Genomic DNA, 57,671 nt, shown 5'->3' with positions numbered 1-57,671 from the left:
TTGAAGAGCGCCGCCAACGCCACGCCGGTGTGAGGACAGGTGTACATGCCCGTGAGGTCGGCGCGCGCGGCTGCGTTGGCCAGCTCGTGCTCTGTCACCGCTTCGACCAGCCCGTTGGTCTCCACAACCGCCTGCACCGCCTTTTCATAGCTCACCGGGTCGCCGATCTGGATGGCGGAGGCCAGCGTCTTCTCGGCGCGCATCGTCACCTTTTCCCGAAAACCGTTCAAAAAGCTGCGATAGAAAGGATTGGCTTTATCCGCCTGCGCCGCCACCAGGCGCGGCAGACGCTCGATGATGCCCAACTCTTGAATCAGCTTGAGTCCTTTGTACAGGGCGCTGATGTTGCCTAGGTTGCCGACCGGAATGATGATCCAATCCGGCGTCTCCCAGTCAAACTGCCGCACGATCTCGATCCCGACGGTCTTCTGGCCTTCGATGCGGATGCTGTTCATCGAGTTGGCCAGATAGATGCTGTTGTCCTGGGTGACCTCTTTGACAATGCGCATGCAGCCGTCGAAGTCGGTGTCCAGCGCCAGCACATGCGCGCCGTTGGCGACCGGCTGGATCAGCTGCGCAGTGCTCACCTTGCCCGAAGGCAGGAAGATGATCGCCGGAATGCCCGCCGCAGCGGCGTAGGCCGCCAGCGCCGCCGAAGTGTCGCCGGTGCTCGCCGCAGCCACCGCGCGCACAGGGCTATTGCCGCTCGCCATCATCTGCTTGACGACGCTCACCAGCACGGTCATCCCCAAGTCTTTGAAGCTGCCCGTGTGGCTGTTGCCGCAAAGCTTCACCCAGAGATCGGGCACGCCGATCTCCTTCCCCAGGCGCCCCGCCCAGAAGAGATTGGTGTTGCCTTCGTACATGCTGACGACATTTTCGTCGCGCAGGTCGGGCATCACCCATTCGCGCATGCCCCAGACGCCGCTTCCATAGGGCCATACGGTGGTGCCCGCCCGCCGCTCCAACAGCGCCTTCCATTCGGCGGCGCTGCGATCGCGCAACGCCTCGATGTCATGGTGCACCTCGAGCAAACCGCCGCATTTCGGGCAGGTGTACATCACTTCGTAGACGGAATATTCGCCCGGACAGCCACGGAAACAGCGAAAATGGGCGTTGTAAGTTCGAGTTGGGGCAGGTGCAATTTCGGCTAGCATACGTTCTGGCCTCTTGATATGGTTATTGCTGAATTGCATCAACCGACTCCAGGACGGAATCTTGTAGAACTTCTCCCAGGGCCCACAGCAGATGGTCGGCGTCGCTGCGGCTGAAGATGATGGGCGGCTTGATCTTCAAGACATTGTGGAAAGGGCCGTCGGTGCTGATGAGCACGCCGTAGTCGCGCATCCGATTGGCGACGTATGCGGCGTGCTCGCCGGCCGGCTCCAGGGTCTCCGGGTCGAGCACCAGCTCCACGCCGATGTAAAGCCCCAGCCCGCGCACGTCGCCGATCAGCGGGTGGCGGGCCTGAAGCCGACGCAACCCCTCTCGCAGATAGGCGCCGACCTCAAACGCATTCTGTTGCAGGCGCTCCCGCTCAATCACGTCGAGCACCGCCAGGCCGATGGCGCAGGAGACCGGGTTTCCGCCAAATGTATTGAAGTATTCCATCCCATTAGCAAAACGATCTGCAATCTCCGGCGTCGTGGCGACGACGGCCAGCGGGTGGCCGTTGCCCGCCGGTTTGCCCATGGTGACGATGTCCGGTGTGACGCCTTGCGTCTGAAAGCCCCAAAAATGACTGCCCACGCGTCCGAAGCCCACCTGCACCTCGTCGGCGATGCAGACGCCGCCGGCCGCGCGCACATAGCGAAACGCCTCGGCCATGTAGCCCGGCGGGAAAACGATCTGCCCGCCGCAGCCAGGCAACGACTCGCAGATAAAGGCGGCGACCCCGCGGCCCTGGGCGTGAATCTGCTCGATCGCCTGTTGGACATGCATGGCGTAGCGCTTGCCGCTTTCGACGCTGTAGCCCGTGTAGGGGCCGCGATACGGATCGGGCATGATGACCTTCTGCACATAGGGCGGGCGTCCTTTGCCGCCGGGGCCGTCGTGTTTGTAGGGGCTGATCTCGATCAGCGCCTGCGTGTGGCCATGATAGGCGACGTCGACCGTGATCACATCCTGGCGGCCCGTGGCGGTGCGCGCCAGCCGCAGGGCGAGGTCGTTCGCCTCGCTGCCGGAGTTGACGAAGAAGAAGACGCTCAGCTCCGGCGGCAACGTCGCCGAGAGGCGGCGGGCGTATTCCACAATGGCGTCGTGCAGATAGCGCGTGTTGGTGTTGAGCACCGCCATCTGCCGCTGGCCCGCCGCCACCACGTCGGGGTGACAATGACCGACGTGCGCCACGTTGTTGACGGCGTCGAGATAGGCGCGGCCTGCGTCGTCGTACAGATACTGCGCCAGCCCGCGCACGATTTTGAGCGGTCTGCGATAGGAGATGCTCAGGTTGCGGCCGATGCGCTTGCGCCGTTCGGCCAGCGTCTCCTCCGGCGAAGGCGGCGGCGGCGGAAATTGCTCCGCCGGAATGCGCAACAGCAGATTGGGATCCGGGCAGAGCGACGTCCAGAGCGTCGCCTGAGCGGGCGCGACCACGCCGGGAAAATTGTGATCGAGTTCGAGCAAGTCGGCGATGAGCTGGAGATGGAGATGGGGCGGCCAGCCGCCGTTCACCGACGTCGCGCCGATGGAGGCGAACTGTTCGCCGGCTGCGATTGTCTCTCCCACCTTCAATCGCTCTAAAGAGCCGGGGTCGAGATGGCCGTAGAGCGTGTAGAACGTCAGGCCGTCGTCTGTGTGGTGGCGCAGGATGACCGTCGGCCCGGACTCATGGTCAACTGCGTTGTGGTGCAACGCATGGACGACGCCGGCCAGCGGCGCATACACCGGCGTCCCCGGCGGCGCAAAGAGATCGATGCCCAGGTGCAGGGTGCGACGCTCTCCGGTCGGGTTGTCGCCGGGTGCGAATGCAGGTTCGACGATGCAGAGTGCGCGAGGCTCTGCGTGGCGGCCGACGCCGACGACGGCGCCTCGTTGCGCCATTTCGCCGAAGATGGCGGCGCTGAGCAGGTCGCCGCGCCGGCTATGCAACATCTGCGACGTGATCGTAAGGCTGCCGATCGAAAGGTCGAGCACGTGCACCGGCGTCATGCGCAGGTCATGGCCGATGACCGGTGCAAACGTCGGCTGTCGTTGCAGCCAGTCGATGAGCGCAGGCGCCTGCGGAACGGGCGTCAGACCACAGGCCGCGCGCAGCGCGTAGTGGGCCAGCCGGGGATGAATCTGGACGAGTTTTTCCAACGCCGCCCAGGCCGCCCGCTCGCTGATCGAAAGATAGTGGTTGTCGGGGCGTTGGCTGCGCTGCACTGCTGCATGGCAGACGCTGACGCACAGCCGCATGCAGATCAGGTCCCACAGCGCAGCGATCTCCGCCTCGGTCAACGGGTTGACGGCATGATAGCCGGCCGTCACCTGTGCAGCGGCCTGCAGTGGATCGTCTTTCTCGAACAGGGCGTAGGCTGCTGCGATGGCCAGGTCCGCCACGCGCAGGCTGTAGACCATGTCGCCGAGATCAAGGATGCCTGCAATGCGACGGTAGCGCGTGAAGAGGTCGCCTTCCTGGCTGACCAGAACGTTGTAGTCATTGGCGTCGCTGTGAATCACCTGATGGGGCAAGGCGGCGAGCGCAGGTTCGGTGTGGCGTTCGAAGCGTTCGAGCAAGGTGCGCACCAGCGCCCGCCGATTCGCGTCGGGCAACGAATTGAGCTGCGAACGCACGACGTCGCCCGCACGCGCCAGGTCCCAGTGAAACGTTCGGTGCAACGCCGGGTGGTCGTAATCGGCGAGCGCGCGGTCCACCTCGCCCAGAAACCGCCCTAAGTCCGCAAGCAGCTCCGGCGAATGGGGGCGCACCGTCGCCAGCGGCGCGCCAGGGATGTAGCGCAACATGCGCACGAAATAGCGCTCGCCTGCGGCGTCTTGCGCTCGGGCGATCGTCTCGTTGTTCAAGGTGCGCATCACGGCTGCGCCGGAGAGCGGAAGCCCGGCCTGCGCCATGCGCTTCAGAGCGTGGTTTTGCGCGTCGAGCAGGTCGAGCGACTCTTCGGCGTTGGCGATCTTGAGCACGAACTCCTCACCGGAGGCGGTGCGGATATAAAAATTCTGGTCGCGCTCGCTCGGCAGCGGACGCATTGCGCCGCTCACGCCGTACTGTTCGAGCGCAATGGCGGCGGCCTCTCGAAGATCGAAGCGTGGTGCAGTCAAAACGAAGGACATGAGACGCTGAAAGGTTGGATGAATAAATGATTGTTGCGTGGTGCGTAAACCGGGGTGCGTAAACCGTGTTGCGTGCTCCGTGGTGCGCAACGGAACACGCAACACGCACCCCAAACGACGCCCTACCGCCGCCGCGTGGCGTTGGCGATGAAATCATACGGGTAGACGAGCGTCGGCTCGCTCACCTGCGTCAACCGGCGCATCTGCTCATCGGAGAGCGTCCAACCCACGGCGCCCAGGTTGTTCTCCAGGTGCTCCAACGTGCGTGCGCCGATGATCGGCGCCGTGACGCCGGGGCGCTGCAACAGCCAGCGCAACGCCACCTGCGCCGGGTGCCTGCCGCACTCCTCCGCCACGGCGAAGAGTTCATCGAGGATGCGCCAGGTGCGCTCGTTGGCGTAGGCGCTCCACGATTCGCTCCAGCCTTCGCGCTCGGCCTGCTCGATGCGCGTGCCGGCGATAGGCGCCTCCATGCCGCGGCGATATTTGCCGCTCAGCCAGCCCCCGCGCAGCGGGCTCCACGGCAAAATGCCCAGCCCTTCGTTCTGGCAGACGGGAACCAACTCCCACTCCAGCGTGCGGTCTAGCAAATTATACAGCGGCTGGAGCGAAACAAACGGCTCCCAGCCCTGCTGTTTCGACAGGTCGATGGCCTTCTGGAGCTGCCAGCCGCTGTAGTTGCTGGCGCCGATATAGCGCACCTTGCCGCTGCGCACCAGCGTATCCAGCGTGCTCAGCGTCTCTTCGAGCGGCGTGGCCGGGTCCCAGCAGTGCACCTGATAGAGGTCGATGTAATCCGTCCCCAGCCGGCGCAGGCTGGCCTCGACGCCGCTCAGGATGTGCTTGCGGGAGAGGCCGACGTCATTGGGGCCTTCACCCATCGGGAAGCGCACCTTAGTGGCGATCACCAGATCATCGCGGCGCTTGCTTTTCATCCAGCGTCCTACGATCTCCTCGGAGACGCCGCGCGTGTAGACATCGGCGGTGTCGATGAAATTGCCGCCCGCCTCGAAGAAGCGGTCCATCATCTGCAGACTGACCTCTTCGGGCGTCTCACGGCCGAAGGTCATGGCGCCCAAACAAAGCTCACTGACTTTCATGCCGGTGCGACCTAAGAAACGGTATTCCATGGGTGCATCCTTTCCTCGATTGGCTGATAGGTTCGATTGAATTTCTGGCTTCTCACCGCCATCGCTCAGGAAACTCGATGAAATTTCACAAACCTAAACCATCTCGTTTCCTGAATTGCAGCGGTGGTCAAGATGTCAAAATCTGTTTGACAAAAGTTGCCCGCTGATAGAAACTAAAGGCGCCGTACTGTCCTTGCAGCGTCACTTTCAAATGCAAACAGATCTGTTCCCAACAACAACTCGTCGTCGCAGGTTCTTCATCTGCAAGAACAGCGCATGCTTTAAGTATAGCAAATCTTTCGGGCCATGTTCACACTCTGACGACCGAGGAGAGAAATTATGGACTGGATGAATCTGCAGTGGATCACCGCCTACTGGATGCCGCTGTTGATCGCTGTAGGGATAGGTCTGATTTTAGGGTGGCTGCTGATCGGCCTGCCGGCGCAACGGCGCAACGCCGAGTTAGAGGAGCGGATCGCCGAACATCAAAGCAAAAATCGGCGCACCGAGCGCGAGCTGATGGACGCGCGCAGGGAGATTGAAAACCTCAACCGTGAAGTGAGCCGCGTCGCCGCAGAGCGCAATGAAGTGCGCAGCCAATGGAGCGCAGCTCAGGAGGCGCTGAAGGCGTCCGCCGAGCGCATCGAAGGCTTGCAAGCCGACCTGCAAGCGCGCAGCATCGAGGTCGCCGACGTCAAGATGCAGCTGGCGATGCTTCACGACCAGCTCGACCGGACGCAGAGCAGCGCCGCCAACGAATTGGAAGAGCTGCGGACCCGATACGAAGCCGCCGTCCTGGAAAACAAGCAGTTGCGCGAGGCTTTGGATTCTCTTCAGTCCAAGCTCTCGGCGCTGGAGGCGGAAGCCGGCGTCTCGGCGGAGAACGAACGCGCACGCGAGGCGGCCCTCAATGAAGCGTATCAGCGCGCCGTCAACCTGCAGAGTCTGCTGGAAGAGAGCGAACGCGCCCGCGCCGAACTGCAGGCGGAGCTTGACTCCTTGAAGGCGACGGTCGCAGCCCTGTCTGCTACGAAGGCCGATCTAGAGGATCGTCTCCAGAAGGCGCGCGGGGACGTCGCCAGCGAGATGGCGGCGCTGACGTCCACGATGATCAAGATGAAAGATGAGGAGCTGCTGGCCGCGAACACCCGTATTGCCGAACTCACGAGACAATTGCATGAGCTGCAAGCCAAACAGGCCGTCGGTTGACCCTGGCCGGCGCGTCTGGACGGCGAGGGCGCCCTGCACCGCCTCCTCGATCCATCGAGCGGGAAACCCCTTGCGGATGGCTCGACCCACCTTCCACAGGAGAACGCTATGGACTTCACCCCTTTCCTGTACCTGATCGGTGCGTTTCTGTTAGGATTCATCATCGCATGGTTCGCCGGCCGCGGCGGGCCGGTGTATGAGCTGGAGAAAGCATCCGCCGAGATCGAGTCGCTGCGTCGTCAACTGCGAGACGTCGAAGATGAGCTGCGCAAGACGCAAGGTCAGTTGCGGGAAAACCTCGCCACGCTCGATGAGATGGCGGCAGAAAAAAAAGGCCTCGCTCAACAGCTGAAAGCAGCAGGCGCAGAACTATCGCACGTCAAGGAGATGGTCGAACAGCTGCAGGCGGCATTGGAGAGAGAGCGCGACGCGCGTCTCCTGCTCAGCGCCGAGCTGGTTCACACCCGCGGCGCGTTGAGCGCAGCGCGCCAGGCGCTGGCTGCTCGCTGCGCCGCGCAGCAGGACGAGATTGCGTCGGACGGCGGCGCCAGAGCGCTTGAAGTTGAGGAATCGCCGGAGGAGCGGAGCGCAGTGACGGCGCTGGCCGAGCGGCCCCAGGAAAGTGACCTGAGCGAGCGTCTGGTTGAACTCGAACACCAGCTGGCGCTGGCGCGCGCCGCCGCCGATCGACTCGCCGAAAAAGAGGCGCTTGTCGCAGCCGAACTCTTTCTGCGCCAGCGCGAGTATCGCGACATCCTCGCCGGCGGCGAAGACGCCATCACCGCCGCGCTGGCGGCGCGCGACCGTGCGCTGGCCAACGCACAGAACGAGATCGATTATCTGCGCCGCGATCTCAGCATGTTGACGGCGACGGGCGCACAGCTCGCCGCCGCGCTGGAAAAACGCAACAGCGAATACGGTGCGCTGCTCAATCGCATCGCCGCGGAGGAGACGTCGCGACGCCTGGAGACGGCGTTGATAGAAATGCAGCCCTCGGAAGAGACGCTGACGCCCGCGGATGGACCAGACCTCAACGAAGCGCTGGCCGCGCGCACGGCGGAACTGGACGAGCTGCGCAGCGAATACGAACGCCTGAAGACGACGCTCGAGCAGACGCTCGCCGACCGCGAGGCGCTGCAACGGGCGTTAGACGTTCGCACCGCCGAAGTGACAGGCTTGCACGACCAGCTTGCGGCCATCCGCGCTGAGCTTCAGGCGTTGAGCACAGAAAGAGATGCGCTTGCGCAACGGTTGCAGACGCGCATCGACTTCATCAACCGTTTCCTCGAGCGAATTGACGGCTATGACGCCCAGTTGCGCAGCATCCTTGCGCGCGTCGATGCATCCTCGCCACAGGACGCATCGCCGGCAATGGCGGCGTCATCGCCGGTCGCTCCGCAAGAAGAGGGAGAGAGCCATGCCAGTTGAAGACGCGATGCCCATAGCCGACGCCGAACTGAGTGCACAACCAGTGGACGAGACGAGGGACTTTCTCATCGTCGAAACGAGAATGCGCGGCCTGGAAGCGACGATTGAAGCGCTCAAAGTCGCCTATGCCCGGCAGAGCGAGCAGTTGGCCGGCGCGCAGCGCCTGGCCGAAGCGCTGCGCGCGCAGGTGGACGCCTTGAGCGCGACCAACAGCACGCTGCAGACGCAGCTGAACGAGAGGAACGCTCGAATTGCAGCGCTCGAGGAACAGCTCGGCGCCTTGACTGCGGCCAAAACCGATCTCGAGGCCGCGCTCACCGCCAAGGACAACGCCGCCCTGGAGCTAGAGGCTGGCGTCGCCCGTCTTCAGACCGAGCTTTCGACTGCAGGCGCAGAAGCGGAAACGCTGCGCGCACAGGTGGCCGAGCTGCAGACGCAGCTGAGCGAAGCCTCGCAGGCCAGACTGGGGCTGGAAGCGCAGCTTGCCGAAGGCGCGCAGGCCAAAGCCGCGCTGGAGGAGCAGCTCCGCAGTGCGCAGGAATCCGCCAGCAGCCTTGCGGCCCAACTGGAGGCTTTGAACGCCGAGCTGACGACGACCCAGCAGCAGCTTGTCGAAACCATCCAGGCCAAGGCGGAGCTAGAGCAACAGCTTGCCGCGGCTCAACAGGCGCAGGAGGAGCTACAGGCGCAACTCGTCGCCGTTCAGGAAGCGCAGGCGACGTTGCAGGCCCAGGTGGAGGAGCTCGGCCAGGCGAAGGGCGAGCTGGAGGGTCAACTGGCAGCGCGCACCGCCGAACTAGGCGATCTCCAGGCCCGCCTGGGGCAGCTCGACGAGCGCCTGGCCGCCTTCTCCGCAGCGCTCGACGGCGAGGACGAAACGACCGTGACGGAGGCGGCGCAGCAACTTGCGACCTTCGGCGCCACGGCCAGCGCTCTCGTCGCCGCCGCGCAACGCCGTTATACAACGCTCCGCCAAAATGAGGCGGAGCTGACCGAACTGCGCGCGCAGATGCAATCGCTCATCGACGGCAAAGCCGAGCTGGCGGCGAGCCTCACTGCGCAGAGCGCCGAAATCGAGCGGCTCAATCGCGAGCTTGCCGCAAGGACGCAGGCGCAAGATGAACTCGAAGCGCAGCTTGCAGCCCGCAACGACGAGGTGACCGCCCTGCAGCATCGCGTCGAGGAGCTACAGGCTCGCCTGCAACACGCCACAGAAGAGGCGGAGCGGACGCGCACAGAGCTGCAGATGCGAGAGGCGGAGGTCGCACGGCTGCAGAACGAGCTGGCCGACGCCGTTGGTTGGCAACAGCGCGCGCCGGCCATGGCGGAGTTCGGCCGTTCGCTCTCCCTGATGAGTGAAACCAAACTCGTCGCCGCCAACTCGGCGGTCGCCATGCGCCTGATGCCGAAGACCGTGCGCGCCCCTCAGGACCTGGCGCTGGTCAAAGGCATCGGCCGCGTCTACGAACAGCGGCTCTACGAGGCAGGGATCGGCACCTACTGGGAACTGGCGAATCTTTCCAATGAAGAGATGGAGCGCATTTTGCAGGTCAATCCCCTACAAATGCTGAGCATCGATTTCGACGCCATTCGCGCAGATGCAGAACGCCTGGCGCAGGAGACGAACACGGTCGGTCAGCTCTGGTCTGGCGAAGCGCCGGACGATTTCGAGCCGATCGAGGGCATCGGGAGAATCTACGAGCAACGGCTGTATGAAGCCGGCATCCGCACCTATCGCGAGCTGGCTTCGACGACGCCGGAGCGCCTCGCCGAGATCATCAAGCCCAGGCCGCCTGCACGGCCCGACTTTGCACGCTGGATCGCCGAGGCGCAACGGCTGGCGGAGGCGGCGGGGCAATAAACAAACCCTTTCACCGGATGGGAAGAAGATGATGCGCAAGCTATTGCGACTGCTTGTCTTCGGCGTGAGCATTGGCGCAGTGCTCGCTTTGATCGCGCTGCTGAAACAGAAAAACCGAGCCTTGGAAGAAGCGCAGCAGCGCATTGCATCCATCGAGCAACGGATGCACGAGATCATGGCGTCCGTCTCCAGAGAAAGCCAGGAGGCCGATCTGCGCACCCAACTGGCCCAACAGCGCGCTGAACTGGAGCGATTGCGCATGGCGCTTGCGACGCTGCAAGCGCAAACGCCTGTCTCCGAGGCGGAGCCTTTCGCCGAACGGAGCGCTCCGTCTTCGCTTGAAGCGTCCATGCAGACGCAGGCAAGCGAGCCGCGCGCAGACGTCGAAAAAGCCTCAGAACGCCTCGAACAGAGGGCGGCGCCTCCGCACCGGCAAGGGGGAGTGGGCGCAACGGGAGCCTCGCTCTCCGCCCTACCCGCTGCAAAACAGCGCTTCATCGAGCGCGCCCTGGAAGCCAACATTGCGCCGGCCCTCATCGAGCGCCCGCAGACGCTTTCCGCAATCGACGGGATCGGCCCGATTTTCGAGCAACGGCTCTACAACGCCGGCATTGGCTCCTATTGGGAAGTTGCAACGCTCGACGACGAAACGCTGCGCCGCATCCTGAAGCTGAGCAAAGCGCGGGCGGCCCTGGTCCGGTTCGACGCCATCCGCGCCTCGGCGCAGCGACTGGCGGAAGAGACCCAGACGCTGGGCTGCATCTGGAGTGGGGAGCCGGTCGACGATTTTGAGAAAATTCCCGGCGTCGGCGAGGTGTACAAGCGACGCCTGTACGACGCCGGCGTCCGCACCTACGCGGCTCTGGCAAGCGTCACGCCGCAACAGCTTGAAGAAATCTGCGCCTCGCGTTCCCCGGTTCCGCCGGATTATGTGGGTTGGATCGAAGCCGCCCGGCGCTTGGCGGAGCAAAAGGCGCGCGACGACTCGAAAGTTTGACGAACTCCGACGCATTCTCCTTTTGAAAATCTCCTCTCCACGTCAATGATCCCACCCCTTCTGACCCCTAATTCATGTTCCGCAGTTGAACCTGACAATCGATAGAGCGGCTTGAGCGAAATAGCTGGCGGTGATGATAAGGTGCGGCTCTCAGCCGCACGTTCCCGATGGGCCGCAAGATCTTGGGGGATTCGAGAAAGTGCAGCTGCGAGCTGCGCCTCCTGGTTTCAAAGTTCATTCATGTTGGCCGTGCGAGCGGTGGGCGAATGGACAATTTGTCCGATGACGCAAAGGAATCGCCCTTCCTATACTTGACAAAGTAAATGGGGTTTTCATGATAACTGCACGATTTTGAAAAGAAGGCTTTCTCCCATGTCAAGCAATCGCATCTTTGCCTCCGATCGTTTGCGAGCCCGATTTTTCGCCGCCGTGTGTTGGGTCGCCATCGTCTTGAGCAACGCCGCCATGGTCGCCGCTCAAGACGAGCCGACGACGTCCCCCACGCCAGGACCCCAGCCGCCCATCCTGCTCTCCCCGGAAGACGGCGCAACGATTTCCGGCGTCACTTCTCCGCCGCTGGGCGCGCCGATGCTTGCGTGGGAGTCGTCGCCCGAAGCCACCAAGCACCAGGTGCAGGTCAGCGCCACCGACGGCTTCGGCGCGCTGCTTGTCAACGTGGAGACGGAGAACTCGCGCTATACATTCACCAAAGCGCTGAACAGCGGCGTTTACTACTGGCGAGTGCGTTCCGCGTCGGGTCGCACGTGGGGGGAGTTTTCGGAAATTCGCAGTTTCCAGGTGGACTGGTCGGCTGGCGGCGTATTGCGCCCTGCGTTGCTGTCTCCGGTCGACGGCGCGCTGCGCACCAGCTTCGCCCCTGAGGATTTCTCCTGGACTGCCGCACCGGGCGCTGCGACCTATCGCCTTCAAATTGCACTCGATCCAGAGATGAACCAGCTGGTCTACGAGGCGACAACCGCAGGACTGCACCACACGCCCCAGCAGCGCCTGGCGAATAACATCTACTACTGGCGGGTGACCCCTGTCAACAATCAAGGGCACGCCGGTGCGCCGAGCCAGGTTCAATCCTTCACTTTTCATTGGAACAATGCGCCGCAACTGCTGGCCCCGGACAATGCCGTCGAGCTCGCCTTTGTTCCTCGCTTTTCCTGGACTGCAGTGGAGGGGGCGAAGGAGTATCGTCTTCAGATCAGCACTCAGGAAAATTTCAATTTTGTCAATGAAATCGTCACGCGCAACACAGACTACACGCCGGTGAGCGCCCTCTCGAACGACCAGGATTATTTCTGGCGCGTGCAGGCCATCAATGCGCGCGGAACCAATTCACCCTGGAGTGAAATCCGCCGTTTTCGCATGAAATGGAATTTCGTTCCGCAACTGCTCTCGCCAACGAACAACAGCCTGCAACTTTCCTATCCATTCTTTTCCTGGAAACCGGTCCCAGGGGCGGAACGCTATCAGATTCAGATCGCTAATAACAACGCTTTTACAAATCCCAGGATCGACGACAAAACGCTTTACAACGTGACGAACTATGTGCAGACGGCGTGGCCATCCGGGCAGACGCAGCCGGAGACCGCCTATTACTGGCGCGTGCGGGCCATCGACGCGCAAGGCAACGTCACCCCATGGAGTGAAACCTGGTCGTTTCAAATTTCCGATCCGACGGGCGATTTGAGTTTGAACAGTGTGCGTCCGACTTCACCCGATCTGATTTACCCCCTGCCCTATTACGAACCAGATGCACAGAATACGCCGGTGTACGGAGATCGCTCTATTGCATGGCCGCTCTTTATCTGGAACACCGCCCATGCGCCCGCCCCAGAACCGAACTACGTGGAGCCGGCGGATTATTACATCCTGGAAGTGGACGACAACATGGATATATCGTCGCCTGAATTCGTGATCCAGACCGCCGGTCTGGCCGCCGCCCCGACGTCGTCCCATCCGTTCGTCACTCTGCGGCCCGGCGCGGATTACTACTGGCGGGTGACCGCCTACAAAGATGGACAGCCGATCGGCAGCCGCATCCAGTGGCGCACTCGCTATGATCCAGGCGTTTCTCAGTTGCCTGTAACCGACTCCGCCGAGGCGATCTATCCGCGCGATGGGTTTGAGGCGGCCGGGCATCCGCCGATCTTGGGTTGGCTGCCGGTGAACGGCGCCGTGCGCTATCGCGTGCAGATCGCTACGGATCGGAGCTTTACAGAGATCGTAGACGAAGCCACTGCACAATTTGTCAACTACGTTCCCTGGCAGGGAAAGTTGACGCAGATGCCCTACGGCGCCTATTGGTGGCGCGTGCGCGGGGAGAACGCCGGGGGCAATCCAGTAGGCCAGTGGAGCGCACCACGACGCTTCAACCTATCCGTCGAACTCACGATCGGGAATCGCAAAGATTACCCTCCGTTGGAGAATCTGGTCGATAACGTTGGCGGTCGCACCAGAGTTGCGACGAACAGCGCCCCTAGCGGCGATGAATACGCATTGCACGAGCTATTTGTGACAGCCGATCGACGCTCCGATGACAGCTACAATCAACACTGGATGATCGCCTTCACGGCGGCAAACGCCGGCGCTGCGTCGATCACCTATGCGATCTACTTCGACACGGACCATAAAGCCGGCAGCGGTGGAAACACCGCTCCTCGCAATTCGCCTGCAGCTTCCATTCCGGTGGATGAACTCTACTGGCCGGAATATGTGGTCTATCTCGATCGCACGAGCGGCGGCGTCACAGCGGAGTTCCATCGATGGCTGGGAAATGGGTGGTCGCCAGCGCAGCCGCTGCATACGATAGGCGGTCGCGTCCAGCACTTTCCTGGGACAAATTCCTATCAGCTTCAGATTCCATACACGGCGCTCGGTTCTGCGGACGCCGACTGGGTGGGCAGCCTGGCGCTTGTCGTCTTCGCCCTGGATGCGAGCGGCGCCGTCCGAGATGAGCTGCCGGCTCAACCAGGAGTCCTGTCAAGGCCGGTCTTCGTCTCCAACATGCCGCTGCCGTTGTATCCGTTCGACACACCGCTCTCGAACCCGCTGACTTATGAAGAGATGCCGCCGTTGCGCTGGCGCATGCCCAGCTATCTCGTCGATGGCTACCAGGTGCAGGTGGCGCGCGACGAGCGTTTCACCGACATTGTCGAGACATGGGACGCCTGGGAGCAGTTCTTTCCCGATCAAAGAAAACGCACATTCACTCTCCTGCCGACGACCTTTCAGTCGTTGAAAGCCTACGCCAACAATGAATCCTACTACTGGCGGGTGCGCCTCCGACATGAAATGTACGCCCCAAGCCCCCGAACCGACTTCGACTATGGTCCCTGGTCGCCGCCGATGCGCTTCCGGCTGGACAGCCGACAGGTGGGCAACCCGCGCATTTCGACGGACGCAAATGCGTTTATGACGCCCACCTTTCTTTGGGAGCGCGTGGAGGGCGCCTCCGGCTACACCATTCAGATCGACAACGACGCCAACTTCAGCAGCCCACTCATCGACCAGGCTACGGACGCCACCAGCTTTACGCCTCTGGACACAAACAACATGAGCGCGCTGGCGCCGGGCGTACAGTATTACTGGCGCGTTGCAATGCGGCGCACACAAAACATCCTTGGGCGTTGGAGTGAGGCAATGACATTCACCAAAAGCTCGCTGTGGCCGGAGCCGCTGGCGCCGCTGAACGATGACGTTGTGAATCAGCAGCCAACGCTGCGCTGGACGGCTGTCATCACGCCCAGCCAGAACCCTCGACTGGCCGCTCCCGCCTATCGCGTCCAGATCGCAGACAATCCGACCTTCAGCCCCGTTCGGCTGGACGTCACCACCCAGGCGACTTCGTACACGCCCCCAAAAGGAAGGCTGCTGCCGGATGGCGTCTGGTATTGGCGCGTGGCGTTTGTCGATGGCGCGGGCAGGTTGCATCCATTCAGCCCACCGCAACGCTTTACGAAACGCTATCCGTTGCCGTCGTTGCTCGAGCCTGGTCAGGGTGAAACCACAGGGGATGCCCCGACCTTTCGCTGGGCGCCCCTTGACGGCGCGGCGTATTATCGCCTCGAATACGCCGACAATAGCAGTTACAATCGGTCAACCGTTGTGCAGACCGACCTGACCGCCTATGCGCCTACGAAAAAATTATCCAATGCAGCCTACTTCTGGCGAGTGCAGATGTTTGATGCGGATAAGAATCCCGGCCCGCTGATCGAAGGAAGACTGTTTGTGGGGCATAAGGTCTATTTGCCGGTGGTCGCCAAATAGTCCGTTTGGCAATAAATTCAACGCCAAGGCGCAAAGAGGCAAAGACGCAGGAAAAGCAGAGAACTTTATGCACCCTGGCGTCATTCTTCCTCGCGCACGGCGCGACGCACGCCTTCGACCGCCTCGGCGGGAATCAGTCCCAATGCAGCAACAAACTCGGCCGCCTGCACCGAATCCGCCACCCGCCGCATGGGGACGCCCCGCGCCCTGGCGGATTCGCTCAGATCGTCCACCACACGGTCGCGGCGCCGGCCGCTGACGTCCCGGATGAGAATGGCGGCGATGCGGCGGGGGTGCTCCTGCACGAGTTCGCTGTACAGCTCCGGGTCTTTTTGCCCGCTGTCGCCGATCAAGACGAAAGGAAGATGAGGATACGTCTCCAGCAGCCAGCGAACCGGCTTCAATTTGTGGCGGTGAGAGAGCGCGCCAAACAGGCGTCGCAGGCCGTAATCATGGAGAAACATCGGCCCGGCCGGCAATTGGCAGCGCTCCATGAATTCGACCAGAAAGTCATAAAAATTCCATGGGCTGCTCGATACGTAGAAGATAGGATTCATCTCCACGCTGCTGACGCCTCTCCACAGCGCCTGGTAGAGCGCTGCGACGCCGGCGAACGGCAGCCGCGTCTGCGCGTTGCCGAAGAAGGTGGCGACAAACGAACGCAGCAGGCTGGCTGCATGGCTTTGTAAAATGGTGTCGTCGATGTCGCTGATGACGGCGAAGCGCGCTGAAGGCGGCGGCGTCAACACTTCGGCCACAGCCTGCACAGGCGCGTTGCGCGCCAGCGGCTCCACCAGGCGCACCCACACGGTGTGCCAGACCCGCGCCGGATCGACCGGCTGCGCCAAAGGCAGGCGCAGCGTGAAATAACCTTCATCATCGGCCACAGCCTGCCAGCGCTGATCGCCGAAGAGAATTTCCACGCGCGCGCCCGACACCTCGCGCGAGTTCAGCCGTCGCAGCATGTGATAAAAATTTTTCCAGATGGGATCCGCTGCACTGGCGGGCGGGAGCGGGCGATCGTATAAAACCCGGCCTTTCACGAAGAGTTGTTCCGCAACGCCGAACGAGCGATAAGGGACGATGGTCACCCACGGCAGACTCATCGGTCGTCCTCGGCGTCCAGGTCGAAAACTCGGCCTGGATTCAGGATGTTGTGGGGATCGAACGCTCGCTTGAGCCGCTGCATGACCTGAATCTCCTGCGGCGAACGCGACAGGGGCAAATATTTCTTCTTTTCAAGGCCAATCCCGTGTTCTGCAGAAATCGAGCCGCCAAACGCCGACAAGGGCGCGTAGACAAGCTGGGCCGCTGCATCCACGTCCTCCGGTTGCAAGGATGGCGCCCAAAGGTTGATGTGGAGGTTGCCGTCGCCGAGGTGGCCATAGATCCAGCAGCGCGCCTCTCTGCCGAAGCGCTGCTCAATTCCCAGGCGCACGCGGGCGACGTACGCCTCCATTGCGCTCAAAGGCAGGCTGACGTCAAAGCCAAAGCTCGGGTGATATTGACGCTCGATCTGTTCGGAATCCTCACGGATGCGCCAAAGGTCGGCGCGCTGTTGCGTCGTACGAGCAAGCACAGCATCCTCGAAGAGGCCGTTGCGGGCGGCGCGTTCGAGAACCTCCTCAAATCGTCGCCGATCCAGCTTGTCGTCTCCGCCGATCGCCTCCACCAACACGTAATAGGTGAAATCCTGTCGAAGGGGCGGCTTGCTGAGCGCGGGGGGCGTCGTGGTCAGGCGATAGTAATCGTTCCACATCACCTCAAAAGAAGTCAGGGACGCGCCGAGCAGATGTTGCAGAAGCGACAGCAACGCCGTGACCTGAGAAAAACTGGCGACCGCCAACAGAGCCGTGAACCATGCCTGCGGCATCGGGAAGAGGCGCAGCACCGCTTGGGTGACGACGCCCAACGTGCCTTCGCTGCCGATGAAGAGGTGTTTGAGGTCATAGCCGGCGTTGTTTTTCAGCATGGCGTTGAGAGAACTCAACACGACGCCGTCGGGAAGCGCAACCTCCAGCCCAAGCGTCAACTCGCGCATCATGCCATAGCGCAGCACGCGCACGCCGCCGGCGTTCATGGCGATGCAGCCGCCGATCGTCGCCGAGCCGCGCGCAGTCAGGTCGAGGGGAAAGAACAAACCATGGCGCGCGGCTGTCTCCTGGACAGCTTGCAGCGCTGCGCCCGCCTGCACCGCCATGGTCTGATTGACAGGGTCGATCGCCGTCACCTCTGTCATGCGTTCCAGCGACAACACGAGATCGCTCGCCGAAGTGCGCGTCCCCTGCACCAGGTTGGTGGCGCCGCCGCGCACCACCACCGGCTGCCGCGCGGCGTGACAAAGCCGAAGAACCGTCGCAACTTCCGTCGTCGTGCGGGGTCGGACGACGGCCAACGCCTCCAGCGGCGTCGGGTCGATCCAACTTGCAGCGCGTTCGCGCACGGCGGCGCCGGTCAGCACGCCCTCGGCGCCCAGCGCGGCGCTCAGGGCGTCAAGCAGAGCAGATGGCGTGGATTTCATCATCGTGGTGCATATGGGTCAGCCCAACATCTCGATGGTGTAGTCGATGAGCTGGGCGTCGCCGCGCCAGCGCTCGACGCGACGGGCGACATCCTGCAGGTGACGGTGCGCCAGCGCACTGGTTTGACTGACGCACACGACCTCCAGCACCGCGCGCGTCAGGACATCCTGTGCGTCGGCTTCGCAGATCGAGACGTTGAAATCCTTGCGAAGATGCGCAATTAGGGGCTTCAGGATGCCGCGTTTCCCTTTAAGGCTGTCGTTCATCGGCAGATACAATTCGAGCGTCAGCAGTGCAACGGCCATAGGAGTCTGTCATAATGAATTTCATCGCAACCGGTTCCATGCGTCATCGGCGAACTGCGTGCGGATCAATACAGCCGCCCTGCGCACCTCGCCGGCCGTCAGGCCGCCCGGCTGAAAATTCAATCCCAACGCCGTCTCAAAGCCACGGCGCATGGCGTCCGCCACGCGCTCGAAGGCGACCTGTTCGCTGTCGTCGGCGACGCCGAGCGCCTGCGCCAGCGTACAGGCGCGGCGCCTCAGCTCCGCGCGCAATCGTTCCGCTTCTTCCGCCGGCAACGCCAGCACGTCGATCAGCCGCGTAATGTCGCCGACCAGCGGCAGGCTGCCGTGTTGCAACACGTAGTTGGCGCGGCGGCTCTGGGCGCTGCCCATGAGCTTGCGTCCGTCGCCGGCGGTGATTTCATAGGCGCTAGGCGTCTCGAAACAGACGGCGGAAACGTCGGGACCGACGCGCACATCGCCCGGCGCCTTATCGGCGGCGACGCCGAGCAGACGCAACCCGGCGATCAGGGCGTTGCTGATGCGCAGATAGGCGTCCATCACGCCCCCGCGCATGAGGGGATGGTGAACCGAGGCGGCGACCGAGTAGGTGAACTCATCGGTGTGAAGAATGGCGCGGCCGCCCGTCGGCCTGCGCACGATCTCATAGCCCAGCGCGGCGACGCGCGCTTCATCGATGTCCGCAATCGGCTGGAGCCGGCCCAGACTGACCGTCGGCGGATTCCATCGATAAAAGCGCAAGGTGGGAGGGCTTTCCTCCGCTGCGCACGCCTCAGCGATAGCCTGGTCGATCGCCATGTTGGCGGCGCCCGAACGCGGGGCGTCCTCGACGATGAGCCGCCACGTGAGGGCGACATCTCGGCCTTCGAGTTCGGCGAGGTCTACAAAAATGCTTTGATGGGTCTTCAACGCTTCAGACATGATGAGTCATCCCCAACCTGGTGGCTGCGCTTTGTCGATCGTATTTTGGCCGATCTCCTCCTTTTTGGCAATCCGCCCCGCTTTTTTCTTGCAAAACCTGCGAAAGTTTCATTCCGGCCCCCAGCGCTGCTTTTTGTATAATGGCAAAAAACTTTCCGGACAGGAGGTGCGTTCTTGAAAGCGTGGTTGCTTCTGATGGGAGCCATTATCGCAGAGGTGACGGCCACGACTGCGCTGCGCGCCAGCGATGGTCTGAGTCGCCTGGGGCCGACGCTCATCGTGATCGTGGGGTACAGCATTTCTTTTTATCTGCTTTCCCTGACGCTGCGTACGATCCCCATCGGCATTGCGTACGCCATCTGGTCGGGAATTGGGCTGGTGTTGATCACGCTCTCGGCGCGCTTCTTTTTTGGGCAGGAACTCGACGCGCCCGCGCTGATCGGGATGGGCCTGATTCTGGCCGGGGTCGTGATTATGAATCTGTTTTCTCGTTCGATCCCCCATTGAGGGCGCTGCGCAGGCCGGGCGGAATGCGGTTGACGTCCTCGACCAGAGCGCAAAGGCGCGCCAGATTCATGGCGTCCTCCGCCAGCGTGTCGTCCTTAGGCGTCTCCAGCAACATGGCGACGCCATCCCAACGCAGGTCGTTGAGGATATGCCGGAAACCTTCTTCGCCGATCTCGCCTTCACCGATGTGCACGTGACGATCGATGTTGCTGCCGAGCGCGCCTTTGCTGTCGTTAAAATGCCAGACCTTGACCGCCTCCAGGCCTAACCAGCGGTCCACCTCGCGTATGAAGGCTGCGTAGCCTTCCGGCGTGCGGATGTCGTAGCCTGCCGCATAGGCGTGGCAGGTGTCCAGACAGACGCCGACGCGAGCGCGATCTTCCACCAGGTCGATGACAGCGCGCAGCTCCTCCAGTCTACGACCGAGCACGCTGCCCTGCCCCGCCATGATCTCCAGACAAGTGAGCGTGTCGGCGCACTCCGGCGTCTCTTCATGAATGCGATTGAGCGCCTCGGCGATGCGCCGGATGCCGAGCTGCTCGCCGGCGCCGGTGTGCGAGCCCGGGTGCAACACGACATGGGGGATGCCGTAGGCGTGGGCGCGCACCAGCTCATCTCGATGCGCCAGCCGACTTTTCTCCCACAGGTCGTCCTTGGGGCTGGCGAGGTTGATCAGATAGCTGGCGTGACTGACGGCGTAGACGATGCCCAGCGCCGGCATCTGTGCGCGCCAGCGTTCGATATCCGCTTCGTTGATAGGCGGGCCGACCCACTGACGATTGTTTTTGGTGAAAACCTGCACCGCGTTGCTGTGAACCGACGCGGCCCGGTCAAGCGCATAGCTGACGCCGCCTGCAATCGACATGTGGGCGCCGAGAAGGAGAACGCTCATAACGTTGCGCTAGACGGGACGGATGCCCAGGTAGACTTTCTGTCCGCCGAGAGTGCGCAAAATTTCCTCAGGCGAGCGCCACGGCAACAACTGATGAAGCTCCTTCGGCGAGAGGGGCGTATTATTGTTGGCCAGGAAAATGCGGAAACAGGCCGAAGCAATCGGCAGCCTCTCGTTGATATAGTCCGGGTCGTTGGCGCAGCGCGTGCGCAGGCACTCGCGCAGCGCATCGGTGCGATGCACCTCGCCGGTTTCGGGGTCCACCCAGTCCACGTCTTCGGTGTCGTGGTAATCGGCAAAACGGGCGCGACATTCGTCGCAGAGCTGGTCGCGCAGATAGAGGCGGAAATTTTGGCCGCTCTTTTCCCACCATTCGTAATCGATGTGAAATTTCGTATCTACGGTTGGGCGAAAACGATTCAACCGCGCAGCCAATGCGCTGGAAGTCATCTTTCAATCCTCCTAGCTCAGGGCGAACAGGCCGTTGCCCACGTCGCGGAAACGGCGGTTGCTTAACAGGGCGAAGAACACAGGGCCGGGCGGGGTGCGCAGCACCATATTGACGGCGCTGTAAACGCTCTTGGCGTGCACGGTTCCCTGCGGATTGAGCTTGATCAGCTCCGGCGTCACCTGGGCGACGACCTGCGCGACGTCAATCCCCTGTTGTTGGATCTGCTGCGCCAATTGGTCGAGGGCCTCGACGTCTTGCGCCGCAACGATCATCGTTTCGTCATATTCGCAGGCCACCATCACCTTATTCATCTCAAAGAGCAAGGCGTTGTGTTCGAGATCGGCCTGGGCCACGCGCGCCCACTCGCGCTTGGGACGTCGCGTGCGGAAATCGACGATCACTTCGTCTGAGGAAGCGGACCGTTCGATGGTGATAAAAGCGCCGACCGGAATCTGGTGCTCCTCCATCCATTTGGACAGCCCCGCCACATAGCGGCCTTCGTGCACCACCCAACCTTCATAGCGCACCCCCCAACGTCCGTCCACCAGGGTGACGGGCGAAATGCCGCTTTTTTGCTGCGGGAAGAAGCTGCGGGTGCGGCTGCTCAAAGGCAAGACGCCATAGCGTCGATGCGGATAGAGCAACGTCAGGCTGGTGGAAGGCACGATCGAAGGCAGCTCGGTGCTGAGGCTGCTCTCTCCCCATTCGTCGTCCAGCTCCCACTCCAGTTGCAGCATCTCCACGCTGAGCACCGACCGATTGTAGGGGACCGGACGGTAGCGCAACAGCAAAGGAATCGCCTGCACTTCTGGGGGCAGGAGGCGGCGCAAGAACCAGAGAGGCCCCTGGCTCGACTGCAGCCGCACAAAGCGGTCATCTTTGCTCAGCGCATGGTTCAAGCTGGTGATGCGCATGTCCAGGCTGACGTTGTCATCCAACTCGACCTCGGTGAGCAGTTGTTCGGTCGAGAGCGGTTTGCCCTGCATCTCGATCAGCGCTTCGGCGATGTTCAGGTGACCGATGTGCACCTCGGCCAGCATGTCCGCCAACAACCACTCGCCATCCACCTGGACAAACTCGGCGCTGCGCTCTCCTTCTTCCAGCGCATAAAGCAGGCTTTCTTCGATTTCTGCTTTATACAGCTGATAGATCTCTTCTGCCGAGAGCAGAGCCTCGTCATGCAGCAGGCGTTCGCCGTTCTCCAGGTTGAGGCGATGGGGCGTCTGCAGCGCTGCGGCGAATTCGCGCACCTTTTGCCCGTTCTCGAATTTCACTTTGATCACTTCAAACTCGCCGTGCTCTGGGTTATGTCCAGGGCGCACGTCGATGACCTCGCCGACGGCGAATTCCAGCGCCGGAAAGACCAACTTCTGCCCGATTTCATATCGGTTCTTGGGAAGGTAGATCGCTCCTTTTCGCAGCTCTTGCTCAATTCTGGCGTTCTCGCGGCGAAGATATTCCTGGATCAAAGCAATCGCCAGCGCTTTCAACGGCATCGGCTTTTGGTTGTCTAACAGCGTTTGGTATAAAAATTCCACGTCTTCGGCGGTGACCTCGAACTGGTCGCGCCAGAAAGCTGCTGTTTGAGTTTGGCGCTGCAGCACGCTTTCCTCCTATTCAGATCTAGAAAAAGAATTTTGATTGAGAATTATGATTGAAATGGAGCGTTGCGACTCCATGGTATGGTCTCAGGTTGCGGCCTCTCCCCATGCTCGTTTTTCACTTGCGAAAAATGCAATCGCAAACACACAGTGTACCATCGATGCGCTTTCATCCCCAAAAGCGATCCGTTTTGTTTTCTGTCAATCTCTGATCCAAGATGCGCTCTGATCAAAGGTGAGAGAGCGAAAATTGAATTCTGCCCACTTCCTCGAGCGTTTCTGCGTCATAGAGAATGATCAGCGCCTGCGCCTCCGACAGCTGCGCAGGCAGGGGAACCTCGTGGACATCGCGCACCTGCACGCCTGACGGCCAGGTGCGCGCGCCTGCAACCTGACGGAGAGGATAGGCGTCGACGACCGCCGGCGCCCCATCTTTGCCGACCAGCGGCGTTCCGGCGGCGTCCACGATGCGCAAGGAGACCTTGAGATCGCGTTCCACCGGCGCCAGGGGACGCCAGTACAGGGTGACGCGCAGCATCGGTCCGCCCGCCCATTCCAGCCGTTGAAAGTCGTAGCCTTCGATCTGCAACGCTCCATCCAGCAACAAAAGAGAGATAGGCGTCGAGGGCGAGTATTCCTCCACCTCGCCGCGCGGCCACACGCGCACGAGCGGCCCTTCGCCGGTGAAGCTGTACTGCTCGGCGACGCCTTCAAGCTCGCGCGTTAGATAGACCGGCGCGCCGTTTGCCATCTCCTTCTCCAGTGCTGCGCGGCGCGCTGCAGGCGGATTGGCGACGATCGGGGTCGCCGCCCGCCCAAGCCCTTCCGCCTCTTGCATGTAGCGCAGCGCCGTCATCTCGCCTTCCAGGCCGATCACGCGGCTGCCAGGTGGAAAGGCGACTTTCGCCATATCAACGGCGTAGTCATGTGCAGCCCAGTCGTGAGCGCGATTCACCGCCGCGCCCCGTCCGAAGCCCACCGTCAACAAGACGATGACGATGGGAGCGATCCAGGCTGACCAGGGCGTCGGCAAGGAGCGTCGCATCCAGGCCAGCCCGCCGCCTGCGAAGAGAGCGGCGCACAAAAAGACCGGCAGCCAGAAGACCTCCGGATCGCCGACGCGGTAATTGAGCGCGAACAACAGATTGACCGCCAGCACAGACAAAATCAACGCCCAGGCCGGTCGCTGTTTGGGATTGCGCAGGGTGAACAGGCCCAGCAAGCTCAGGAGGACGCCGAGCCAGCCCGTCTGGCGCACCCAGAGCATAAACCACCCAGAGGCGTCGTAGACGCGGCTCAGCTCGTTCATCTCGAAAAAGCTCGCATACCGTCGCGCCAGCACGTGGTCCCAAAAGCCGGCCCAGGTGTTGACATAGCTGCCGTTGAGATCGCTTACGCCCTGGGCCGCACGCAGAGGAATATAGAGATAAAGCAGCAACGGCGCCGAAAGCGCCGCCAGCCATATAAGCCAGATACGCTGCGGCCGCAGCGCTTCTGGCCTTGTCCAGAGGAAATACACCAACAATCCCGGCAGGACAAACACGACGGTGCGGTGATGCGCCAGCCCGAAGCCGATGAGCGCCGCCAACAGCGCGACGCGCCGCTCGAGAGCCTTGCGATCTGGGGGCAAGGGTTGAAGCGCCAACGCGAGGATAGCGATCACGAAGAGGTTGTGCAGCGCGTACACCTCCGCCACCGTCGCCTGCTCCCACCAGACCGGACCTAGCCCAAAGGCGAGGACGGCGGCCAGTCCGGCCCAGTTGTCCTGGCGTCCGTCGGGGGCGGTCGCCGTGATGCGCCGTGCGCAGACGAACAGCGCAGCCACCGTCGCCGCAGCGAAGAGGGCGCTCAGCAGATTCGTGCGCCACGCCCAGTTTCCCATAGGGACCAGGTGAACCCACAGCCCGCCGAGCAGCGTATACAGAGGGTAGCCGGTGGGATGGGCGATGCCAAAGGTGGGCAGTACGAGCTGAAATTCCAACGTGTCGTCGAACAGAGCAACGATCGAAGGCGCCGCTGTGACGCTGTACAGCAGCCCAAATGCCAAAAAGACAAGCCACGGGGTCGCTCTTTCCAGGAAGAGCCTTGGGACGGCGAGACGCTCCTCGCTGTTCAAGGCGTGCGGGAGTCTTCGGCGCCCGCCGTTGCGATGCGTGGATGAAGTAGCCATCCTGTACAGTCTACCATATTCCCGCCGCGCTTTGAGGAAATGCTCGCCTTTGGTATGATTGGCGCGCATTATTCTGGTTCACAGGATGCCGTAAGGGCTTTGTATGGTTCCATCATGAAACTTCAACTGGCCTATCGAACCCCCCCCCGGCGCAGGGCGTCGCTGATGTCCGCCTCCATCCTGGCTCTACTCGCCGTTGCGATGGCGCCGACGGCGGTGCAGGCGCAGGGCGAGATCGCATCTGCGCCTGCACCCTTGTCCCTGCTCACCTGGTCGCTGCTGGCCTCGGCGCTTTCCATACTGATGCCGGTCGGCTTTGTCCTGATCGGCGTGGCCGGGCTGGATCGCGAGCGGGCGTGGGGCGCAGCCCTGAGCGCGGTGGCCGCCATGGGGCTGGCGGCGATCGCTTACTGGGCGGTGGGATTTGCATTGCACTTCGGCGGCGTCGGTCTGCTGTACATGCGTCCAGAGCTACGCATGCTGGTCTGGGAGTGGACGCCGCTGCCGCCGAACTGGGGCGTCGGATGGGGCGTCGCCGGTCTCAGCGGCTGGTTCCTGGCCGGTCGCGAGGTGACTTCGCTGATGTACGCGCTCTTTTTGTCTCAGATTCCCTGGGTGTTTACAGTCGCCTTGGCGCCGGTGATGGCGCTGCGAGGTCGAGCGCCGGCCTTGGCGACGATGTTCATTGCGCTTTCGATCGGCGGCTTCGTCTATCCGCTGGCGGGCAATTGGGTGCACGGCGGCGGTTGGTTGGCGGCGCTTGGACAAAATTTGACGTTGGGGCATGGCTTCGTCGACGTCGGCGGCGCAGGCGTCGTTCACCTGCTGGCCGCAACGTTCGGCCTCGTTGCGCTGATGGTCTGGGTTCCCCGACGAGAGCGTCAGGATGGGTCGCAGCTGCCTCCGGACTATCGACCTTTGCTGACCGTGGTGGGCAGCCTTTTTGTATTGGCCGGCGCAGTGGGTTGGCTCTGGTCGAATCCACTGCACGTCGAAGCAATCGGCGAGGTTGGAATGATGCGCGGCAGCGTCAACATTTTGTTGTCGATGACCGCCGGCGCTATCGTCCCACTGTTGTACACCTGGTTTGTGGCTGGAGACAGCCATCCCACGTTAGCGGCGCGTGGTCTGGTTGCGGGTGCAGTGGCCGGGCTTGCAGCGGCGCCCTTTATGCAGCCGACGCCTGCTTTGATGATCGGCTTTCTGGCGGGCGCCACCACACCGTTCTTGACGTACGCCATCGACCATCTGGCGCGCCTGGATGACGCCACCGGGTTGGTGGCGACAGCGGGAGCTCCGGCGCTCGTGGGGCTCTTGCTCGCCGGCGTCTTCGCCGATGGCGTCAGCGGCGTGGGTTGGCAGGCGACCGGCGTCGACGCCTACCTGGGAATTGCAGGCCAGGGCGTCTCCGGGCTGTTTGTGGCGAACGGGTTTCAGCCCGATTTTCCGGGACAGCTTCAGGCGCAACTGATCGGCGTCGCAGCCTTGCTGGTCTGGGGCGTCGCCACCGGAGCGCTGATCTGCATTCCGTTGGGGCTGCTATTCTGGGGGCTGCATCATAGCGAACAGCGAGAAGAACGGGAGGGAGCTGCGTTGCAGGAGGCTTTGCATCCCTCTCTCTCCGAGCCAGAGCCGCCTCTGACCGAGCGACGGCGCACTTTTCCTTCTTTCCCTTCTGAACCCTAGATTCACAGGCGTCGAACCGTCGCTTTTCCGGTTCGACGCACCGCCGCTTCTCCTCTTAGATGACGCTGATCGCGAACGCAATCAGAAGCAAAACGGCGGCGACCGCGATCAGCAGGCTATTCTCTTTAAAAACCGCCCCCCAACTGCGTGAAGGAGGGTCCAACGGCGTCAGCGGCGTCAACAGCGTGGACGGCGTCGAAGGATAGGTGCGCAGGTCAGACCCAAACAGCATTTCGCGAAACTCGCGAGCCGAACTCGGGCGCTCGCTCGGATGCATGGAGAGGGCGCGAAAGATGGCGCGTTCGACGCGCGGGGAGACGTCGGGATTCAACTGGCGGATGGGCGTCAGCAAGCCAGGGCGCAGAAAACGCTCCTTGGCGTCGGCCGGCGGCTGCCCACAGAGCAGATGGTACAACGTGGCCGCCAGCGAATAGATGTCGCTGCGACAGTCGGTGAAGCCGGCGTCGCCGCCGTATTGCTCCAGGGGTGTATAGGCCACCGTGCCGCGTCCCTGCACGACGGTGACGGTGCGGCTGTCGTCGGTGCGAAGGATTTTGACGAGGCCGAAGTCAACCAGCTTCACCGTTCCGCGCGGAGTCACCTTAATGTTGCTGGGTTTGATGTCGCGGTGAACCACCGGCGGGTTCTGGCTGTGCATGTATTCCAAGGCGTCGAGCAGTTGGGAGGCGTAGGTGAGCACCTGCGCTTCCGACAGTCGCTCCCCGCGGCGCTGCGCCTCTTGAAGGATTTCCTGGAGGTCTTTGCCCTCCACAAAATCCATGACCAGGTATTCTCGACCGCCGATCGAAAAATAGTCCGAAACTTTGGGAAGATTGGGATGATCGAGCCGGGCCAGGATGCTGGCCTCTGTCCGGAATTGCTCTGCAATTTGCTCCAGTTCTTCCTTGGTGGCGGAGCTTTCGGTGAGGGCAGGCAACACTTCTTTGACTGCGCAGACGCGACCCGACAGCCGAAGGTCCGCCGCGCGATAGACGGCGCCCATGCCCCCTTGCCCAACCAACTCTTGGATCTCGTATCTTCCTCGTAGAACCTTGCCGGTTTCCAGTATATGGTGCATGCTAGTCAACGATCGAATCTGTATCAGGAGAAATAGGCTGAATCATTTTTTACGTTTCGCAACTCTGGTATAATACGCACATCCGGAAGTCAGGATGCAACGGCGAGCAAACGGATGCATCGAAGGAGAGCGTTGGGAAATCCATGAGTAAATTCATCAATGTTCTCCATTATGCGCGCCCCAGCAGGCGCTGTCAATTCGTTTAAGTGCGTTTTCGACGGCGCGTGCGCGAACATTCGCCTGACGGACCATCCAGTCTTGGAGAGAGAGCCAATGTCATCTGAAGGGAACCACGAATCCACCAATGGCGTCGAGTCTGTCCACGAGGGCGGGCCGAAAGAGAACGCCATGCTTGTCTTGCAACGCGGCCTTGAAGCCGGTCGCCGCTGGCCGCTGGATCGCAAGCATCCGCTCACCATCGGTCGCGATGAAGCATGCGACATCCATCTGCCCGATCGACAGGTGAGCCGACGCCATGCACGCGTGTTCTGGAGCCAGGATCGCTACTACGTGGAAGACCTGGGCAGCAAGAACGGCACGCATGTGAACGGCCAGGCGGTGCTGCCCAACGCGCCGCAGCCTTTACAAGACGGCGACGAGATACAGATCGCCTTGCGTTTCAAGCTGGCCTTCGTCGACGCCGGCGCAACGACGCCGCTTTCGATCGACAGCGAGAAGCAAGGCCTGCGCATCGACAAAGAAACGCGCCAGGTCTGGGTGAACGGTATCCTGATCGATCCGCCGCTCAGCCTCCACCAATACCGGCTGCTGGAAGCGCTTTGGAACGCCGGCGGCAGCGTGATCACCCGAGAACAGATCATCGAAGCGGTCTGGCCAGAGGCCGCCAGTGAAGGGGTGAGCGAGCAGGCGATCGACGCCCTGGTGCGTCGCTTGCGCGAGCGCATCGAAGAGTGTGACAATGAGTTTCGTTATATCCTTACCGTGCGCGGGCACGGATTCCGTCTGGAAAATCGATGAACGACTTGCCCCGCCTGGGGTTGTACATCCACATCCCATTTTGTGAACGAAAGTGCCCTTACTGCGACTTCAACACCTATGCGGGGTTGGAGGCGCTCTATCAGGCCACGGTCGAGGCGCTGATCGCCGAGATGGCTCGCTGGGCCGATCCGCTGGCGGGGCGCACTATTTCGACCGTCTTTGTCGGCGGCGGGACGCCCACCGTGCTGTCGCCGAGACAGCTCGAGCAGTTGTTTGTTGCAGTGCATCGCACGTTCCACGTCGGTGAGGACGTCGAAATCACGTGCGAGGCCAATCCCGGCGCTGTGGATCGGGAAAAATTCGCCGCCCTGCGCGCCTTGGGTGTGAATCGTCTGAGCATGGGAGTGCAGAGCTTCCAGGCGGAGGAGCTTCGCCTGCTCGGACGCATTCATTCGGCCGAAGACGCACGCGTGGCGTATGACATGGCCAGACGGGCGGGCTTCGACAACATCAACCTGGATTTTATCTTCGGGCTTCCTCAGCAGAGCGCGGAAGCCTGGGCTCAGACCCTGGAGGAGGCGCTCGCGCTTCAACCCGAGCACTTGAGCCTGTACAGTTTGATTGTCGAACCGGATACGCCATTCTTTCATTGGGTGAACAGCGGCAAGATCGCTGCTCCTGATGAAGACCTTTCCGCCGCATTTTATGAGATGGCGATGGAGCGATTGGCGCAAGCCGGCTATCTGCATTATGAAATTTCCAACTGGGCTCGACGTGCAAGTTCGACGGACTCGGAAAGCGAGACGCCCCACTTCGCCTGTCGGCATAATTTGCTTTACTGGCGCAACGAGGACTACCTCGGCGTGGGGCCGGGCGCCCATAGCCATCTACGGATGCCGGGAAATGGCTCATACATCGAACAGCGCTGGGGCAACGTGCGACCGGTTCGCACCTATGTTCGACGCACATGTGAAGGCGAACCGCTCGCAGAATTCGTCGAGGACATTTCACCCCCTCTAGCCATGGGAGAAAGCATGATGCTGGGTTTGCGGTTGGTGCGCGAAGGAGTACGCCTGGATCGGTTTGCGGCGCTCCATGGGCGCTCTCCGGCTCAGGTGTTCGAGCATGAACTGAGGCGGTTGAGCGCAGCCGGTCTGCTGACGCTGGACGCCGAGCGCATTCGTCTGAGCAGACGCGGCGTGCTGTTCGGCAATCAGGTGTTTCTCCAGTTTTTGCCTGAAGCGTAACGCAACAAAGAAAAGGCGATCGCTATGGTGCGCGCACTCTATCCAGGAACGTTCGATCCCATCCATAACGGCCACATCGATATTGCCGTACGCGCCAGCGTGCTCTTTGACGAGGTGGTGTTGGCGATTTACGAGGCGCCGCCCAAAAAACTCCTGTTCAGCACCCAGGAGCGCGTGGAATTGGCGCAACAGGCGCTGGACCACCTCCCCAATCTGCGCGTTGTTTCCTACTCCGGCCTGACGGTGGAGTGTGCGCGCCAGCACAAGGCGGACGTCATCGTGCGCGGCCTGCGCAATGTGGCCGACTTTGAATATGAACAGCAGATCGGCTGGGCGAACGCCGGACTGGCGCCGGAGATTGAGCTTTGTTGCCTGTTCTGCAGCAGTGAGTACGCCTATCTGAGCGCCACCATTCTCAAAGAAGTCGCCAATCTGGGCGGAGAATGCAGCGCATGGGCGCCCCCTCACGTCGTGGAGGCCCTGAGCCGCAAGTTCGATCGCCCGCTGCGCAGCGGCGCTCCTAAAATCTATCTTCGTCGTGAAGAGAAGCTCGTCCATCGCGATTGAGCACAGTCCGATCGGTTAGCCCTTGAAGTTTCGCCGGTTTGGCGCTTCGCAACGCTTGCAGGAGGTGTCCCATCGCTATCTTGCAGATCATCGATCAACTAGAAGCGCTGATCGAAAACAGCCGACGCGTGCCGATGTCCTCGCTGCGTATGGTGGACGCCAACGCCGCCAGGGAGATGATCGAGCGTCTGCGCGTCAATGTGCCGGCCTCGATCATCGAAAGCGAGCGCATGTTGCAGGAGCGCGAGCGCATCCTGGAAGCCGCCGAGGCGGAGGCCGCCGCCATCGTCGAGCAGGCGAAACGCCGGGCGCAGGAGCTCCTCAGCCACGACGCCCTGGTCGCCGCCGCAAAGCGAGAAGCGGAGCGCATCGTCCTCGACTCCCAATTGGCGGCGCAGCGACGTCGCGACGAAGCGGATCGCTACGCCGCCAGCGTGCTCGAAGAACTGGCCGAAAAGCTGCATGTGATCAGCCGACAGGTGGAAAACGGTCTGGAGCTGTTACGGCAGAATCTCGAACTGGGCCGACCCGAGCGGCCCGAGCAAAAAGAGTGAAAATGGTGAAAAACCATCTTGACCTTCCTTGCGCAAGATGTTACGATAGCAAGCGAGTAATCTAATCATTCAGTCCTCAATTTTGCCGGTGGTGTTTGCGTAAACGCGTAAGCGTCCGGGGCTGAACAGTCGCCAGAGATTTCTCCCTGCCGTTCGATTTCAAATCCATACGGCGTCCAGCAGAAATCGGTCTGAGCAGATGAGCGACTTCGATCATGACGCATTACTCAGGTGGCCAGGCAAGTGAATCCTCTTCATTGCTGAGACGCCTCCAACTGGAAGGCGAGCGACGCATGGCCGAAACGTCGATCATTGCTGTGCTGTCGGCGTTGCGTCCGGACATGACGATGGCGCTCGTTTTGCCCTCCGTCATGGCGGCTGTCATCGGAGGCTGGTGGCAGGGGGCGCTGGTGTGGCCCAACTTTCTCTTCGCCATCGTCAGCGTGCTTCTCTCGGCGTTCGCTTTTCAAATGCTGAGCGCCTATCAAGATTTTCAGCAAAGCTTGCGCAGCGAGGCGCGGCCGGCCACCGACCTTCCCAATAGCGCCTTCATGCTCCAGCAGAACGGCATTCTGCCGCCCACCTTGCTGCTCAACATGGGCGCCCTGCTGTACACCGCAAGCGCCCTGTGCGGCCTCTGGCTGGCGCTGTTCGCCGGTTGGCCTGTGCTCTTCTTCGGCGCCCTGGCTTTTCTGCTGCAGCTCGGCGCCGTGATTTCGCCCGTCCGTTACGCCTACCGGGGCTATGGAATGGGCGAGCTGGGGGTGTTCACCGCCTTTGGACTCCTGTCGCTCGTGAGCGCCTATTATGCGCAGACGCGGGCGCTGAGCTGGTTGCCTGTGCTCGGCGGCCTGCCCATCTCCCTGCTCGTCCTTCTGGTCGTCCTTAGCCAAAATCTGACGACGCTGCGCCGCGACTGGCTGATCGGCAAGCGCACCCTCGCCGTGATCTTGGGCCCGGCGCGCGCTCTCGACCTGAACGTGGTCGTCACGATGCTCGCCTACGCCAGCATTCTCGCCGTCACCGTGCTCACGCCGTTGCCGCTTTGGTATCTCGTCGGGCTGGCCACCTTGCCGCTGGCGATGGGCGTCTTTTCCGAAGTGAGCCGCAATCTCACGGCGCCGGAAGAGGCTGTGCGCCTGCGCAGCGCTGCGTTGAAGGCCGTCTTCTGGACGACCGTGTTGTGCATCGCCGCTTTGTTCATCAGTCGCCCCGGGTGAACCGTTTTCCGAACGTCCTCCACCGTTCAACGCCCCCTCCCACCCTGACGCTGGACCGCAGGGCCTTCTATGAGCTGGCCGAAGAGTGTCGCGCCTATGCCACCGAGCTGGCCAACTACGATCAACATCGCGTCAACCTTCAACAGTGCCATCGCTTCAACGCGTGGCTGGCGCACCTGAAACGCTACGACCGCTTACAGCCCCGGCTGGCGACGCTCTCCGCTGCACGGCCTATCGCCCGCTGGCAGGTCGTTGCGCTCATGATGATCCTCTGGTTTTTCCTCGCCCTGTCGCTGCCGGGCAGGGTCAGTCAACAGCTGGCGACGGTCATGATGGGAAGCTGGCTGTTGAGCATCGTCGCCGTCTTCTTCATCCCGGAATCCGTCTACGGGACCACCATCGAGCTGCTGGAGGGCAAGGTGTTGCGCGTGGTCGATGCGTTGCTCGAAATTCTGGAGAGCGGCGCCATGGAGTTCACCGAGGCGGCCTTCTTCAAGGCGCGCGAAAATTTGCTGGCGGCGCGCACCGAGCTGCGCCAGCAGATCGACTTGGCGCACCGCCCCCCCAACGGGCCGATCTTGTAGAATCGGTGGTGCGGCCGCACAAATGTTACAGCTGTTACAGCCGCGCAAAGATGTCCCGATAGGCTTGCGAACGTTCGAGCAGCTCTGCGTGCGTCCCTTGCGCAACGACGCGGCCCTTGCGCAGCACGACGATCTTGTCCGCCCAGCGAATTTGCGAAAGACGATGCGTGATGAGGATGGTCGTGCGTCCCTGGCTGGCGCGCTCGATGGCGCGCTGAATCTGGTCCTCGGTGGCGCTGTCGATGGCGCTGGTGGAATCGTCCAGGATCAAGATGGCGGGATTGGTCAGAAAGGCGCGCGCCAGGGCGATGCGCTGCCGCTGACCGCCGGAGAGCATCATGCCGCGCTCGCCGACGACGGTGGCGTAGCCCTCCGGAAAGCTCATGATGAAATCGTGCGCCTGCGCCGCGCGCGCCGCTTCTTCGATCTCCTCCTGCGTGGCGTCGGGTTTGCCAAAAGCAATGTTTTCCGCAATCGATCTGCTAAACAGAAAAATATCTTGCTCGATGATGGAAATCTGACGCCGCAGCGCCTCCAGGTTCCAGTTGCGCACGTCGACGCCGTCGATGGCGATGCAGCCGGCGTCGACGTCGTAGATGCGGTTGATCAACTTGGCGACGGTGCTTTTGCCGGCGCCCGTCTGCCCCACCAGCGCCAGCGTCTGTCCGGCCTCGATGGAGAAGGAGACATCCTCCAGGGCGTTCTGCGCCGCGTCGCCGTCGCCATAGGGATAGTGGAAGGTCACGCGCTCGAAGGCGACCGCTCCGCGCATCGGCCCCGCATACCCGCCGACGTTCTGGTCGACGACCGCCTGCTCGCGGATCAGCTCCAGGATGCGTCGCGCGCTGGAAAGGCCGGAGGCCACCTGCGAATAGGCAAAGAGCGAGGTGAAGACCGGAAAGTCGAAGAGTGAAATCAACCCGACGTAGGCCGCCACCGCGCCCACGGTGATGACGCCCTGATAGTAGAGGTAGAGCGCCTGACCGAAGGCGACGCCGGTCGCCACGGCCAGCAGCAGCAACGGCAGAAAGCGCGCCTCGACGCGCGCCTGCGCTACGACGGCGTCGCGCACGCGGGCGGCGTTGCGCTCGAAGAGGGCGACTTCGCGCTCCTCTTGCGCTGCGCCTTTGACCGTCTCGATGCCTTCGATCGCCTCGGTCAGCCGTGCGTTCATCTGGCCGAAGGCGCGGCGCACGGCGGCGGTGACCGGCTGCAAACTGCGCAGGTAATGCCACATCGCCAACAGGTAGCCGATGGCGAAGAGCACAGGCACGATGACCAACGTCGGGTGATAGCGCGGGGCGACGACGATGGGCATCACCAGAAAGATCGCCGAGCCGATCACCAGGTTGAGGCCCGGCGCCATCATCAGCGCCAGCTCGCGCACGTCGTTGGTGGCGCGCGCCATCACGTCGCCGGTGGCGTGCATGTCGTGAAAACCCATGCTCTTGCCCAACAGCTCGCCGTACAGCTCTCGGCGCGCGTCGCGCTCCAGCCGCTGTCCGAGCACTTCGCTGCCGAAGTTGCGCGCCAGCTGCAGGCCCGACCGCACAAGCTGGCTGAGCACCAACAGGAGGCAGGCGATCGCCAAAGCGCGCAGATCCGTCGCCCCGCCGGTGACGGCGTCAAACGCCTGACCAGTGAAGATGGGAATGGCCGCCGCCAGCGCTGCGTTGCCGATGGCGCCGGCGAGAATGACGGCGATGATCGGCCAATTGCGTCGCACATGGGAAAAGATCCACCAGCCTGCGCTCTTGCGATTGGAGCGCCAGGGTTGAACGACGGTGAATTCACTGCTCGTCATCTTGCGTTACTCGCTTTCAGGGAGGAGGAATTCCAACGGCGCCGCCAGCAGCTCGCCGTCTGCGCTGCGATACATGCCCACCAGCATACGCCTTGGTTCTGCGTCGGTCTGTAAGAAGAGCTCATGCCGCTCCACCAGCGTCTCGTCCGTTTTCCACAGAGACGTCGGATAGTAAACGCCCCCTGGCGGACGGTCGCTTTGGCCGACTTTTTCGCCTTCGGCGTCGAAAAGCTGCACGGTGGTCGTGTAGGTATCCGCCAAAGGCGTCTTCACCCGCCACATCAGCGTCACCTCAACGCCTTCCGGTGTGGGCGTCCATGTGTAGCCGAGCAGCAAAAGCGGTCCATAGGGCGCATCCAGGCGCACGGCCGGGGCCTCTACAGCGTGGGAACCCATCACTTCCACCAGCGGCGGCGTGCGCGGCTCCAGCGCAAAGCGCGCTTCCAGCCCCGGCATCGCCTTGATCAGATACACCGGCTGCGCCCCGCCCTCGTCGAGCGCCGTCTGCACGGTGGCGCCGATGTCCTGAAAGCGCGCGCCGGGCGCAATCAACGGGAAAAGGCCCGTGTGTCCTTTGCCACGGCCCTCGACCACTTGCAGGTAAAAGAGCGGAACCATCTCGTTGCGGTCGTTGCTGATCAGGATAGCGTCGGCGGGTGGATCGGCCCCCAGGATCGCCTCCCACTGGGCGCGTGCGGCCACACTTTCAGACTTGAGCGAGTCGAAAAGGGGTGCATAAGCGATCCACAGCTGAAGCGGCAAAATGAACAGGACAAGCAGCAGGCCAACGCTCCACGCCGGAGGCTGAACGTTCGTTGGCGTCCGCTCGGCGAAGCGAAAGCCGGCTCCAATGCCGAGGCCGGCGAACGCAATCCAGATGCTGGCGATAAGATAGAGTGGGATGTAATAGACGAAGATGTCGCCGATGGCGTAGAACAAATTGAAACCCTGCTGCAAGACAAAATAGCTCAAGGTCAGCGTCAGCAGCGGCCAGGCGCGCAGGCGCACCAACACAAACAGCCCAAGCGCAATCAACAGCAGACCGGTCCATTCAAAATGGCGCAGCCAGAGCACCAGGGCCGTCGGCGCAGCGGCCAGGGCGGCGCCGAGGTCGTGAAAACCGACGGAGATCGAGCGGCCGGTGATAAAATCGAAAAAAGCGGCGGGCGTGTTGTCGAAGAGGGTGAGGACGCCGTCGCCCAGCCGCTGATGATACCAGGGCGAGGCGTGCGGCCCGCTGCGCAGTGGGATGTACAAATAGAGAAGCAGCGGCGCCAGGCCGGCGGGAATCGCCCACAGCCAGGCGCGAAGGCTGCGAAACCAGTCTCTGCGCCACGCAAACAGGGCGAGCAGCAGCGCAGGCCCCAGCAGCGCGGTGGTGGCGTGATGGGTCAGCCCCAGTCCGAAGCAAAAGGCCAGCAGAGCGAAACGCCGTGCAAAATCCTCATCGCTCAGCGCCTCGACGAGCAGGATGCGCCCGGCCGCCCACAGGATGCCGATCAACAGCAAGACGTGCAGCGTGTAGACCTCGGCCTGGATCGCCTGGCTGCGCACCGTTGGGTTGGCGACGAAAAAAGCGACGGCCAGCGCTGCGGACAGGCGTCGCGTCGTCGGCGCAGCGGGCAGCCACTGCACGAGCAGCAGGTAAAGCGCGCCCGCCGCAGCCGCTGCAAAGACGGCGCTGAGAACGTTGAGCGACGCCGCCGGCGAGACGCCAAACCAGGCCCAGAGATGTTGCCAGAGGCCGCCGATGATCAGGTAGAGCGGATAGCCGGTGGCGTGCGCCAGCCCGAAGTTCCACGCCGCGAACTGAAACTCGCCGGCATCCCCGGGCAGCAGGTCGAGCGGGGTTGCGCGCGCCAGCAGGCCGACGACCAGCGCGCCGATCACGACGGCGACGCGCCGGTCCGCAGAGGAGATGGGCTGAAGCTGTGCAAGCAAGCCGGATTTGACCGTGTTCATTCCCTGACCGATAATGTTCTGGTTTTGAATGCTTACCAACAGTCTATGATGGACGATTCATGGCATGGCCGGGCGCTGGTGATTGTGCCCACCTACAACGAACGTGAGAACCTGGCGCAACTGGTCGGACGTCTGCGCGGCCTGCCCGGCGACGTCCACGTATTGGTGATCGACGACGCCTCGCCTGACGGCACCGGCGCCATCGCCGATGCGCTCGCCGCCGACGATCCCGGCGTGCGCGTGCTGCACCGTTCCGGCAAGCTGGGGTTGGGCACCGCCTACAGAGCGGGCTTTCGCTATGGCCTGGAGCAGGGCTACGAGTACATCTGCACGATGGACGCCGACTTCAGCCACAGCCCGGAGAGCCTGCCCAATCTCCTCGACATGGCCGCCGATGGCCACGATCTTGTGATCGGCAGCCGCTACGTGCCCGGCGGCGCCGTCGTCGGCTGGCCCGTTTTGCGCAAAGTGATCAGCTTCGCCGCCAACGCGCTGGCGCACACGGTGCTCGGCGTGAGCGCACGCGACTGCACCGCCGGCTTTCGCTGTTATCGCCGCCGCGTGCTGGAAGCGCTCGACCTTGACGCCATCTTCAGCAGCGGCTATAGCTTTCTGATCGAGATGGCCTTTATCGTCGAGCGCGCCGGCTTTCGCGTGGGCGAGACCCCGATCACCTTCGTCAACCGCACCCAAGGCTCCAGCAAGATCAACCGGCGCGAAATCTTCAAAGCCATGTACACCATCGTGCGCCTGCGCACGCAAGCGCTCCCCTGGGATCGCATCATGGCGACGTATCACGCCCGCCGCGGCGCCGGTTAACTCACCGATCATCTTGCGCTTCATCTGCTGATCTGTACGGAATCGACCGCAGCAGCCAGCGGCCGTCGGTCTCGGTTAAGGCTCACGCGCAGGAACGCTTCGTCGGCGTCGATCGCCTGAGCGGCCGAACCTGGAGCCGCCCCCTTCACGCCAACAACGGCGAAATGCCGGCCGCGCACCTCTGTAAGCGTCAATGCAGCGCCGACGCTCTCCAAGGCCTTCAGGGCCTCTTCGCTCAGGTGGTTCGTCGCTTCGCCATAAGTGACGACCAGCGTCGGCGCTCCGACCGGAATTTGCTCTACGAAGGCGATCAGCCGCTCGTTTTCTGCTTCCGAAGCTGTGGTGTCGAAGCCGACCTTGTCGAGCACGCGGCCGGTGCGACGGTCGAGCACCGTGATGTTGATCCCGCGGCGGCCGGCGGAGCCGTCGATCTGGCGGCCCTCCTCATCGAAGAGCGCAATGAAGCCGCCTTCGGCGAACGCCTTGAGGTCGGCGTCGATGGGGAGCTCCACGCCGGTGGCGCCGATCATGCGCTCTCCGGGGATAACCTGGCGCGGGACCGCGGCGTATCCCCATGTCAGCTCCAGGCGGTTCAGTCCATTTTTCAGCAGTGCGCCCGACGCCGCCCATGCAAGCGTATGCCAGCCGTCGGGCAGCGGCTGCGCGTCGAGGCGATGGCCGTTGATCGTGAGCGCAACCTGTTGCGGCGGACTGTTGGGATAGGCGAAGGGATGGGCGGTCACCTGAATGCGATAGACGGCGTCCGCATTCACCCGCCGCAGAGGCATGAAGAGGCGGCTGCTGCGCCCTGTCGCCCAAACCGCGCTTGCGCCGTATGGAGCGTCCACTTCCGCCTCGTCCCAGCCTTCCCCGCGATAGGCGAAAGTGCCCGGCTCACCCAGGTTCAGATAGAACTGATCGCCGCCCGCCGGCTGGATCACCCGATAGGCTTCAATGCCATCTTCCGCCCAGAAGGGCGCTGGCTCCAACGGCAACGTGCGCTTGACGAAATCCCAGGCGTCCTGCCACGTGTCGGAGTAGGGCGGCCGGTCGGGGATGGGTGGAAAGAGCAACACATAGCGCGTATCATAGAGATACATGAGGTCTTCCGCCTGCCCGATCGCCGCCTCCAGCGTTTCCGGAGGGACCGGTCGGCCAAATTGGACGTCGGTCAACGCTTTGAAGTAGGGGATGCGCTCAAAGTATTGCATTTTGAACGCGGGCGCGCGGCTGATGTTGCCACCCAGCATCGGTTTGCCGTGGGCGGATTGGTAGTATTGCAGCAGCGTATTTTCGGGGCCGAAGACGCCGAAGCTGTTGCGCCAGCCGAGAGGAAGCTGGAGGATGCTGAACTCGCCCGGCTCGGCGGCGATTGTCTCGTAGACGGCGGGGATGCGCGCGTCGGTGAGCGGAAGGGGCAGCGCCAGATGCTCGAACAGGATGGCGGCGGTCAGCGCTGTGGCCACCGTCGGTCGCAGCCAGGCGCTGTTCATGGTCAGGCGACGTCTGCGCGCCTGGTCGAGCAGCCAGTAGAGGCCGTAGCCGACCAGCACGGCAAGCCCCAACATGAGCAGGACGCTGTTACGGTTGGGCGCCCGGTTGGCCTTGACGATCGGGATGAAGTGCAGCAAAAGGAAGGGCAGGGGCACGGTCGTCTCCAGGCCGTCGAGATCAAAACGATACCGCCCGTTGATCTGAAGCAGCGGCCCCAATGTCAACACACCGAAGACGAGCGCCGTCCACACCCAGAGTTTCACCCTGCGCCAGTGCGTCAACGCCCCCACCAGCGCCAGCGCCAGCGTCGCCCAGCCGAGAAAGACGGTGTTGATGTCGCGGAAGCCGGTCAGATCCGGGTTGATCGCCCGCTGCTGCACAAGCCGCATCTCGCGCACGACGTCGCCGCCGAAGATGGGATGAAAGACCGTCGCCGTAAACCACCCCAACAGGTCGGCGCTTAACATCAGCGCGTCGCCCCATCCCTCCAGGTCATAGTCGGCGCTGAAAAAGGTGCGCAGAATGGGGATTAGCGCCGGAGACCAGACGAGGAAGGCGACAAGGCCGAGGAGAAGAAGCGAAGAGGCGAGCGTGCGAGCGCGGGAGAGCGTGAGGCGGCGGTTGGATTGCGCAGCGTGGGCGACCGGAGCGTTCGAGGTCTGGCCCTCTCTCAGGCGCACGAGCAGCGCAATGATCGTGAACATCGCCAAAAAGAGGGCGCTGATCATCTCCGCCAGGCCGGTGAGCGCAAAGAACAGGCCGCCCAGGATGGCCCACTTGTGCCGCCGCGCCGGAGAGAGATTCAGGTCGAAGGCGCGCAGCAACGCCAGCGCGTAGAACGGAATCCACTGCGTCGTCGTCATGTCGTAGTGGCCCAGCGCCGCGTAGACGGAGCGGTTTGAGGCGAAGGCGTACACGGCGCCGGCGATGAAGGCGGCCAGAAAGACCGGAGCGCCGAGCTCGCGAGACGGCGTGCGGCCCTTTTCTTTTTCCAGCTTTGTCAGCAGAGAGAGCGTCAGCAGCCAGGTTCCATAGCCGCTCAGGATCGTGCTCGTCAACAGGGCGACGTTGCTGGCGAACGGCAGGTTCACGGCCAACGCCAGCGGCAGCGCAGCCAGGACGTGATAAAAGTTGTACGTGTAGAGAATCAAATCGATGCCGAGCGGGAACCAGATCAGCTCGCTGTGCAGTGGCGATTGCAGGGTTTCGAGCAGCGCATGTTTGAAATACCAGATGTTCCAGACGAAGGTGGCCTCGTCGAAAGCCCACTGCGGCACGCCCGGGACATGGGTCGCGATGTGCGGAAGCAGAGGCCAGCTCAGGGCCACGCTCAAAAGCGTGTACGCCGCCAGCGCCAAGAGATGACGGCGCGCAGCCAAGGAAAATCGATGCATGTCGCAGCTCCTTACTTGCGCGCCGTGCAAATGATGCTCACGCCGAAGGGGAAGGAGATGCGCTCCAGAATCTCAGCCTCCAGCCAGTAGACGCCATGCAGGATCGTGTTCAGCGGCTCCGGGATCGGCTCCATATCCACCTGATAGACGTCGGCGTCGTCGTGGATGTGCGGACTCTTCAAGTTGGGGTTGTAGGGGCGCAGGAGGCGCATCGCCGCCACGGCCGGGAACAGGAAGAAATTGTTGTAGCTGATGCGGCTGACGCGCAGCCCGCTGAGGCTCAATTTCAGACGCAGTTCGTTGGCGGTGTAACGACGCTGATGCGCGTTGATTTCGTCGTTGTAGCTCCACAGCCACATATACGCCGGCACGGTGACGATCAGCACGCCGCCCGGCTTGAGGACGCGGGCGCATTCGGCAAACACGCCCAACTCATCGGGAATATGCTCCACCGTGTCGAGCAGTGCGACAAGATCGAACGTTTCATCGGGAAAGGGAAGATGGTCGCCAGACCCCTGTACGGTGGTCACGTTGCGCCGTCGTGCGACAGGGATCGGCCGCGGGTTGCACTCCAGGTTGATCACGTCGCCGTAGTGCGCCAGATGGTGCGCCATGTTGCCGGCGCCGCCGCCGACGTCGAGCACCTTGCGTCGCTGCAGGCTGCCGGTCGGACCGAGTTCGGCGTCGAGAAATTTCAAAATGGCGCGTGTGCGACCTGCAAACCAGGCGTGTTTATCTTCCTCCAGAACGGTCAAAACGGGTGTTGGCATGATATTCGTCTCTCCCAATGGGGCTGAAGCCTCTCCGTGCGGGACGCCTGAGAGGCGCCCTGTCTTGACGACGCCGCACACGGCGCAAACGTCGCCCAAGCGCACAGACGCTTTCTTTCTTTTCGCTGCGCCTCCATATCCTTGCGCTTTGGCGTCGACGCTATTTTCACATTCTGTTTCACATCCAAGTCACGCCTCGATGCGAACCGTCGTCATGGATTCGCCGCCTGCGATGTCGACAATGCGCACCGCCAGGGTTGTCGGCGCCGCCGGCGCCCGCACATAGTAACGTCCGCTGACGGTTGCCCGCTTATGGAGCGGGGCGTCTGCCATCGCAGCGCGGAACACAAGGCCGTCGTAGGCCGGGTCGATGGCGATGCTGTCCACCGCCGCCCGCCAATCGAGCGCAGGGTGCACAGCGGCCAGTGATCGAGCGAACGGGATGTCCGCATCGAGCACAGCAACCTCTATTGTAGCCTCTTGCCCTTCGATTCGGGTAATTGCGAGGTCGATTTTTCCCACCGACTCTTGAGGCGGCCGCATCTCGTCGAAGGCGTAGACGGCGAATCCCTCCGGGCTTGCGCAGAGGCGTCCTTCGGCATCGCCTCTGGAATCGCTTGCGGAGACGCTGCACTGCTGGCAGACTGCCTGAAGGCGACGCACCGTCGTCTGGACGGCGCCGTAGCTGGCGTCGCAGGCGACCCAGCGGCGTCCCAGCTTCTGCGCCACGGCGGGCGTCGTGCCGGAGCCGCAGAAGGGGTCGAGCACCCAGTCGCCGGCGTCGCTGCCTGCGTTGAGGATGCGTTCGAGCAGCGCCTCGGTTTTTTGCGTCGGGTAGCCAAGGTCCTCGCCCGGCGTCGTGCCCAAACCGGGGATGTCATCCCAGATGTTGTCCACCCCGCGCTCGACTTGATAGCGACCATCGCCCAGGCTGGTGAGATAGTACTTGACGCCCAGGTTGCCGCCTTTGGAGGCGTACACGCGGCGCTGCGCTTCGTCGACGATCACTTCCCCTCCGTAGGGCGCATAGAGTCGTCCTTGCGCGTGCAGTTGCTTCAGCCGCTCGAAGGAATAGGTTCCCGGATCGGACGTGCGAAAGAAGCCCCGCTCATCGCGCATGAAGAGGCCGGCCGCCTCGTTTTCGCTCAGTTCAATGCGTCGCCGCTGCGGGCGCCAACGCGTGGGCGCAGCCCGGTTGCGTGCGTAGACCAGGATTGCGTGCGCACTGTGGGGAAAGAAAAAGGCGTTGACCTTAGCCCCGCGCGCGGTCTGACTGCGCCAGGTGATGGTGTTGAGGTAGTTTTCGGCGCCGAACACCTCGTCGAGCAAACAGCGTAAATGGTGGACGCGGCGATGGTCGCAGTGGAGCCACAGGCTGCCGTCCTCCGCCAGCAGCTCGCGCAGCAAGGGCAGGCGAGTGTAGATGAACTGGAGGTACGCGCCCGGCGACCATACATCGCTGTACTGCGGCTGTTCGATTACGACGCCGTTCAGCTCGCGAGGCAGCGTTGTGCGCAGCCGCGCCTTGCGCGTCCACTCCACGCCGCTGTCGTAGGGCGGGTCGGCGTAGATCAGACGAAAACGACCTGCATAGCCGGCGTCGAGCAGATGAACCAACGCATCGAGGTTGTCGCCGTAATAGAGCCTGTTCGCCGGCGGAGCAGATTGGAGCGTGACCAGACGCTGCGGCTCAAAAGTCTCGACCAGGCGCGGCGCTTTGGGCGGAGGAAAAGTCGGCGGCGCTTTTCCGGGCCAGGAGAGAACCACGCCGCCGGCCGCAGGTGGAGGAAGGTCGATCCGGTTCATTTGCGCATGAAATAATACGCCCACACCGGCTTGTCGTGAAGCTGACACCAGTATTCGCGATGGGTGGGAGCCGCCTCGCCGATGCGCGCCGCCAGGTTCGGGTCGTGGGGGGTGAAGGCGGGATGTCCTTCCACCAGATAGCGCACCAGTTCGCCATATTCGTGCACGTCGCTTTTGAAGTGCAGCAGACCGCCCGGGCGCAACTTGGCGGCGAGCAGGTCCACGAACGGAGGCGAAAAGAGGCGCTTGACCTTGTGCTCTCGCTTCCACCACGGATCGGGGAAGAGCACATGGATCATTTCCACGCGGCCATCGTCGATCAGACGGGGCAGGCTGAAGCGCGCGTCGTCGTCGCTGACCCAGAGGTTGCAGCTGCGCAGCAGCGCGTCGATTTCGGTGCGATCAGGGGCGCTGTTGTGAGTCAGGAGATAGCGTTGAATGCGCGCCAACATCAGCCGCGTGGCTTTGGTCTTGGTCTCATAACCCAGGAAGAGGCGATCGGGATGGCGTCGGGCGCGGTCGAGCAAAAAATCGCCGCGTCCGAACCCGATCTCGATTTCCAAGGGCCGATTCGAGGCGAGCAGATTGCGCAGCGCTGCACCGTTCGCCCCGCGGGCATCATCCAGCGCCAGCGTGCGGAAAAATGGCAGATTGAGTCCCCAGGCAGGAAGCAGATGTGCGTTGGGTCGCTTGCGGGGGTCGCCGCCGATCAGCCCTTTGCCCGCCTCCCAGTCGGCGTAGGCGCGGGCGCGCTCCTCCTCGCTCAGCTCCTCCCAGGTGAAATCCATCCGCCCCTGTGAAAACGAAGTGGGCGTGTAGGAGATCATCGGCTACTGTCCACTGGCGACGCCTAAGAAAAGCTGAATGCCTTGCTCGCCGATGCCGGCCACCACGTCCACCCAATCGGCGGCGTCGCCGAAGGCCGAAAGGTCAACGGCGTCGAGCATCGGAAGCCACACCATAATCGCATATCCAAAGCCCAACAGTCCCATCAGAAGAACGGCGATAAAGCTGATTCGAAGCATCCATCGATTGTTGCGTTGCGCTATCATGTGCGTCGATGATCTTTTTCAGTCGATGATCTTTTTCAGTCGATGATCTGTTGTCAATCCTTCATCCGATTTTGCAAAATGCTCGTTCAATGATATATTGAAACAAGCTCAAACGTCGAATTTTTGGGTGAGTAGCTCAGCTGGTTAGAGCGCACGGTTCACATCCGTGAGGTCGGGGGTTCGAGTCCCTCCTCGCCCACTCCAGATTCTAAGCCCTTCAATTCTTCCTCGTCGGCGCAGAACCCGTTATTCACGTTTTTTTCGATAGTTTGTTTTTTCCCCTGCCCCTTGCTTTTCTTCCGCCACCGGCCTGGCGACAAGCCTTCTGGACATCACCACAAAGGCGCTAAGAAACACGAAGATTTGAGCGTCCTTTGCGCCTTGGTGGTTAACCATCTCACCCGGACTCTTGCGGCGCCTTCGGCGGTCGGAGGGAGGGGATGCGGAATTCGCAAGCGCTGACGCCGACCGAGTCGCCGGACTACGTAACGTGAGCCAATAAAACGTAGAGACGCCGGAGAAAGAATGTCTGATTCTCCGGCGTCTCTGCGTTGAACCGCTTAGGCGAATGCGCCAGACGGAATGGCTCCCTGTTCACCCGGCGCGCAGCCAGATGCGCATTTCGCCCGCCGCGCGATTGTCCCAGGTGGCGTAGGGGATGGCGACGATCTCGGCGCCGGTGGTGCTGGATGGACGATTGCGACGGTAGAGCGTGTGGGCGTCCCAGCCCTCTTCGGTGATGATTTGCGCCGGACCGCGCAGCACCGTCACCCCGCCCAGCAGATCGGGGCGATGCTCGACGGCGAAATTGGACGCCTGCGCCGGGTCGATCGAGATGCGATCCAGCGGGGTCACCGGGTTGTCCACCTCCTCCAGGCAGTAGACGATCGGTCCACGTTGGAGCGCCGTGCGCCCCTGCATCTGACGCACGTAGGGGTGCGCAAAGACGGTCTGCACCGGCATCGCCAGATCGAGCGCCACGACGTCGCCAGGCTGCCAGACGCGGTCGATCGCCGCGTAGCCGCGTTCGACGCGGGCCTCCGCCGCCTCGCCGTTGACGCGCAGCGACCAGCGGTCGCACCAGCCGGGGATGCGCAGGTGCAGCGTGAAGCGTTGCGGCTGAGCGGGCGCAACGGTCAGCTTCACGGCGCCATCCCACGGATAGCGGGATTCCAGGCGCAGCCGGACCTCAGCTCCGTCCACGGTGGCGTGGGCGCTGTTTTGCGCGTAGAAGTGCACCCACAGTCCGCCTTCGCCGGTCGAGTAGAGATAGTTGCCCAGGCTGGCGAGAATGCGCCCGACGTTAGGCGGGCAGCAAGGGCATTCAAACCAGGGCGTGCGGTGATGCGAGCCATTGCTGGCGAGCGGGTTGACGTAGAAGAAGCTGTCCCCGCGCAGCGAGACGCCGCTGATAAAGCCGTTGTAGAGCGTCTGCTCCATCACGTCGGCGTATTTGCCTTCGCCGGCGAACTGCAACAGGCGATGGTTCCAGAGGATCAACGCAATGGCGGCGCAGGTTTCGGCGTAGGCTGTCTCGTCGGGCAGGTCGTAGTCGGTGGTGAAGCCCTCATTGTGGCGGGAGGGGCCGATGCCGCCGGTGATGTACATGCGCTGATGGACCAGATTGTCCCACAGTCGTTCGCAGGTCTCGAGCAGCGTTGGATCGTCGTATTCGTGCGCCAGGTCGGCCACGCCGCAGAGCAGGTACATGGCGCGCACGGCGTGACCGACGACCTTGTCCTGTTGGCGGATGGGCAGATGCGCCTGGCAGTATTCGTAGGTTTTGGCCCAGAAGGCGCGCGGGTCTTCGCCCCGCTCGATCGCCTCGACGTCATAGTAATGGGGATTGGACTGGCCGCGCTCTTCCACCATGAATTTGGCCAGCTCCAGATAGCGGCGCTCGCCGGTGGCGTGGTATAGTCGCACGAGCGCCAGCTCGATCTCCGGATGGCCGCAGTAGCCGCGCCGCTGGCCCGGATTGGGACCGAACATGCGGTCGATGTGGTCGGCGTAGCGCGCCAGCGCGTTGAGCAGTTTGGGATTGCCCGTAGCCTGATAATGGGCCACCGCCGCCTCCATCAGATGGCCGGCGCAATACATCTCATGCCAGTCGCGCAGATTTTTCCAGCGCATCTCCGGCTGGGCCACGGTGAAATGTGTGTTCAGGTAACCGTCGGGCTGTTGGGCGGAGATGATTTTGTCGGCCACTTCATCGACGAGCGCGGCGAGCTGAGGGTCAGGATGGGTGATCAGGGTGTAACAGGCCGCCTCCAGCCACTTGGCCGGGTCGGAGTCGCCGAAGATAAGCACGATCGGCGAGGGCACCGGCCGCGTGAAGTTGAGGTCAAAGGCGGCGATGCGGCCGGTGTCTACCAGCATCTGGTACATATGGGGGATGGAGACGCGGCGGTTGGTCTCCTGTCGGGGAGCCCAGAAGGGATCGTCGAGGGTGACTTGCGAAAAAGGAACAGGCGTCAGTTTGCGCTTGACGGATTGGGTGTTCATAGTTGGAACTCTCGAGACGCTTTCTTATTTGGAATGAAAGGTTTATCCTTTTAACCCACTGAGCACAATGCCTTCGACAAAGTAGCGTTGCGCCAGGAAGAACAGCACAATCACGGGCAAAATCATGGCAGTGGAAGCCGCCATCAGCAAATTCCATTCCGTGCGCATCACGCTGCGAAAGGTCGCCAGCCCGATCGCCACCGTGAAGTTATAGTCGGAACGGAGATAAAGCAAGGGGCCGATATAGTCGTTCCATGCGGCCAGGAAGGTGAAGATGGCGACGGTGGCGAGCGCCGGTTTCGAGAGCGGCATCATGATGCGCCAGTAGATGCCGAACTCCGAACAGCCGTCGATGCGACCGGCGTCGGCCAGCTCTTCGGGCAAGGAGCGGAAGAACTGGCGAAAGAGAAAGATGTTGAACGCGCCGCCGCCGAAGAAAAGCGGCACCGTCAGGGGGTAAAAGGTGTCGATCCATCCCAGGCGGCTGAACATGATGAATTGCGGCACCATCAGCACGAAGTAAGGGATCATGAGCGTGGCCAGCACAAGCGCAAACCAAAAATCCCTGCCGGGGAAACGGATGCGCGCAAAGCCATAGCCACAGAAGGACGCCGTCAGAATCACGGCCACCAGATTGAGCACCACGATTTTCATCGTGTTGAACAGGTAAAGGCCAAAGGGCTTATAGACGAGCGCCTCGACATAGTTTTGAGGCCGGAAAGGATTGGGGATCCATTCGGGCGGGAAAATGAAAATTTTCTCTAACGGCTTGAACGAGCTGATCACGAGCCAGATGAAGGGCAGCGACATGATGAACGCTCCCACCGAGAGGATGACGACGATCAGCCCTTTCCACAGACGCCGTTCCCACAGCGCTCTTCTGTTGCGAATGCTCAATGAGAGTGGACGGGCGGTTGTCTGTTCTTGGGTAACCATGTTCATTTGTTGTCACCGAACGTCTTCGTAGTGCACGCGGCTGCCGATATATTTGAACACGAACAACGTCAAAACGACCACAATGACGAAGAGCACCCAGGCCAGAGCTGCTGCATAGCCCATCTTCAGATTCTGAAATGCGTTCTGATACATGTACAGCACATAAACGAGCGTAGCATTTTGCGGGCCTCCGTTCGTCACCAGACGGGCGATGGTGAAGACCTGAAAGGAGCCGATGATCCCGATGATCAGGTTAAAGAAGATCACCGGCGAGACCAGAGGGATCGTGATATGGCGCAGCTTTGCCCAACGCCCCGCGCCGTCGATCTCGGCGGCCTCATAAAACACCTGGGGAATCCCTTGTAGGCCGGCAAGGTAAATCACCATGCCACTGCCAAACCCCCACAACGAGACGATAATCAACGCCGGCAGCGCCCATTCAGGACGCTGCAACCAGGCGATCTTGGGCAATCCGAACATTCCCAGCGCGACATTGGCCAGCCCGTATTCCGTGTTGAAAATCCACGCCCACAGCACCGCATTGGCGACCGCCGGCACAATGCTGGGCAAATAGTAGGCGGTGCGGAAAAAGCTAATGCCCCAAATCTTCGTATTCAGGAGCAACGCCAACACAAAACCGAGCACCAGGCTGATCGGAACCGAAATCAACGTGTAGGTGGTGGTGACCGTCAACGATTTCCAGAAACGCTCGTCCTCCCACATGGTGGTCAGATGTTTGGCGCCTACATATTTGGGGGGCGAGATGAGGTTCCAATCATGCACGGTCAGCCAGAGCGCGACGCCGGCCGGGATCAGGAACCAAATCAAAAAGCCCAGGATAAACGGAGAAATAAAGATATAACCGGTCACTGCGCGTCGAGCCGCAAGCGAACGCGGCCAGAAACGGTGCGTCCAATGGGGTGTAATGCTTGTCGTTGTCGTAGTGGTCATCGCGTCGGTTCTTGTCGTTGCATACGAGGAGAAGGCGCCGCTCGTAGCCGCCAGCCGCCTGCAAAGAACGGCTGGCGCACGCCGAACAGCGGCCTCTCCTTAACATCCTTGCCCTATCATGCTATGCAGCCGCCGCCTCTTGCAACACCTGATTCGCCTTCGGCACCGCTTCGGCCATCGCCTGTTCGGCTGTAGCGTCGCCCACCCAGATTTTATCAAAGGCCGGCGTCAGAATCTGATTCGCTTCCGCCCAGCCCGGCGGCATGTAGAGCACGCGACCGTATCGCGGCAGATATTTGGTGGGAATGTCTACATAGCCTTCTGGATGGACTCCCTCGGTGATCCAGCTGCGCAGCCCCTCTTCGGTCATCAAACCCGTCTGGCTGGGCAGCCAGAGGCCAATGCGGCAGAACTGGGTCTGATAGAAAGGCGTCGCGAGGTAGCGCAGCCACTCCCATGCCTCTTCAGGGTGGCGGGTGGAGGCGAAGCCGGAGTGCAGGTGCGCCTGCATGTCGGTTCCCGTCTTCGCCGCCATGCCCGGAAGGACGCCCGTGCCGAGCTTAGGCGTGATCTTGTGCATCCACGCCAGCGCCCACGAACCGTCGACCGCCATCGCCAGTTTGCCGGTTTCGAGCATCTGCGTGTTCGTCATGCCAAGCGCTTCCAACGCTGTGCCGGCCGGCGCGACGTTGTGTTTCAGCACCAAGTCGGCCAGGTTTTGGATGGCCTCCACGGCCGGCGGTTGATCGAGCGCCAACAAGCCGGTGTTCGGGTCGATCCAGTAGCCGTTGTTGCAGACAATGGCCGAATGGATCGGAATGCTCCAGCGCGGCCAGTCAACGCCATAACGATCCACGTTATTCGGATCAAAGCCCGGCTCATTCGGCCGGCGGCCGTTGACATCGCGCGTCAACGCGGTCGCCACTTCCAAGAAGTGCTCCCAGGTCCATGCTTTCTCCGGATCGTTGCTGGGCGGCTCGATCCCTTCCTCTTCAAAAATGTCGGCGTTGTAGTAGAAATGGGGAGCCACCCAACAGGAGCCGATGCCATACCAACGCCCTTCATGCGTGCAGCGCTGTTCTTCCTGTGGTTCGATGAAGTAGTCAGGCGCGCCCAACAGCGGATCGGCCTTCAATTTATCGGTGATGTCCAGCAACAAACCGTCCCGGATGAAGGTGCGATAGTCGCCGGAGCCGACAAATGCGGTGTCGGGCGGCGTGCCGGCTGCAATGTTGACGAGCAGCGTCTCTAAATAATTCTCAGGGGTGTGCAACCAGGTGACTTTCACCCTGTCTTGCTCGGATTCAAATTGAGCGATCGCCGCCTTGACGCCGGCGTCCTCTTCGGTGCCGCCCCACCCCATAAACGTAATCTCGATGCGTTGCGAAGTGGGCGTTCCGGCGCCTGCATCTCCTGTCGCCGGCGAGGGGGCGGCGCCTGGCGCACAGGCCGCTAACGCCAGAAGGCCGGCGGCGCCGGCGCTGGCGCGCAAAAAGTCTCGTCGCGAAAGCGTGGTCTTTGTCTCCATACTCTGTCTTCCTCCTTTGAATATGAATCGATCATCACTCGTCCGAAGCTGCAACGCGGCTGCGGCTTGGCTCTCCCGTTGCCGTCTCAGGCCCCATCGACGCTCTGCCATCATTCGATTTTTTCATGACGGAGTCCATGTTACACTGTATGGAAGACAACCGCTTCTGACAAGCATTTTTGTGCCGGTTTTGTGCCAGATTTTGCCAGTGATGAAACACCCGCCTCAGCATTCGACGATGACGGAAAAAGATACGCCGCAAGGCGAACCTACGGATGAAGCAGATGCGTTCGTCCAGATGGTGCGCGCCGCGTTGCTTCACCTCTACGACAACGCCTACCTGCAAAACCACCCGCTTACGGCGCTGTGGGCCGGAGACAGCCCGGGAGATCGGCTGACGCATGCGCAAGACCTCCGCCGCACGCTCCTCGACTGCATTGAGCGGCTGCGCCCTCAATCGGCTGCACATGGCGAGGCCGCGCGCGTCTACGCCGTGTTGACCTATCGATGCATCGATGGGCTGACGATCGAGGAGATCGAACCCAAGCTGGGATTGAGTCGACGGCAGGTCTATCGAGAGTTCAGCAAAGGCGTGGAGGCCGTGGCTGCTCAGCTTCAGGACTTGCTGCGCACGCGCGGCGTCCGCTCTGCCCGGCAGGCGACGACGGAAGTCGGTTCAGAGGCGTCCCCCTCGCGGCGCGAGCTGGCCGAGGCGGAGCTGACCCGCTTACGCAAAGAGATGCGCAGCGAATCGCTCGACCTGTGCCAGCTGGTCGAAAGCCTATGCGCGCTGCTGAACGCCAGGCTTCAACCGCGCGGGCTTCAATTTGACCTGAGTGAGCTTCATCCGACGCCGCCGGTGCTAGGCGACCGCGCGCTGCTGCGGCAGGCGCTGCTCAATTTACTCAGCTACGCGATCGACGTGTTGCCGCCTCACACGGCGTTGCGGCTATCGACGCGCGAAAACGAGGGGGCGGTTCAGCTGCGGTTGCGCCAACAGACTTTGCCCGGTGCATCTGAGGGGCGGCTATCTGCACATGCTCCTTCCACGCATCGCCGCGAGGGGGTGGCGTTGACCGTCGCCGAATCGTTGATCGCAGCGCAAAATGGACGCCTGACGCTCCAGGAAACGCCCGGTGCGTGGCTGGCGGAGATCACCCTGCCCACAGCCCAGGCGCCCACCGTTCTCATCATCGACGACAATCAAGGCCTGATCGAACTCTTCCAACGCTACCTGGCGGGCCATCGCGTGGTCGTCATTGGGGCGACGGGAGGCGACGAGGCGCTGCGGATCGTTCAACAGGTCACCCCCCAGGCGATCCTGTTGGACGTGATGATGCCTCATCAGGACGGCTGGGAGGTGCTGCAGCGACTGCGCAAGGAGGCGGCGCCGACGACGCCCATTCTGGTCTGTTCGGTGCTGCGCGAGCATGAGCTGGCGCTCTCGCTCGGCGCCAACGACGCCCTGGTCAAGCCGGTGAGTCAACCAGCGTTGCTAGACGCGCTGCGGCGCTGGTTGGGGACGTTGCACCCGCTTGCGTGAGCGTGCACAGGTTCGCTTCAATCAGCAGCAGCAGCTCGCTGAGCGTGAACCCATGCTCGCGCCGAATCCACAGCTCCCCCTGGATGGGCGCCAGCTCCTGTTCGACGCTGCGCACGGAGACAACCACAATCGTGGTGCGAGCCAGCCGCGGGTCCAGCTGGACTTCCTGGATAAACGCTTCGCCGTTCATCCCCGGCATATACAGGTCCACAAAGATAATGTCCGGCGGCCTGGCCTGGGCGAGCGCCAACGCCTCCTCGCCGCCAAAGGCTTCCATCACCTGAATCTCGGGCAAAGCCGAGCGCAACATGCGTCCGATCAGGCGGACAATGTGCGGGTCGTCGTCCACCACCAGAGCAGTGCGAGGCGCACGCGGCAGCCGCTTCAGCACAAAGGCAATGTCTTCGCGCCCGACCGGCTTGGGCAAATAATAGCTGGCGCCCAAGGCTGCGCCGGTCTGCTGCGCGCTGGGCAGCGGCGCGATCAGCGCAGGCGTCTCCAGTGCAGCCGGATGGTTCGCAGTCAGCCGCCTCCATTCGCCCATCGAGCCGGTTTCGACGATCACTGCATCGGGGGCCAGCTCCTTCATCAACGCCTGCGCCTCTTCGGCGTTTTCGGCCAAGACGAACTCACAGTTAACGATATGGCGTCGCAAAAGCGCCAACGCGCGCGTGTCGTTGTGGATCAACAGCGCCAGCGGTTGGCGATTTTCCTGCGGCAAGGGACGAGAGGTGCGCAGGGTGGAGCGCACAGGCTGTCTGTTCTGGGTGGGCAGGGGCAGCGTGAAGCCGACCGTCGTGCCGCGTCCCAGCTCACTTTCGATCCACATGCGGCCATCGTGCAGCTCGACGAATTTCTTGCTGACGGCAAGGCCCAGCCCGCTCCCGTGCGTCAGCTGCTCCTCGTCCAGTCGGTCGAACGCTTCAAACGCCCGCGCCAGCTTTTCCGGCGCAATGCCGCGACCGCTGTCCTGCACCAGCACGGTCAATTCCTGCTCGTCGCTCCACGCCCGCACGCACACACACCCCTGCTCCGTGTAGCGCATGGCGTTGGTCAGCAGGTTAAGCAGCACCTGCCGGATGCGCACCCGGTCCAGCTCGACGGCGAGCGGCGTTTCCGGCGCTTCGACGACAAGCTGCAGATGTCTCGCCTCCGCCAACCCGCGCACGATCTCGACCGCCTCCTGGATCACATCCTGAATCAAGACGCGCTCTTTGTGAATCGCCATGCGCCCTGACTCGATCTGAGAGAGGTCGAGCACGTCGTTAATAAGGTCGAGCAGGTGACGGGAGCTGCGGTAGATGGCGAGCATATCCCCGCGATACTCGCCGGGCAGCGGCTTGCCGCCGTAGCTCTCCGGCGCCGTGGTCATCATCTCGCTGAAGCCGACGATCAGGTTCAGGGGCGTGCGCAGCTCGTGGCTCACATTGGCGACGAACTCCGATTTGAAACGATAGGCGCGTTCGGCCGCCTCCTGGGCGAAGGCGAGGGCGCGATTGCTGCGCTCCAGCCGGGAAAGCGCCAGGTCAAGGCTGTGCAGCACGCGCTGCAGCTCCGCGCGATGTGCACGCGCCTCCTCTGCGCTGCGATGGGCGTGCGCGGTCATATTCAGCGCCCACTCCAACGCCGTGAAGAGCCGTCGCGTGCTGAGCCACGCCGTCAACGCCGCCAGCATCGTCAGAATCACCGGCGTCACCATTTCCGCCGGCGGCATGGCGCGCCAGACGCCGACTGCGAACAGCGTTCCCAACGTCAGCAGCGTCGCCGCCCCCAGTCCACGCGGGCGCGTGAGCGGCGCGGCGATCAAAACGGTCAGCAAATAGAGCGCCAACAGGCTCGCGTCGTTGTAAGCGACGACGACCAGGGTGATGGCCGCCAGCAGCGAACAGAGATACAAAAACACGGCCGGCCGCAGCCTTTTTTGAGCCAGATAGTAGACCCCTGCGCCTGAGAAAAGGGCGATGGCGAAGACCGTGTACGCGTATCCCACGCGCTGCGCATCGAAGAGGCCGACGTAGCCCGTCCACGCCCACGCCAATACCAGGGTGGCGATCAGGAGGATTGTCAACGCCTCGCAGGCGAAGTCTGCGAAGATCGAGTCCTTTTCCGCGCGTCGCTCTCTCTCTGTCAGCATCGCATCCACCTCTCCGGAACCGGTTGAACGCAAAGGCGCAGCGGCAAAGACGTCAAGGAAAACAGGGAGCGCTTGGGTTTCGTCGTTGCCGGCGCGTCAAGACCTTCGGCGCGCTACTGCATTCCGCGCTGACGCACCACCTCATAGAGCATCAGCGCAGTCGCCGTCGCCAGATTCAGGCTGTCGGCCTGGCCGGCCATGGGGATCGCCGCCTGCACGTCCGCGGCGGCCAGCCACTCCTGGCTTAGCCCTTCGGCCTCGCTGCCCATCACAACGGCGACCGGCCCGGTCATATCGACCGATGTGTAGAGGGTACGGGCGTCGGGCGTCGCTGCGACCAGACGAATCCCCCGGCCTTTGAGCCACGCGATCGCCTCCTGCGCCGTCGCCTCGGCCACGGGCACGGTGAAGAGCGTCCCCAGGCTGGCGCGCACCACGTTGGGGTTGTGCACATCGATCCCGCCGCAGACGATGACGCCGTCCACGCCTGCGGCGTCGGCGGTGCGCAGGATGGCGCCGAGGTTGCCCGGCTTTTCAGGGCGGTCGATGACGGCGAAAAAAGGGCGCTCGCGCAGCGGCAGACGCTCCAATCTGGTGTCCAGAAAGGGGATCACCAGCACCACGCCGCCGCTCTCCTCGCGCATGGCCAACCTGGCGAAGACGGCGGAAGTCACCGTGTAGAGATGCGTGCGCCGCTGCGCATCCAGCCGTTCCAGCGTGTCCACGACGTCACCCATGCCCGCCTCCGCCGCAATCTCAGGACAGACGAACGCTTCCACCGGCGCGATCCCCGCCGCCAGCGCGCGTCGCACCTCCCGCGCGCCTTCGACAAGCGTCAGACGCTGTCTGATGCGTTCGCTGCGCTTTTCCAACCGGACGGCGTTTTTGACGCGAGGATTGTGCGGGCTGGTCAGGTGGGTGGCCATGGCTATTCCGGTGCAAGCCAGCGGGCGTAGACGCCGCTGGGCAACAGGCGGCTGCGCGCCGGGTCGGGCTGTTGCTCAGGGATCGTCATCTCGCCCGCTTCGACCTCCCCCTTGCGCCCGCCGACGACGATGTCCAGTTGATTGCGCATCGTGATCGGCGTGAAGCCGGGCGTGTGACAACTGTAGAGCACGAAGAGCGCGTCCTCCGCCAACAGCGAGCGGCAGGCCTCCAAGAGGGGCGTCAGATCGTGTTCGATCTTAAAGACCTCGCCCTTGGGGCCGCGTCCGAAGGTGGGCGGGTCCAGGATGATGGCCTGATAGGTGTGGCCGCGGCGCTCCTCGCGCCTGACAAACTTGAGCGCATCGTCGACCAGCCAGCGGATCGGGCGATCCTCCAGGCCGCTCAGCGCTGCGTTCTTGCGCGCCCAGTCCACGACTCCTTTGGCGGCGTCGACGTGGACGCAATGCGCGCCGGCCTGGCTGCAGGCCAGCGTGCTGCCGCCGGTGTAGCCGAAGAGGTTGAGCACGTAGAGGTTGCGCTGGTTGGTGCGTTGCATTCGTGCGCGGATCACCTCGCGCATCCAGTCCCAGTTCTCCCGTTGCTCCGCAAACAGCCCGATGTGGCCGAAGTTGGTTAGCCTGACCTGAAATTGCAGATTACCGAAGAGCACCTCAAACTCGCGATGCACCTTGCGATGGAAAGTCCAGCGTCCGCCCTCCTCGGTCGCCCCACGCTCATAGACGCCATCGACGCGTTGCCATTCGCTCTCGCTGCGTCTCGGCAGCCAGATCGCCTGCAACGAAGGGCGCACCAGCAGATAAGGGCCAATGCGCTCCAACTTGCGCATATGGCCGGAGTCGAGCAGTTGATAGTCGCCGCCAGATTGGACAGCCATGCAATCATTTCCTTTCCATCTTCAGGCAGTTCAAAGGTTCGCCTTCTGTGGTTTTACCACACCCCGTCTGCTTCCCCAAGATGAGGCTCTCTACGGTGAAGTATGGGCTTTTCGTTTCACTTCGATTCTGGACGATCTCGGCAAAATCGTTTATCGTATCAGGGCAAAAACGTTTTTGCACCGACAAGCCCGACTTCACCGGAGGAGAAGAACTATGCAATACCGACCCCTTGGGCGCACCGGCGTCCTGGTTTCACCGCTCTGCCTCGGCGCCATGAATTTCGGCGGCCCCACCGACGAAGCCGAGTCGATCGCCATTATCCACCGTGCGCTGGACGCCGGCATCAACTTCATTGACACCGCCAACGTCTACAATGCCGGCGAAAGCGAACGCATTGTAGGCAAGGCGTTGAAGGAGAGCGGCCGCCGCGATCAGGTGGTGTTGGCGACCAAGGTCTACGGCAAGATGGGCGACGGCCCCAATGATCAGGGCGTCAGCCGCTATCACATCATCAAGGCGTGCGAAGATTCGTTGCGCCGGTTGCAGACCGATCACATCGACCTGTATCAACTGCATCGTCCCTCGTTGACCGTGCCGCAGGACGAGACGCTGCGCGCCTTCGACGACCTGGTACGCGCGGGCAAGGTGCGCTACATCGGCTGCTCGACCTTCCCGGCGTGGAAGGTGATGGAGGCGCTGGCGACCAGCGAGCGCTACAACCTGGCGCGCTACATCAGCGAGCAGCCGCCCTACAACTTGCTCGACCGTCGCATCGAGAACGAGCTGATTCCGCTGGCGCAGGCCTATGGGTTGGCGATTTTACCCTGGTCGCCGCTGGCCGGCGGCATCCTGGCCGGGCGCTATGCGAGCAAGGACGCCTTCCCCGCCGGCTCGCGCGCCGAACGCGCCAACGAGCTCTTCCGCAACCGCATCACGCGGCGGGGCATCGAGGTGGCCCAGGCCGTCGGCGAGATGGCGAAGGAACGGGGCCTGACGGCCTCCCAGCTGGCCTTGCTGTGGGTGATGGATCAGCCCGGCGTGACCTCGCCGATCATCGGCCCGCGCACCATGGCGCACCTGGAGGATGCGTTGCCCTTGCTCGACATGAAGCTGGCCGACGAAGACCGCCCCCGCTTCGACGCGCTGGTGCACCCGGGGACGGCCGTCGCCGATTTTCACAACAGCAATGAGTGGATGAAGGCGAGGATTTTCGACGCGTGAGGGGGAGAATTTCACCGGAGCAAAGGGTTTTGCTCATGGAGATGTTGACGCCGCACTCCGGTGCTTTCACCCACCACAAGATGGCAGGGCAATAACGTTTGACTAGCGCTAACTGACCGACCATCTAATTGCTGAACTAATAGTTCAACGCCAAGCTTACCTAGTTCCGCCGCCGGGGGCGCTAATGTCGTCAACGGCGGCATACTCATTTCCGCCACCTGCCGCGATGACACGAGCAAAATGAGTGAAATATCGTCAGGGACACACCAGCCGCGATCGTCGATTGCCTGCAGAATTCCTGGCACGCTGCGCTCATTCATCACAGCAATGGCGGTGATTTCAGGATGTTCATCGAGCAGAGCATTGAAGGCTTCATACCCAGCCTGAGCATAAGCATGGCAGAAGCGAGCAACCCCGCGAACACCCATCTCCTGGGTGATGCGCTCGAAAGCCTGAGCGACACGGACGGCAGGGCCATAGCCCGCCTCGAAAACTTCCAGGGCATAATTGAAAAAGCCGATGTCTGCATGACCAAGCTCCACTAGATGTGAGATAGCCTCACGCACGGTTTGTTCAAAGTCGATGTCAGTGTAAGGCAACTCTGCCACATCGGCGCAACGGCCAATGACGCTGAAAGGGAATTCAATTTCGCGCAAATATTCGACTCGTTTATCGTGGAGATGCACTTCCATTAAAACTACACCATCAACAAGTCCCTGTTGAATCAACTGACCTAGCTCCACGACATCATCGACGCCGGAAGTCCACAGGATAAGATGATAACCCAATTCACGGGCGGCGTCGACGGCTCCAATGATAAATTCTAAATCTGTGTTGCCTAATCCACGCTCCGAAGTTGGGAAGAGGAGCGCCAAAATGCGACTGCGTTTGCTGGCCAGTCCACGTGCTAGAGCATGGGGCTGATAGCCAAGCTCTCTCATGGCAGTGAAAATTCGTTGTCGCGTTTCCTCGGAAATCGGCCGCGTGCCGTTGATGGCGTAAGAGACAGTGCTAAGCGATACATTGGCGCGGCGGGCCACATCATGCATGGTGGGCATTGTATAGTCTATCCTGCTCTCCTATCAAATTAATAAAAATAATTTTCGCGTCTGCGTTCTGTGCAAATCAATCTGCTTTCGCAATCCGAGCGAAACAACCAGTGATCGAAAAATTAATTTTACATTTGCACCTTGTGCAAGTTGCTTAACGCCCTAAAAGTACAGCGTCATGAAAAATAATACATGACGTGCGTCGCTTTATTTCATTATACACAATCCACATGAAAGCATAGGTTGAAACTTAAAAGGGGTTGCATGGAAATTTGTGAAGTCCTTTACTTTCATCTCCTAAGGGCCTCAACAGATGCTCGGAAGACAACTAGCTACTGTCCATTCGCTGAAAAAACTGGTGAAAACATGAATTTATTGGTACGCTCTGGGGATGAACACAGAGCAGATGATAACCACCGAACGGATTGACGATTTTCCGCTGCTGCTGGCGGTGATGC

General features: G+C 62.1%; 44 protein-coding genes and 1 tRNA gene (1 of these 45 running past the window's edge). 17 read left to right on the top strand and 28 right to left on the bottom strand.

From position 1 onward, the window contains the following. From thrC to Q0367_RS19555, 3 genes are all read right to left on the bottom strand, one after another. On the bottom strand, positions 1-1,157 hold the 5' portion of the coding sequence (gene thrC / locus Q0367_RS19565) for a threonine synthase (RefSeq protein WP_297638969.1). 205 nt of this gene lie to the left of the window's left edge; only the first 1,157 of its 1,362 coding nucleotides appear in the window; it begins with the start codon at positions 1,155-1,157; the stop codon falls past the left edge of the window. A gap of 22 nt (positions 1,158-1,179) precedes the next feature. Continuing rightward, on the bottom strand, positions 1,180-4,275 hold the full coding sequence (locus Q0367_RS19560; RefSeq protein WP_297638967.1) for an aminotransferase class III-fold pyridoxal phosphate-dependent enzyme: 3,096 nt from the start codon (positions 4,273-4,275) through the stop codon (positions 1,180-1,182). A 122-nt stretch (positions 4,276-4,397) separates the two neighbouring features. Next, positions 4,398-5,405, bottom strand: a complete 1,008-nt coding sequence (locus Q0367_RS19555; RefSeq protein WP_297638965.1) for an aldo/keto reductase — start codon at positions 5,403-5,405, stop codon at positions 4,398-4,400. A gap of 339 nt (positions 5,406-5,744) precedes the next feature. On the opposite strand from Q0367_RS19555, the gene Q0367_RS19550 reads away from it, so the two are divergent. The 5 genes from Q0367_RS19550 to Q0367_RS19530 all read left to right on the top strand — a co-directional run bounded on the left by Q0367_RS19550 (position 5,745) and on the right by Q0367_RS19530 (position 15,178). Further along, positions 5,745-6,614 (top strand): hypothetical protein, encoded by an 870-nt coding sequence (locus Q0367_RS19550; RefSeq protein WP_297638963.1) that lies wholly within the window; start codon positions 5,745-5,747, stop codon positions 6,612-6,614. A gap of 108 nt (positions 6,615-6,722) precedes the next feature. Beyond that, positions 6,723-8,042 carry a hypothetical protein gene (locus Q0367_RS19545; protein WP_298984267.1) on the top strand — a complete coding sequence of 440 codons (1,320 nt, stop codon included), beginning with the start codon at positions 6,723-6,725 and terminating at the stop codon, positions 8,040-8,042. After that, positions 8,032-9,903 (top strand): helix-hairpin-helix domain-containing protein, encoded by a 1,872-nt coding sequence (locus tag Q0367_RS19540; RefSeq protein WP_298984265.1) that lies wholly within the window; start codon positions 8,032-8,034, stop codon positions 9,901-9,903. Before Q0367_RS19545 ends, Q0367_RS19540 begins: the two co-directional genes overlap by 11 nt. Before the next feature lie 28 nt (positions 9,904-9,931). Then, positions 9,932-10,900: a helix-hairpin-helix domain-containing protein gene (locus tag Q0367_RS19535; RefSeq protein ID WP_298984263.1), complete on the top strand. Its 969-nt coding sequence runs from the start codon at positions 9,932-9,934 to the stop codon at positions 10,898-10,900. A 372-nt stretch (positions 10,901-11,272) separates the two neighbouring features. After that, entirely contained in the window at positions 11,273-15,178 is a 3,906-nt protein-coding gene (locus tag Q0367_RS19530; RefSeq protein ID WP_298984261.1) for a hypothetical protein, read from the top strand. Between the two features lie 80 nt (positions 15,179-15,258). On the opposite strand, the gene Q0367_RS19525 is transcribed toward Q0367_RS19530, so the two are convergent. From Q0367_RS19525 to Q0367_RS19510, 4 genes are read right to left on the bottom strand one after another with little or no spacing between them, the layout of a single operon-like run. After that, positions 15,259-16,284, bottom strand: coding sequence for an App1 family protein (locus Q0367_RS19525; protein ID WP_298984259.1), 1,026 nt, complete (start codon positions 16,282-16,284; stop codon positions 15,259-15,261). Further along, positions 16,281-17,702 (bottom strand): FAD-binding oxidoreductase, encoded by a 1,422-nt coding sequence (locus Q0367_RS19520; RefSeq protein WP_298984257.1) that lies wholly within the window; start codon positions 17,700-17,702, stop codon positions 16,281-16,283. Before Q0367_RS19520 ends, Q0367_RS19525 begins: the two co-directional genes overlap by 4 nt. A 15-nt stretch (positions 17,703-17,717) precedes the next feature. Then, positions 17,718-18,005: a DUF503 domain-containing protein gene (locus tag Q0367_RS19515; RefSeq protein ID WP_297638949.1), complete on the bottom strand. Its 288-nt coding sequence runs from the start codon at positions 18,003-18,005 to the stop codon at positions 17,718-17,720. Positions 18,006-18,026: 21 nt separating this feature from the next. Next, on the bottom strand, positions 18,027-18,926 hold the full coding sequence (locus Q0367_RS19510; RefSeq protein WP_297638946.1) for a biotin/lipoate A/B protein ligase family protein: 900 nt from the start codon (positions 18,924-18,926) through the stop codon (positions 18,027-18,029). Between the two features lie 174 nt (positions 18,927-19,100). Here Q0367_RS19510 and Q0367_RS19505 point away from each other — a divergent pair, with 174 nt between their 5' ends. Next, positions 19,101-19,433 (top strand): multidrug efflux SMR transporter, encoded by a 333-nt coding sequence (locus Q0367_RS19505; RefSeq protein ID WP_297638943.1) that lies wholly within the window; start codon positions 19,101-19,103, stop codon positions 19,431-19,433. Here Q0367_RS19505 and Q0367_RS19500 read toward each other — a convergent pair. From Q0367_RS19500 to Q0367_RS19485, 4 genes are all read right to left on the bottom strand, one after another. Continuing rightward, a complete protein-coding gene (locus Q0367_RS19500) occupies positions 19,399-20,325 on the bottom strand; it encodes a deoxyribonuclease IV (RefSeq protein ID WP_298984255.1) in 927 nt (308 codons plus the stop codon). The genes Q0367_RS19505 and Q0367_RS19500 overlap by 35 nt on opposite strands. A 9-nt stretch (positions 20,326-20,334) precedes the next feature. After that, positions 20,335-20,775: a hypothetical protein gene (locus Q0367_RS19495; protein WP_297638936.1), complete on the bottom strand. Its 441-nt coding sequence runs from the start codon at positions 20,773-20,775 to the stop codon at positions 20,335-20,337. A 12-nt stretch (positions 20,776-20,787) separates the two neighbouring features. Then, entirely contained in the window at positions 20,788-22,380 is a 1,593-nt protein-coding gene (locus tag Q0367_RS19490) for a hypothetical protein (RefSeq protein WP_298984252.1), read from the bottom strand. Between the two features lie 226 nt (positions 22,381-22,606). Further along, on the bottom strand, positions 22,607-24,547 hold the full coding sequence (locus Q0367_RS19485) for a protein O-mannosyl-transferase family (RefSeq protein ID WP_298984250.1): 1,941 nt from the start codon (positions 24,545-24,547) through the stop codon (positions 22,607-22,609). 114 nt (positions 24,548-24,661) lie between these two features. Between Q0367_RS19485 and Q0367_RS19480 the strand changes: the two genes are divergently transcribed. After that, entirely contained in the window at positions 24,662-26,233 is a 1,572-nt protein-coding gene (locus Q0367_RS19480; protein ID WP_297638927.1) for an ammonium transporter, read from the top strand. Positions 26,234-26,288: 55 nt separating this feature from the next. Here Q0367_RS19480 and Q0367_RS19475 read toward each other — a convergent pair whose 3' ends face one another. Then, entirely contained in the window at positions 26,289-27,311 is a 1,023-nt protein-coding gene (locus Q0367_RS19475; RefSeq protein WP_297638924.1) for a serine/threonine-protein kinase, read from the bottom strand. Between the two features lie 273 nt (positions 27,312-27,584). On the opposite strand from Q0367_RS19475, the gene Q0367_RS19470 reads away from it, so the two are divergent. The 6 genes from Q0367_RS19470 (at position 27,585) to Q0367_RS19445 (ending at position 32,422) form a co-directional block, all read left to right on the top strand. After that, positions 27,585-28,289 (top strand): FHA domain-containing protein, encoded by a 705-nt coding sequence (locus Q0367_RS19470; protein WP_297638921.1) that lies wholly within the window; start codon positions 27,585-27,587, stop codon positions 28,287-28,289. Beyond that, a complete protein-coding gene (hemW, locus tag Q0367_RS19465; RefSeq protein WP_297638918.1) occupies positions 28,286-29,497 on the top strand; it encodes a radical SAM family heme chaperone HemW in 1,212 nt (403 codons plus the stop codon). The genes Q0367_RS19470 and hemW overlap by 4 nt, the downstream gene beginning before the upstream one ends. Positions 29,498-29,521: 24 nt before the next feature. Next, positions 29,522-30,064, top strand: coding sequence for a pantetheine-phosphate adenylyltransferase (coaD, locus tag Q0367_RS19460; RefSeq protein ID WP_297638915.1), 543 nt, complete (start codon positions 29,522-29,524; stop codon positions 30,062-30,064). A gap of 80 nt (positions 30,065-30,144) precedes the next feature. Then, positions 30,145-30,618: a hypothetical protein gene (locus Q0367_RS19455; protein ID WP_297638912.1), complete on the top strand. Its 474-nt coding sequence runs from the start codon at positions 30,145-30,147 to the stop codon at positions 30,616-30,618. Positions 30,619-30,833: 215 nt separating this feature from the next. Beyond that, on the top strand, positions 30,834-31,838 hold the full coding sequence (locus Q0367_RS19450; RefSeq protein ID WP_297638909.1) for a prenyltransferase: 1,005 nt from the start codon (positions 30,834-30,836) through the stop codon (positions 31,836-31,838). Next, positions 31,835-32,422, top strand: a complete 588-nt coding sequence (locus Q0367_RS19445; RefSeq protein ID WP_297638906.1) for a hypothetical protein — start codon at positions 31,835-31,837, stop codon at positions 32,420-32,422. The genes Q0367_RS19450 and Q0367_RS19445 overlap by 4 nt, the downstream gene beginning before the upstream one ends. Before the next feature lie 34 nt (positions 32,423-32,456). Here the strand turns inward: Q0367_RS19445 and Q0367_RS19440 are convergent, their stop codons facing one another. Beyond that, a complete protein-coding gene (locus Q0367_RS19440) occupies positions 32,457-34,226 on the bottom strand; it encodes an ABC transporter ATP-binding protein (RefSeq protein WP_297638903.1) in 1,770 nt (589 codons plus the stop codon). 6 nt (positions 34,227-34,232) lie between these two features. Beyond that, positions 34,233-36,188 (bottom strand): protein O-mannosyl-transferase family, encoded by a 1,956-nt coding sequence (locus Q0367_RS19435; protein WP_297638900.1) that lies wholly within the window; start codon positions 36,186-36,188, stop codon positions 34,233-34,235. A 45-nt stretch (positions 36,189-36,233) separates the two neighbouring features. On the opposite strand from Q0367_RS19435, the gene Q0367_RS19430 reads away from it, so the two are divergent. Next, the gene (locus Q0367_RS19430) at positions 36,234-37,007 is read left to right on the top strand and encodes a polyprenol monophosphomannose synthase (protein ID WP_297638897.1); all 774 of its coding nucleotides are present in this window, start codon (positions 36,234-36,236) and stop codon (positions 37,005-37,007) included. A gap of 20 nt (positions 37,008-37,027) precedes the next feature. Here the strand turns inward: Q0367_RS19430 and Q0367_RS19425 are convergent, their stop codons facing one another. The 5 genes from Q0367_RS19425 to Q0367_RS19405 form a co-directional block, all read right to left on the bottom strand. Beyond that, positions 37,028-39,895 carry an interleukin-like EMT inducer domain-containing protein gene (locus Q0367_RS19425; protein WP_298984245.1) on the bottom strand — a complete coding sequence of 956 codons (2,868 nt, stop codon included), beginning with the start codon at positions 39,893-39,895 and terminating at the stop codon, positions 37,028-37,030. An 11-nt stretch (positions 39,896-39,906) separates the two neighbouring features. Beyond that, positions 39,907-40,665, bottom strand: coding sequence for a class I SAM-dependent methyltransferase (locus Q0367_RS19420; protein ID WP_298984243.1), 759 nt, complete (start codon positions 40,663-40,665; stop codon positions 39,907-39,909). Between the two features lie 189 nt (positions 40,666-40,854). After that, positions 40,855-42,471, bottom strand: coding sequence for a site-specific DNA-methyltransferase (locus Q0367_RS19415; RefSeq protein ID WP_297638890.1), 1,617 nt, complete (start codon positions 42,469-42,471; stop codon positions 40,855-40,857). Beyond that, positions 42,468-43,298 (bottom strand): tRNA (guanosine(46)-N(7))-methyltransferase TrmB, encoded by an 831-nt coding sequence (locus Q0367_RS19410; RefSeq protein ID WP_298984241.1) that lies wholly within the window; start codon positions 43,296-43,298, stop codon positions 42,468-42,470. The genes Q0367_RS19415 and Q0367_RS19410 overlap by 4 nt, the downstream gene beginning before the upstream one ends. A gap of 3 nt (positions 43,299-43,301) precedes the next feature. After that, the gene (locus Q0367_RS19405; protein WP_297638881.1) at positions 43,302-43,496 is read right to left on the bottom strand and encodes a hypothetical protein; all 195 of its coding nucleotides are present in this window, start codon (positions 43,494-43,496) and stop codon (positions 43,302-43,304) included. Between the two features lie 152 nt (positions 43,497-43,648). On the opposite strand from Q0367_RS19405, the gene Q0367_RS19400 reads away from it, so the two are divergent. Beyond that, a tRNA-Val gene (locus Q0367_RS19400) sits at positions 43,649-43,722 on the top strand. 47 nt (positions 43,723-43,769) lie between these two features. Here Q0367_RS19400 and Q0367_RS19395 read toward each other — a convergent pair. The 5 genes from Q0367_RS19395 to Q0367_RS19375 all read right to left on the bottom strand — a co-directional run bounded on the left by Q0367_RS19395 (position 43,770) and on the right by Q0367_RS19375 (position 49,443). Beyond that, entirely contained in the window at positions 43,770-43,919 is a 150-nt protein-coding gene (locus tag Q0367_RS19395) for a hypothetical protein (RefSeq protein WP_297638878.1), read from the bottom strand. 198 nt (positions 43,920-44,117) lie between these two features. Further along, positions 44,118-46,028 (bottom strand): glycoside hydrolase family 127 protein, encoded by a 1,911-nt coding sequence (locus Q0367_RS19390; protein WP_297638868.1) that lies wholly within the window; start codon positions 46,026-46,028, stop codon positions 44,118-44,120. A gap of 42 nt (positions 46,029-46,070) precedes the next feature. Further along, a complete protein-coding gene (locus Q0367_RS19385) occupies positions 46,071-46,970 on the bottom strand; it encodes a carbohydrate ABC transporter permease (RefSeq protein WP_297638864.1) in 900 nt (299 codons plus the stop codon). 6 nt (positions 46,971-46,976) lie between these two features. Then, the gene (locus tag Q0367_RS19380; protein WP_297638861.1) at positions 46,977-47,915 is read right to left on the bottom strand and encodes a carbohydrate ABC transporter permease; all 939 of its coding nucleotides are present in this window, start codon (positions 47,913-47,915) and stop codon (positions 46,977-46,979) included. 121 nt (positions 47,916-48,036) lie between these two features. After that, complete coding sequence (locus tag Q0367_RS19375) at positions 48,037-49,443, bottom strand: sugar ABC transporter substrate-binding protein (RefSeq protein ID WP_297638858.1); 1,407 nt, start codon at positions 49,441-49,443, stop codon at positions 48,037-48,039. A gap of 238 nt (positions 49,444-49,681) precedes the next feature. Here Q0367_RS19375 and Q0367_RS19370 point away from each other — a divergent pair, with 238 nt between their 5' ends. Continuing rightward, complete coding sequence (locus tag Q0367_RS19370; protein WP_298984238.1) at positions 49,682-50,986, top strand: response regulator; 1,305 nt, start codon at positions 49,682-49,684, stop codon at positions 50,984-50,986. Here the strand turns inward: Q0367_RS19370 and Q0367_RS19365 are convergent. The 3 genes from Q0367_RS19365 to Q0367_RS19355 all read right to left on the bottom strand — a co-directional run bounded on the left by Q0367_RS19365 (position 50,913) and on the right by Q0367_RS19355 (position 54,942). Continuing rightward, positions 50,913-53,120, bottom strand: coding sequence for a response regulator (locus Q0367_RS19365; protein WP_298984236.1), 2,208 nt, complete (start codon positions 53,118-53,120; stop codon positions 50,913-50,915). The genes Q0367_RS19370 and Q0367_RS19365 overlap by 74 nt on opposite strands. Before the next feature lie 113 nt (positions 53,121-53,233). After that, on the bottom strand, positions 53,234-54,046 hold the full coding sequence (locus Q0367_RS19360) for an RNA methyltransferase (RefSeq protein WP_298984233.1): 813 nt from the start codon (positions 54,044-54,046) through the stop codon (positions 53,234-53,236). A gap of 2 nt (positions 54,047-54,048) precedes the next feature. After that, on the bottom strand, positions 54,049-54,942 hold the full coding sequence (locus Q0367_RS19355; RefSeq protein ID WP_297638846.1) for a class I SAM-dependent methyltransferase: 894 nt from the start codon (positions 54,940-54,942) through the stop codon (positions 54,049-54,051). A 214-nt stretch (positions 54,943-55,156) separates the two neighbouring features. Here Q0367_RS19355 and Q0367_RS19350 point away from each other — a divergent pair, with 214 nt between their 5' ends. Next, complete coding sequence (locus Q0367_RS19350; protein ID WP_298984231.1) at positions 55,157-56,164, top strand: aldo/keto reductase; 1,008 nt, start codon at positions 55,157-55,159, stop codon at positions 56,162-56,164. An 11-nt stretch (positions 56,165-56,175) separates the two neighbouring features. On the opposite strand, the gene Q0367_RS19345 is transcribed toward Q0367_RS19350, so the two are convergent. After that, a complete protein-coding gene (locus Q0367_RS19345; RefSeq protein ID WP_298984229.1) occupies positions 56,176-57,222 on the bottom strand; it encodes a LacI family DNA-binding transcriptional regulator in 1,047 nt (348 codons plus the stop codon). Between the last annotated feature and the right edge of the window lie 449 nt (positions 57,223-57,671).

It is taken from the genome of uncultured Caldilinea sp. (assembly GCF_937128415.1).
Classification (GTDB): Bacteria; Chloroflexota; Anaerolineae; order Caldilineales; family Caldilineaceae; genus Caldilinea.
The sequence above is the reverse complement of the archived record's forward strand: the minus strand, read 5'-3'. Positions and strand labels throughout refer to the sequence as shown.

What these genes read in the sequence shown, in the direction of transcription:
- Q0367_RS19560 (WP_297638967.1), bottom strand. Translation starts at nt 4,275, where the DNA reads ATGTCCTTCGTTTTGACTGCACCACGCTTCGATCTTCGAGAGGCCGCC.
- Q0367_RS19555 (WP_297638965.1), bottom strand. Translation starts at nt 5,405, where the DNA reads ATGGAATACCGTTTCTTAGGTCGCACCGGCATGAAAGTCAGTGAGCTT.
- Q0367_RS19550 (WP_297638963.1), top strand. Translation starts at nt 5,745, where the DNA reads ATGGACTGGATGAATCTGCAGTGGATCACCGCCTACTGGATGCCGCTG.
- Q0367_RS19545 (WP_298984267.1), top strand. Translation starts at nt 6,723, where the DNA reads ATGGACTTCACCCCTTTCCTGTACCTGATCGGTGCGTTTCTGTTAGGA.
- Q0367_RS19540 (WP_298984265.1), top strand. Translation starts at nt 8,032, where the DNA reads ATGCCAGTTGAAGACGCGATGCCCATAGCCGACGCCGAACTGAGTGCA.
- Q0367_RS19535 (WP_298984263.1), top strand. Translation starts at nt 9,932, where the DNA reads ATGATGCGCAAGCTATTGCGACTGCTTGTCTTCGGCGTGAGCATTGGC.
- Q0367_RS19530 (WP_298984261.1), top strand. Translation starts at nt 11,273, where the DNA reads ATGTCAAGCAATCGCATCTTTGCCTCCGATCGTTTGCGAGCCCGATTT.
- Q0367_RS19525 (WP_298984259.1), bottom strand. Translation starts at nt 16,284, where the DNA reads ATGAGTCTGCCGTGGGTGACCATCGTCCCTTATCGCTCGTTCGGCGTT.
- Q0367_RS19520 (WP_298984257.1), bottom strand. Translation starts at nt 17,702, where the DNA reads ATGATGAAATCCACGCCATCTGCTCTGCTTGACGCCCTGAGCGCCGCG.
- Q0367_RS19515 (WP_297638949.1), bottom strand. Translation starts at nt 18,005, where the DNA reads ATGGCCGTTGCACTGCTGACGCTCGAATTGTATCTGCCGATGAACGAC.
- Q0367_RS19510 (WP_297638946.1), bottom strand. Translation starts at nt 18,926, where the DNA reads ATGTCTGAAGCGTTGAAGACCCATCAAAGCATTTTTGTAGACCTCGCC.
- Q0367_RS19500 (WP_298984255.1), bottom strand. Translation starts at nt 20,325, where the DNA reads ATGAGCGTTCTCCTTCTCGGCGCCCACATGTCGATTGCAGGCGGCGTC.
- Q0367_RS19495 (WP_297638936.1), bottom strand. Translation starts at nt 20,775, where the DNA reads ATGACTTCCAGCGCATTGGCTGCGCGGTTGAATCGTTTTCGCCCAACC.
- Q0367_RS19485 (WP_298984250.1), bottom strand. Translation starts at nt 24,547, where the DNA reads ATGGCTACTTCATCCACGCATCGCAACGGCGGGCGCCGAAGACTCCCG.
- Q0367_RS19480 (WP_297638927.1), top strand. Translation starts at nt 24,662, where the DNA reads ATGAAACTTCAACTGGCCTATCGAACCCCCCCCCGGCGCAGGGCGTCG.
- Q0367_RS19475 (WP_297638924.1), bottom strand. Translation starts at nt 27,311, where the DNA reads ATGCACCATATACTGGAAACCGGCAAGGTTCTACGAGGAAGATACGAG.
- Q0367_RS19470 (WP_297638921.1), top strand. Translation starts at nt 27,585, where the DNA reads ATGTCATCTGAAGGGAACCACGAATCCACCAATGGCGTCGAGTCTGTC.
- hemW (WP_297638918.1), top strand. Translation starts at nt 28,286, where the DNA reads ATGAACGACTTGCCCCGCCTGGGGTTGTACATCCACATCCCATTTTGT.
- coaD (WP_297638915.1), top strand. Translation starts at nt 29,522, where the DNA reads ATGGTGCGCGCACTCTATCCAGGAACGTTCGATCCCATCCATAACGGC.
- Q0367_RS19450 (WP_297638909.1), top strand. Translation starts at nt 30,834, where the DNA reads ATGACGCATTACTCAGGTGGCCAGGCAAGTGAATCCTCTTCATTGCTG.
- Q0367_RS19440 (WP_297638903.1), bottom strand. Translation starts at nt 34,226, where the DNA reads ATGACGAGCAGTGAATTCACCGTCGTTCAACCCTGGCGCTCCAATCGC.
- Q0367_RS19435 (WP_297638900.1), bottom strand. Translation starts at nt 36,188, where the DNA reads ATGAACACGGTCAAATCCGGCTTGCTTGCACAGCTTCAGCCCATCTCC.
- Q0367_RS19430 (WP_297638897.1), top strand. Translation starts at nt 36,234, where the DNA reads ATGATGGACGATTCATGGCATGGCCGGGCGCTGGTGATTGTGCCCACC.
- Q0367_RS19425 (WP_298984245.1), bottom strand. Translation starts at nt 39,895, where the DNA reads ATGCATCGATTTTCCTTGGCTGCGCGCCGTCATCTCTTGGCGCTGGCG.
- Q0367_RS19420 (WP_298984243.1), bottom strand. Translation starts at nt 40,665, where the DNA reads ATGCCAACACCCGTTTTGACCGTTCTGGAGGAAGATAAACACGCCTGG.
- Q0367_RS19415 (WP_297638890.1), bottom strand. Translation starts at nt 42,471, where the DNA reads ATGAACCGGATCGACCTTCCTCCACCTGCGGCCGGCGGCGTGGTTCTC.
- Q0367_RS19410 (WP_298984241.1), bottom strand. Translation starts at nt 43,298, where the DNA reads ATGATCTCCTACACGCCCACTTCGTTTTCACAGGGGCGGATGGATTTC.
- Q0367_RS19405 (WP_297638881.1), bottom strand. Translation starts at nt 43,496, where the DNA reads ATGCTTCGAATCAGCTTTATCGCCGTTCTTCTGATGGGACTGTTGGGC.
- Q0367_RS19395 (WP_297638878.1), bottom strand. Translation starts at nt 43,919, where the DNA reads ATGGTTAACCACCAAGGCGCAAAGGACGCTCAAATCTTCGTGTTTCTT.
- Q0367_RS19390 (WP_297638868.1), bottom strand. Translation starts at nt 46,028, where the DNA reads ATGAACACCCAATCCGTCAAGCGCAAACTGACGCCTGTTCCTTTTTCG.
- Q0367_RS19385 (WP_297638864.1), bottom strand. Translation starts at nt 46,970, where the DNA reads ATGAACATGGTTACCCAAGAACAGACAACCGCCCGTCCACTCTCATTG.
- Q0367_RS19380 (WP_297638861.1), bottom strand. Translation starts at nt 47,915, where the DNA reads ATGACCACTACGACAACGACAAGCATTACACCCCATTGGACGCACCGT.
- Q0367_RS19375 (WP_297638858.1), bottom strand. Translation starts at nt 49,443, where the DNA reads ATGGAGACAAAGACCACGCTTTCGCGACGAGACTTTTTGCGCGCCAGC.
- Q0367_RS19370 (WP_298984238.1), top strand. Translation starts at nt 49,682, where the DNA reads ATGACGGAAAAAGATACGCCGCAAGGCGAACCTACGGATGAAGCAGAT.
- Q0367_RS19365 (WP_298984236.1), bottom strand. Translation starts at nt 53,120, where the DNA reads ATGCTGACAGAGAGAGAGCGACGCGCGGAAAAGGACTCGATCTTCGCA.
- Q0367_RS19360 (WP_298984233.1), bottom strand. Translation starts at nt 54,046, where the DNA reads ATGGCCACCCACCTGACCAGCCCGCACAATCCTCGCGTCAAAAACGCC.
- Q0367_RS19355 (WP_297638846.1), bottom strand. Translation starts at nt 54,942, where the DNA reads ATGGCTGTCCAATCTGGCGGCGACTATCAACTGCTCGACTCCGGCCAT.
- Q0367_RS19350 (WP_298984231.1), top strand. Translation starts at nt 55,157, where the DNA reads ATGCAATACCGACCCCTTGGGCGCACCGGCGTCCTGGTTTCACCGCTC.
- Q0367_RS19345 (WP_298984229.1), bottom strand. Translation starts at nt 57,222, where the DNA reads ATGCCCACCATGCATGATGTGGCCCGCCGCGCCAATGTATCGCTTAGC.